59 protein-coding genes, 3 tRNA genes, 1 pseudogene and 1 riboswitch (1 of these 64 running past the window's edge) are annotated in these 57671 nt (G+C 44.1%); of the genes and pseudogenes, 46 read left to right on the top strand and 17 right to left on the bottom strand.

From position 1 onward, the window contains the following. The 9 genes from A37S_RS0110365 to A37S_RS0110325 all read left to right on the top strand — a co-directional run. A protein-coding gene (locus tag A37S_RS0110365; protein WP_245586354.1) for an alpha-L-rhamnosidase-related protein crosses the window boundary here: on the top strand, positions 1–1533 show its 3' portion. Its footprint begins 1077 nt before the window's first position; 1533 of the gene's 2610 nt are visible here — the last part of the coding sequence; its start codon lies off the left edge, out of view; its stop codon occupies positions 1531–1533. 34 nt (positions 1534–1567) lie between these two features. Continuing rightward, positions 1568–3349 (top strand): chloride channel protein, encoded by a 1782-nt coding sequence (locus A37S_RS0110360; RefSeq protein WP_036602195.1) that lies wholly within the window; start codon positions 1568–1570, stop codon positions 3347–3349. A gap of 79 nt (positions 3350–3428) precedes the next feature. Next, a complete protein-coding gene (locus tag A37S_RS0110355) occupies positions 3429–4055 on the top strand; it encodes a hypothetical protein (RefSeq protein WP_051292997.1) in 627 nt (208 codons plus the stop codon). Between the two features lie 446 nt (positions 4056–4501). Further along, on the top strand, positions 4502–4888 hold the full coding sequence (locus A37S_RS0110350) for a MarR family winged helix-turn-helix transcriptional regulator (RefSeq protein ID WP_169719472.1): 387 nt from the start codon (positions 4502–4504) through the stop codon (positions 4886–4888). Between the two features lie 80 nt (positions 4889–4968). Continuing rightward, on the top strand, positions 4969–6174 hold the full coding sequence (gene spt / locus A37S_RS0110345) for a serine palmitoyltransferase (protein ID WP_028296916.1): 1206 nt from the start codon (positions 4969–4971) through the stop codon (positions 6172–6174). A 26-nt stretch (positions 6175–6200) separates the two neighbouring features. After that, on the top strand, positions 6201–7337 hold the full coding sequence (locus A37S_RS0110340; protein WP_245586353.1) for a hypothetical protein: 1137 nt from the start codon (positions 6201–6203) through the stop codon (positions 7335–7337). A gap of 313 nt (positions 7338–7650) precedes the next feature. Then, positions 7651–8283: a sterol desaturase family protein gene (locus tag A37S_RS0110335; RefSeq protein WP_028296914.1), complete on the top strand. Its 633-nt coding sequence runs from the start codon at positions 7651–7653 to the stop codon at positions 8281–8283. Between the two features lie 135 nt (positions 8284–8418). After that, positions 8419–9162, top strand: coding sequence for a CDP-alcohol phosphatidyltransferase family protein (locus A37S_RS0110330; RefSeq protein ID WP_051292996.1), 744 nt, complete (start codon positions 8419–8421; stop codon positions 9160–9162). Then, positions 9143–9583 carry a GtrA family protein gene (locus A37S_RS0110325; RefSeq protein ID WP_036602163.1) on the top strand — a complete coding sequence of 147 codons (441 nt, stop codon included), beginning with the start codon at positions 9143–9145 and terminating at the stop codon, positions 9581–9583. Before A37S_RS0110330 ends, A37S_RS0110325 begins: the two co-directional genes overlap by 20 nt. Before the next feature lie 161 nt (positions 9584–9744). On the opposite strand, the gene A37S_RS24350 is transcribed toward A37S_RS0110325, so the two are convergent. Next, positions 9745–10944, bottom strand: a complete 1200-nt coding sequence (locus A37S_RS24350) for a DUF6600 domain-containing protein (RefSeq protein ID WP_036602161.1) — start codon at positions 10942–10944, stop codon at positions 9745–9747. A 175-nt stretch (positions 10945–11119) separates the two neighbouring features. Here A37S_RS24350 and A37S_RS0110315 point away from each other — a divergent pair, with 175 nt between their 5' ends. From A37S_RS0110315 to A37S_RS0110285, 7 genes are all read left to right on the top strand, one after another. Then, positions 11120–11692, top strand: a complete 573-nt coding sequence (locus A37S_RS0110315) for a DUF4230 domain-containing protein (protein ID WP_028296911.1) — start codon at positions 11120–11122, stop codon at positions 11690–11692. 87 nt (positions 11693–11779) lie between these two features. Then, positions 11780–12253, top strand: coding sequence for a GAF domain-containing protein (locus A37S_RS0110310; RefSeq protein WP_028296910.1), 474 nt, complete (start codon positions 11780–11782; stop codon positions 12251–12253). Between the two features lie 80 nt (positions 12254–12333). Then, positions 12334–13191, top strand: coding sequence for a hypothetical protein (locus A37S_RS0110305; protein ID WP_028296909.1), 858 nt, complete (start codon positions 12334–12336; stop codon positions 13189–13191). 2 nt (positions 13192–13193) lie between these two features. Continuing rightward, positions 13194–14111 carry a histone deacetylase family protein gene (locus A37S_RS0110300; RefSeq protein ID WP_036602159.1) on the top strand — a complete coding sequence of 306 codons (918 nt, stop codon included), beginning with the start codon at positions 13194–13196 and terminating at the stop codon, positions 14109–14111. 59 nt (positions 14112–14170) lie between these two features. Next, the gene (locus A37S_RS0110295) at positions 14171–15004 is read left to right on the top strand and encodes an alpha/beta hydrolase (RefSeq protein ID WP_028296907.1); all 834 of its coding nucleotides are present in this window, start codon (positions 14171–14173) and stop codon (positions 15002–15004) included. A 92-nt stretch (positions 15005–15096) separates the two neighbouring features. Continuing rightward, positions 15097–16152 carry a nucleoid-associated protein gene (locus tag A37S_RS0110290; protein WP_028296906.1) on the top strand — a complete coding sequence of 352 codons (1056 nt, stop codon included), beginning with the start codon at positions 15097–15099 and terminating at the stop codon, positions 16150–16152. A gap of 1 nt (position 16153) precedes the next feature. Beyond that, positions 16154–17251: a DUF3810 domain-containing protein gene (locus tag A37S_RS0110285; RefSeq protein WP_036602157.1), complete on the top strand. Its 1098-nt coding sequence runs from the start codon at positions 16154–16156 to the stop codon at positions 17249–17251. On the opposite strand, the gene tenA is transcribed toward A37S_RS0110285, so the two are convergent. Continuing rightward, positions 17204–17899 carry a thiaminase II gene (gene tenA, locus A37S_RS24345; protein ID WP_051292994.1) on the bottom strand — a complete coding sequence of 232 codons (696 nt, stop codon included), beginning with the start codon at positions 17897–17899 and terminating at the stop codon, positions 17204–17206. The two genes, A37S_RS0110285 and tenA, sit on opposite strands and share 48 nt — an antisense overlap. Next, the gene (gene thiD, locus A37S_RS0110275) at positions 17877–18725 is read right to left on the bottom strand and encodes a bifunctional hydroxymethylpyrimidine kinase/phosphomethylpyrimidine kinase (RefSeq protein WP_028296904.1); all 849 of its coding nucleotides are present in this window, start codon (positions 18723–18725) and stop codon (positions 17877–17879) included. The genes tenA and thiD overlap by 23 nt, the downstream gene beginning before the upstream one ends. 130 nt (positions 18726–18855) lie before the next feature. Then, a riboswitch (TPP riboswitch) is annotated at positions 18856–18954 on the bottom strand. A 189-nt stretch (positions 18955–19143) separates the two neighbouring features. Between thiD and A37S_RS0110270 the strand changes: the two genes are divergently transcribed. Next, positions 19144–20175 (top strand): N-acetylmuramoyl-L-alanine amidase family protein, encoded by a 1032-nt coding sequence (locus A37S_RS0110270; RefSeq protein WP_028296903.1) that lies wholly within the window; start codon positions 19144–19146, stop codon positions 20173–20175. 106 nt (positions 20176–20281) lie between these two features. Here A37S_RS0110270 and A37S_RS0110265 read toward each other — a convergent pair whose 3' ends face one another. Further along, positions 20282–21676 (bottom strand): mercuric reductase, encoded by a 1395-nt coding sequence (locus tag A37S_RS0110265; RefSeq protein WP_028296902.1) that lies wholly within the window; start codon positions 21674–21676, stop codon positions 20282–20284. Between the two features lie 164 nt (positions 21677–21840). Here A37S_RS0110265 and A37S_RS0110260 point away from each other — a divergent pair, with 164 nt between their 5' ends. Next, complete coding sequence (locus tag A37S_RS0110260) at positions 21841–22350, top strand: YdeI/OmpD-associated family protein (protein ID WP_028296901.1); 510 nt, start codon at positions 21841–21843, stop codon at positions 22348–22350. A 295-nt stretch (positions 22351–22645) separates the two neighbouring features. Here A37S_RS0110260 and A37S_RS0110255 read toward each other — a convergent pair whose 3' ends face one another. Together A37S_RS0110255 and A37S_RS0110250 are read right to left on the bottom strand one after the other, a co-directional pair. Beyond that, complete coding sequence (locus tag A37S_RS0110255) at positions 22646–23059, bottom strand: OsmC family protein (protein ID WP_028296900.1); 414 nt, start codon at positions 23057–23059, stop codon at positions 22646–22648. 175 nt (positions 23060–23234) lie between these two features. Beyond that, positions 23235–23867, bottom strand: coding sequence for a nitroreductase family protein (locus A37S_RS0110250; protein WP_028296899.1), 633 nt, complete (start codon positions 23865–23867; stop codon positions 23235–23237). A 197-nt stretch (positions 23868–24064) separates the two neighbouring features. Between A37S_RS0110250 and A37S_RS0110245 the strand changes: the two genes are divergently transcribed. After that, positions 24065–24148 (top strand) — tRNA-Leu (locus A37S_RS0110245). Between the two features lie 24 nt (positions 24149–24172). Further along, positions 24173–24259: transfer RNA gene (locus A37S_RS0110240), tRNA-Leu, on the top strand. 336 nt (positions 24260–24595) lie between these two features. On the opposite strand, the gene A37S_RS27085 is transcribed toward A37S_RS0110240, so the two are convergent. The 5 genes from A37S_RS27085 to A37S_RS24340 all read right to left on the bottom strand — a co-directional run bounded on the left by A37S_RS27085 (position 24596) and on the right by A37S_RS24340 (position 31139). Further along, complete coding sequence (locus A37S_RS27085; RefSeq protein ID WP_157278558.1) at positions 24596–24769, bottom strand: hypothetical protein; 174 nt, start codon at positions 24767–24769, stop codon at positions 24596–24598. Between the two features lie 140 nt (positions 24770–24909). Next, entirely contained in the window at positions 24910–27408 is a 2499-nt protein-coding gene (locus A37S_RS0110230; protein WP_084163851.1) for a WG repeat-containing protein, read from the bottom strand. Between the two features lie 61 nt (positions 27409–27469). After that, positions 27470–29767 (bottom strand): WG repeat-containing protein, encoded by a 2298-nt coding sequence (locus A37S_RS0110225; protein ID WP_028296896.1) that lies wholly within the window; start codon positions 29765–29767, stop codon positions 27470–27472. A 58-nt stretch (positions 29768–29825) separates the two neighbouring features. Then, on the bottom strand, positions 29826–30647 hold the full coding sequence (locus tag A37S_RS0110220; protein WP_169719471.1) for a hypothetical protein: 822 nt from the start codon (positions 30645–30647) through the stop codon (positions 29826–29828). Positions 30648–30890: 243 nt separating this feature from the next. Then, positions 30891–31139 (bottom strand): hypothetical protein, encoded by a 249-nt coding sequence (locus tag A37S_RS24340; RefSeq protein WP_051292992.1) that lies wholly within the window; start codon positions 31137–31139, stop codon positions 30891–30893. 147 nt (positions 31140–31286) lie between these two features. Between A37S_RS24340 and A37S_RS0110210 the strand changes: the two genes are divergently transcribed. After that, positions 31287–33020, top strand: coding sequence for a M14 family zinc carboxypeptidase (locus A37S_RS0110210; protein WP_245586352.1), 1734 nt, complete (start codon positions 31287–31289; stop codon positions 33018–33020). Between the two features lie 149 nt (positions 33021–33169). After that, entirely contained in the window at positions 33170–34417 is a 1248-nt protein-coding gene (locus A37S_RS24335; RefSeq protein ID WP_036602154.1) for a dipeptidase, read from the top strand. A gap of 96 nt (positions 34418–34513) precedes the next feature. Here the strand turns inward: A37S_RS24335 and A37S_RS27470 are convergent, their stop codons facing one another. After that, positions 34514–34651, bottom strand: a complete 138-nt coding sequence (locus A37S_RS27470) for a hypothetical protein (RefSeq protein ID WP_169719470.1) — start codon at positions 34649–34651, stop codon at positions 34514–34516. Between the two features lie 75 nt (positions 34652–34726). Between A37S_RS27470 and A37S_RS24330 the strand changes: the two genes are divergently transcribed. The 19 genes from A37S_RS24330 (at position 34727) to A37S_RS28145 (ending at position 48266) form a co-directional block, all read left to right on the top strand. Beyond that, positions 34727–35818 carry a saccharopine dehydrogenase family protein gene (locus tag A37S_RS24330; RefSeq protein ID WP_051292987.1) on the top strand — a complete coding sequence of 364 codons (1092 nt, stop codon included), beginning with the start codon at positions 34727–34729 and terminating at the stop codon, positions 35816–35818. 2 nt (positions 35819–35820) lie between these two features. Further along, entirely contained in the window at positions 35821–36732 is a 912-nt protein-coding gene (locus A37S_RS0110195) for a DUF1338 domain-containing protein (protein WP_028296893.1), read from the top strand. Positions 36733–36882: 150 nt separating this feature from the next. Continuing rightward, complete coding sequence (gene amaB / locus A37S_RS0110190) at positions 36883–38409, top strand: L-piperidine-6-carboxylate dehydrogenase (protein ID WP_028296892.1); 1527 nt, start codon at positions 36883–36885, stop codon at positions 38407–38409. A 163-nt stretch (positions 38410–38572) separates the two neighbouring features. After that, positions 38573–38646, top strand: a tRNA-Pro gene (locus tag A37S_RS0110185). A gap of 299 nt (positions 38647–38945) precedes the next feature. Continuing rightward, positions 38946–39479 (top strand): phage integrase SAM-like domain-containing protein, encoded by a 534-nt coding sequence (locus A37S_RS24325; protein WP_084163850.1) that lies wholly within the window; start codon positions 38946–38948, stop codon positions 39477–39479. Positions 39480–39524: 45 nt separating this feature from the next. After that, positions 39525–41087, top strand: coding sequence for an IS5 family transposase (locus A37S_RS24320; protein ID WP_051292985.1), 1563 nt, complete (start codon positions 39525–39527; stop codon positions 41085–41087). Then, a complete protein-coding gene (locus A37S_RS24315; protein WP_157278556.1) occupies positions 41059–41820 on the top strand; it encodes a tyrosine-type recombinase/integrase in 762 nt (253 codons plus the stop codon). The genes A37S_RS24320 and A37S_RS24315 overlap by 29 nt, the downstream gene beginning before the upstream one ends. Positions 41821–41917: 97 nt before the next feature. Then, entirely contained in the window at positions 41918–42691 is a 774-nt protein-coding gene (locus A37S_RS0110165; protein WP_028296891.1) for a hypothetical protein, read from the top strand. A 194-nt stretch (positions 42692–42885) separates the two neighbouring features. After that, positions 42886–43164: a helix-turn-helix domain-containing protein gene (locus tag A37S_RS0110160; protein ID WP_028296890.1), complete on the top strand. Its 279-nt coding sequence runs from the start codon at positions 42886–42888 to the stop codon at positions 43162–43164. Between the two features lie 195 nt (positions 43165–43359). Further along, a complete protein-coding gene (locus tag A37S_RS0110155; protein WP_028296889.1) occupies positions 43360–43740 on the top strand; it encodes a plasmid mobilization protein in 381 nt (126 codons plus the stop codon). Next, the gene (locus A37S_RS0110150) at positions 43730–44692 is read left to right on the top strand and encodes a relaxase/mobilization nuclease domain-containing protein (protein WP_028296888.1); all 963 of its coding nucleotides are present in this window, start codon (positions 43730–43732) and stop codon (positions 44690–44692) included. The genes A37S_RS0110155 and A37S_RS0110150 overlap by 11 nt, the downstream gene beginning before the upstream one ends. A gap of 12 nt (positions 44693–44704) precedes the next feature. Further along, on the top strand, positions 44705–45361 hold the full coding sequence (locus tag A37S_RS0110145) for a hypothetical protein (protein ID WP_028296887.1): 657 nt from the start codon (positions 44705–44707) through the stop codon (positions 45359–45361). A gap of 8 nt (positions 45362–45369) precedes the next feature. Then, a complete protein-coding gene (locus A37S_RS0110140; protein ID WP_157278554.1) occupies positions 45370–45840 on the top strand; it encodes a hypothetical protein in 471 nt (156 codons plus the stop codon). A 6-nt stretch (positions 45841–45846) separates the two neighbouring features. Then, a complete protein-coding gene (locus tag A37S_RS0110135) occupies positions 45847–46533 on the top strand; it encodes an ATPase (RefSeq protein WP_028296885.1) in 687 nt (228 codons plus the stop codon). Between the two features lie 96 nt (positions 46534–46629). Next, positions 46630–47058: an SRPBCC family protein gene (locus tag A37S_RS0110130; RefSeq protein WP_036602152.1), complete on the top strand. Its 429-nt coding sequence runs from the start codon at positions 46630–46632 to the stop codon at positions 47056–47058. Continuing rightward, on the top strand, positions 47055–47387 hold the full coding sequence (locus A37S_RS0110125; RefSeq protein WP_028296883.1) for an ArsR/SmtB family transcription factor: 333 nt from the start codon (positions 47055–47057) through the stop codon (positions 47385–47387). The genes A37S_RS0110130 and A37S_RS0110125 overlap by 4 nt, the downstream gene beginning before the upstream one ends. Further along, positions 47384–47755 carry a VOC family protein gene (locus tag A37S_RS24310; RefSeq protein WP_051292983.1) on the top strand — a complete coding sequence of 124 codons (372 nt, stop codon included), beginning with the start codon at positions 47384–47386 and terminating at the stop codon, positions 47753–47755. Before A37S_RS0110125 ends, A37S_RS24310 begins: the two co-directional genes overlap by 4 nt. 11 nt (positions 47756–47766) lie before the next feature. Beyond that, positions 47767–48057, top strand: a complete 291-nt coding sequence (locus tag A37S_RS0110115; RefSeq protein ID WP_028296882.1) for a DUF6958 family protein — start codon at positions 47767–47769, stop codon at positions 48055–48057. 83 nt (positions 48058–48140) lie between these two features. Next, positions 48141–48266, top strand: a complete 126-nt coding sequence (locus tag A37S_RS28145) for a hypothetical protein (RefSeq protein ID WP_281169865.1) — start codon at positions 48141–48143, stop codon at positions 48264–48266. A gap of 675 nt (positions 48267–48941) precedes the next feature. Here the strand turns inward: A37S_RS28145 and A37S_RS26250 are convergent. The 4 genes and pseudogenes from A37S_RS26250 to A37S_RS24300 all read right to left on the bottom strand — a co-directional run bounded on the left by A37S_RS26250 (position 48942) and on the right by A37S_RS24300 (position 53124). Further along, positions 48942–49365, bottom strand: a pseudogene (locus tag A37S_RS26250) (alpha/beta hydrolase). Between the two features lie 247 nt (positions 49366–49612). Beyond that, complete coding sequence (locus tag A37S_RS0110100) at positions 49613–50509, bottom strand: 3-hydroxyacyl-CoA dehydrogenase (protein WP_028296881.1); 897 nt, start codon at positions 50507–50509, stop codon at positions 49613–49615. A 118-nt stretch (positions 50510–50627) separates the two neighbouring features. Then, positions 50628–52574 (bottom strand): oleate hydratase, encoded by a 1947-nt coding sequence (locus A37S_RS0110095; protein ID WP_028296880.1) that lies wholly within the window; start codon positions 52572–52574, stop codon positions 50628–50630. Between the two features lie 97 nt (positions 52575–52671). Next, complete coding sequence (locus A37S_RS24300) at positions 52672–53124, bottom strand: helix-turn-helix domain-containing protein (protein WP_211229762.1); 453 nt, start codon at positions 53122–53124, stop codon at positions 52672–52674. 223 nt (positions 53125–53347) lie between these two features. Here A37S_RS24300 and A37S_RS0110085 point away from each other — a divergent pair, with 223 nt between their 5' ends. From A37S_RS0110085 to A37S_RS0110065, 5 genes are all read left to right on the top strand, one after another. Further along, positions 53348–54160 carry a hypothetical protein gene (locus A37S_RS0110085; RefSeq protein WP_157278552.1) on the top strand — a complete coding sequence of 271 codons (813 nt, stop codon included), beginning with the start codon at positions 53348–53350 and terminating at the stop codon, positions 54158–54160. Between the two features lie 300 nt (positions 54161–54460). Further along, positions 54461–54718, top strand: coding sequence for a helix-turn-helix domain-containing protein (locus A37S_RS0110080; protein ID WP_028296878.1), 258 nt, complete (start codon positions 54461–54463; stop codon positions 54716–54718). A 215-nt stretch (positions 54719–54933) separates the two neighbouring features. Then, positions 54934–55314 (top strand): plasmid mobilization protein, encoded by a 381-nt coding sequence (locus A37S_RS0110075; RefSeq protein ID WP_028296877.1) that lies wholly within the window; start codon positions 54934–54936, stop codon positions 55312–55314. Then, positions 55304–56242, top strand: coding sequence for a relaxase/mobilization nuclease domain-containing protein (locus tag A37S_RS0110070; RefSeq protein WP_028296876.1), 939 nt, complete (start codon positions 55304–55306; stop codon positions 56240–56242). The genes A37S_RS0110075 and A37S_RS0110070 overlap by 11 nt, the downstream gene beginning before the upstream one ends. A gap of 12 nt (positions 56243–56254) precedes the next feature. Then, positions 56255–56914, top strand: a complete 660-nt coding sequence (locus A37S_RS0110065; RefSeq protein WP_028296875.1) for a hypothetical protein — start codon at positions 56255–56257, stop codon at positions 56912–56914. Between the two features lie 29 nt (positions 56915–56943). Here the strand turns inward: A37S_RS0110065 and A37S_RS0110060 are convergent, their stop codons facing one another. Beyond that, entirely contained in the window at positions 56944–57339 is a 396-nt protein-coding gene (locus A37S_RS0110060; RefSeq protein WP_028296874.1) for a helix-turn-helix domain-containing protein, read from the bottom strand. Between the last annotated feature and the right edge of the window lie 332 nt (positions 57340–57671).

Raw genomic sequence — 57671 nt, 5'->3', positions numbered from 1 at the left:
CAGTCGGAAAACTTAGGGACTAATATGGTCCATTACCAAGCAAATAAAGTGCTGTCCCATATGGCTAGGTTACTCGGCAGAACAGAAGAAGGGGCTGTCTACGCCAATCAGGCTGAGGCAATCAAAGAGGGGGTGAATAAGCATCTGTGGCTTGCAGACAAGGGCTATTTTTCACAGTACCTGTACGGACGTACTTATCTGTCCAAATCCGTCAAATCAGAAACCTTGGGCGAGGCTTTGAGCATACTTTTTGATGTTGCCGATGAAGAGCAAACAGCAAGCATCATGCGCTATGTTCCTTCTGTAGCTTATGGAACACCTTGTTTTTTTCCACAAATAGCGCTTATTCCGCCATACCACAATGATGCCATATGGCCATTTGTACAAGCCTATTGGGGGCTTGCGGCCGCCAAGGCAGGGCATGAAACCAATGTGCTGGCTAGCATTGCGGCCATCATGCGACCAGCGGCGCTGTTCCTGACCAATAAGGAAAACTTTTCTGCGAAGAATGGAGACTATAGCCTCACACAAGTCAATAGCGACGAGATGCTTTGGAGCCTTTCGGGAAACCTAGCTATGGTATATAAGGTGCTATTTGGAATGCAATTTCAAGAAGATGGATTGGCATTTAGCCCTTTTGTGCCCAAAGCGCTTCGTGGAGAACGCATCTTGTCTGGCTTTCCTTATAGAAATGCCACGCTGAATATTACCTTAAATGGTTATGGCAATAAGATCAAGTCTATTTCCCTGGATGGGAAATCACTGGAAGAAGCGCTGGTGCCAGCTAATATTCAAGGCGAGCATGAATTGGAAATTGTCTTGAGCGATACCGAATTTGATGAAACGAACGTCAATCTCCTGGAAGATCTCACCTCACCTGCCACTCCAATGGTAAGATATGAAAATGGCCGTATCCAATGGAGTCCCGTAGAGGGGGCCGAAAGCTATAAAGTGTTGAAAAATGGCAAAATAAGTACCATAGTGAAAGATTTTCAGGTACCTATTACCCAGACAGATTACGCCGAATATCAAGTGATAGCCGTAAGTCAACAAGGTCTAGAATCCTTTGCTAGCGCTCCTTACGTAGTCTATTCAAAAGGTCTGGAAATCGTAAAAGAGATAGAGGACTACGCCCCTGGACGGCTTGATGCCAATAAGGGATATATGGGGAAGGGATATGTGAAAACAAGCACCTCCGAGAATAAGCAAATCGCTGTTCCAGTTACCATTCCGCGTGAAGGGCGTTACGTTATCGATATACGCTATGCAAATGGTGAGGGGCCAATTAATACGGACAATAAATGTGCTATTCGTACCCTTCGTAATGGAGACGAGTTTTTAGGTACGGTGGTGATGCCACAAAGGGGTAAGGACGAATGGTCCAATTGGGGTTTTTCCAACCGGATACTGGTGGACTTGCCGGCAGGTGAGCAGGTGTTTAAAATAAATTATGAGGAGCCTGCCAATAGGAATATGAACATAGAAACAAATGAAGCTACGTTGGATCAACTGCGCATTATTAGGGTAAAATAATTAGGCTGCTAGATAGCTATTAAATAGGTTGCAATTGAAACAGAAATCAGGTGTCCTTGCTAAGCTACATCAATGGAGAGTGACGAAAATTTCCAACAAGAACTTTTTGGTCATACTCTCGGTGCTAGTGGGGATAATAGGTGGACTGGCGGCATCGGGATTAAAAGTATTGACGCACACTATCGAGTCATTTCTGCAAAACAACGTTCAATGGGAGTATAAGTATTATATTTATATTTTTTTTCCTTTCGTGGGTATCACATTGACGGTCTTGTATATACGTCGCTTTTTTAGACATAATTTTGAAAAGGGAATAACACCTATTTTGTACGCTATATCGCGTAGGTCTAGCAATATCAGCGCCCACAATATCTACTCGCAAATTTTTACCTCGGCCTTGACTGTTGGATTTGGTGGGTCTTCTGGCCTAGAAGCACCAATTGCTTATAGTGGATCGGCTATTGGCTCTACAGTGGGCCGTTTTTTTGGGCTCAATTACAGAGAAGTGACCATGCTTTTGGCCTGTGGAGCCGCAGCGGGTATAGCAGGCGCTTTTAACAGTCCTATTGCGGGCGTGGTATTTGCCATAGAGATTTTATTGCCGGAATTTTCTATTCCAGCTTTTATTCCTTTGTTGATGTCGGCAGCTACCGCGTCGGTAGTGTCAAAGGTGTTCTATAGCGATCCGCTTTTTCATGTTGTTACAGATAGCTGGGTGATGCCCGCGCTGATTTTTTATGTGATTTTGGCAGTTTTGATAGGTGGTTTTTCCATCTATTTTGCCAAGATAAATGATTTGGTAAGAAATTGGTTTACCGCCATATCAAATCCATACCACAAACTCATTGTGGGCGGACTGAGCTTGGGCGTACTTATTTTTATTTTTCCAGCTTTATATGGCGAAGGCTATATTAGTTTGCAGCAACTGATGATGGGCAAAGGAGACAGCCTACTTGCCAATAGTATATTTAGCGAATATAAAGATATCGGAATCGTTGTGGTATTGTACGCCGTTGTTACGGTATTCGCCAAATCTTTTGCTACCTTAATTACTTTGAATAGCGGAGGCAATGGGGGTACTTTTGGGCCAAGTTTGGTAATGGGAGGGGTGTTGGGTTTTGCTTTTGCCTATGGTGTTAACCTGACTGGCATCATACATCTCAATGAGACTAATTTCCTGATGGTGGGCATGGCGGGCGCCCTTAGTGGCATTATGCATGCACCCCTTACGGCCGTATTCCTTATTGCGGAAATTACGGGAGGTTATACGCTGATGGTGCCGCTGATGCTTGTGTCAGCTATTTCCTATTTCATCAATAGGGGAGTGCTTAAATATTCCATATATACGAAAAAACTGGCCCAACGTGGAGATTGGCTGTCGTATGGAGATAAGGATAAGACAGTATTACGCATGATGAAACTTCGCTATGTGCTTGAAAGGAATTTTACCGTGTTGCGTCCAGACGAGTATCCGAGCGATAGAAGATCGGATATTATCCATACCAAAAGAAATATATTTCCGGTGGTAGATCATGAGGGTATCTTGGTGGGAATCATTTACAGCGAACGCCTACTTTCTATTTTGATGGGAGAGGAAGAAATGAATAAAAACATGCGCGAATTGGCTCAGGCACCGAATGAAGTGGTGCGGATGGATGCCAATATGTACGATGTGATGTTGAAGATGGATAGGGAAGATATATGGATCCTTCCAGTAGTAGATGAAAATGGGCATTACCTAGGTTTTGTTTCAAAATCTGCCATATTCAATAAGTATAGGGCACTTCTGGTGCGGCAGGCTTCCTATCTTGGGTGATTTTTAACTTTTCTTAACGGGTAGCTCGCCTTTAGGGCCATATATTTGCTGGTAAACTAATGAAAAAATAAAATATCGGATGGTAAGGGTAACATATAATTATTTCTTCTTTACGCTGGTGGCCGTAGCCATTTTGCTGACCAATGCATGCGGAATCAACCAACAGGCCAAGCAAATTAAAGCACTCGAAAACTGTGAATATCGGGTAAAAGAAGTCGATAGCCTTTTTGTAGCAGGGACGGACGTTTTGCCGATGATAAAAAATGGACGTTTGGACCTGTCGCGTATGGGTGGAATAGCATTGGGTATGTTGAGCAAGGACATCCCTATGCAAGGCGTCGTAAGTGTAAATATTAAAAATCCGACTAAAGACCTAGCCGGCATCAATCAGTTTCGCTATGTGCTTTTGGTAGATGGACATGAGGTTGCCGATGGCCTGATGGATCAGAAGATCGCAGTGGAGGGTGGCGAAGAACATATCTACCCTGTAAGGGTAAACGCAAATGTCTACGGTTTACTTTCAGATAGAGCCCTTTTGAACAGGATCGTCAGCTTTGTTTCTTCGGGTGCCCATAACGATGAAGCTGTGTTGACTATCAAGTTGAAGCCTACCTTGGCTTTGGGGAATAAAAGCGTAAATTATCCCGGGTGGATAAGCTTTGATAGAAAAATCAATCGACAATTGTTTTTAAAGGATATGCGTTAAATTATTGTTATTTTTGAATGGAATTATCATTAACAAACAATGATACATTCAACGATTTTATTGGTTGATGCCGTCGTCTAATGGAAGCAATTAAAATATGTTTTTTTAGTTTGGTATTTTGCTTATTCTTAATATATCTTTAATATGTCATGAAAATATAATAATAATTGACGAAATCGCCGTTCTTTAAAGTCTCGTAATTAATTCAGTTTGTTTTCCAATTGTTTGATTTTTAGTTGTTTTGTGTTAGGTAGGTGCCTTTTGCAATTTGCTGATGTCCTATGCGAACTAGTACGGAGCAACTTTTTATTTTTAAAAGTCGATTTAAGAATTGATATTTGCAGGGTCAAATTAGTTGATAGTGTCATGTGTATTTTATGCAAACAACGCAAATAAATGTTAGAGAGGAGCCTACTTTGTTTCATGTCAATAACTTGAATAAGCTATTGGCACAGAAAACAAATCAATATCTTTCTTCACAAGGCATAGATATTCGTGTAGAACAGCTTCCAGTATTATTATCTATCCCGGAATTTGGAATGACCCAACAAGAAATCGCTGACGAAGTGGGAAGAGATAAATCTTCTGTATTGCGTACTATTACCAGTTTGGAAAAAGATGGATTAGTTGTTGTGGAACCAAATAAAGAAGACAAACGCAAGAATTGCGTTTCATTAACTATATTAGGTAAATCGCTGGTGGAGAACATTAGGGACAAAATGGTCAATTTGGACAAGATAATATTTGCCAATATGAGGGCGGTAGATAGAGATCGTTTCATCCAGTTTTTGAAAAACATAGGTGACAATCTGCAAAATGTACATATTATTTAATATATGTGTGAATAATTAACAGTTGGTATTATTGAAAAACAATTACAATAAAGCCTGCGAAGGTTTGTAAATATAGAAAAATGAGTGCAAATTTTAAGAAAAGAATAGCCGAATTTAAAGATGCTGAGGCCATAAAGGCAAAGGGGTTGTATCCGTATTTTCGACCTATTGAGTCTGGTCAGGACACGGTAGTGACTATAGATGGGAAGTCTGTTCTTATGTTCGGTTCCAATTCCTATCTAGGGTTGACAAACCATCCCAAGATTATCGAGGCTTCTTGTCAGGCGGTGAAAAAATACGGTACTGGATGTGCTGGTTCGCGCTTCTTGAACGGAACTTTGGATATTCATGAGGAACTTGAGGCCAAATTGGCGAAGTATGTAGGCAAAGAGAGTGCTGTTCTTTTTAGTACTGGTTTTCAGGCAAACCTAGGAGCTTTATCTTGCTTAACTGGGCGAAATGACTATATCATCTTGGATGAAAGCAATCATGCCTCCATTATAGATGGCAGCCGCCTCTCTTTTTCCAAGGTGGTCAAGTTCAAACACAACAATATGGAAGACTTGCGACGTAAGTTGAGTCAGCTTCCAGAGGATGCGGTGAAACTTATAGCCGTAGACGGTGTGTTCAGCATGGAAGGTGATTTTGTGAAGTTGCCTGAACTAGTGGAGGTTGCCAAAGGTTTTGACGCAGCTATCATGGTGGATGATGCACACGGCTTAGGTGTCATAGGTGAGAAAGGTGCTGGAACTGCTTCGCATTTTGGACTTACCAATGATGTGGAATTGATTATGGGAACTTTCAGCAAGTCCTTGGCATCACTCGGCGGGTTCATTGCCAGCGATCATGAAACCATCGAATTTTTGAAGCACCGTGCCCGCTCGCTCATGTTCAGCGCTTCCATGACCCCTGGTGCCGCAGCAAGTGTTTTGGCAGCCTTGGAAATCATCCAAACAGAACCTGAGTATATTGAGAACTTGTGGAGAAATACACAATATGCGAAAGAAATGTTACTTGAAAATGGATTCGATCTTGGCAAAACCGAAAGTCCTATTTTACCTGTATATATTCGAGATAACGATGCCACATTCTTGATTACGAAAGAATTGCAAGAAAATGGCGTGTTTGTGAACCCCGTTGTTTCTCCTGCCGTTGCTTCCCAAGACTCATTGATTCGTTTCTCGCTGATGGCTACACATACGTTTGAGCAGATAGAAGAAGCAATAGACAAGCTCACCAAGGTATATAGGAAAATCGTTCCAAGTGCGATTGAGAAAATAGCATAGTATTATCGTTGATAGAATATAAAAAGGTGAGCATCACGAAAACTGATATAGTTGAGGTAACATCCAAGAAACAGCTGGCGATCTATATAGATTTTCCGCACGAGCTGTACAAAAATGATAAAAACTATGTGCCAGAGCTTTTCATCGCTCAACAGGATATATTAAGCCCTGGCAAGCACCCCTTTTTTAAACATTCTCAAATGCAGCTATTCTTGGCCTATCAAGGTTCTAAAGTGGTTGGTAGAGTAGCTGCAATTTACAACGTCAATCATAATGCATTTGCAGGTACTAACGACGGGTTTTTTGGTTTTTTTGATACCATTAATGATCAAGATGTAGTTAATGCACTTTTGGACGCATCTTCTAAATGGATGAAAGAAAGAGGCGTTAATCGCATGGTGGGACCTGTTAACCTGTCCACTAACGATACCTGCGGTTTACTTATAGAAGGATTTGACTCTCCGCCCGTTATCATGATGCCCTATAATGCTCCCTATTATAAGGATCTCCTCGAAAAATATGGACTTAGTAAACAAACCGATCTATATGCCTACATCATACGGAGAAATAAGATCAATGAGCGATCTGTACGTTTGCTGGAAGTGTTGGAAGGTCGTTTGAAGAGAAGCGATATCATCATCAGAAAAATAGATGCAAAAAATTTAAAGAAGGAAATACCTAAAATTAAGGAGCTGTACAATAAGGCATGGGATAAGAACTTGGGCTTTGTGCCATTCACCGATGAAGAGTTTGACCATGTTGCAAAGGACTTGAGTTTATTGCTTGATCCTGATTATTGCATCATAGCGGAGCAAAATGGCAAAATGGTGGGTTTTGCATTGGGTATCCCAGACATTAACCAGATCTTGATCAAAATTAAAAAGGGAAGATTGCTGCCTACTGGTATATTTAAACTTCTCTTCGGTAGAAAAAAAATAGATGGGGTACGTGTACTCATGTTGGGTGTATTGGAAGGTTATCGTAAGTTGGGTATAGAAGCGTGTTTGTATGGCCATCTCATACGAAATGGAATCTCCAAAAACATAAGATATGCCGAATGTTCGTGGATGCTGGAGCAGAACTATTTAATGAACAGGGCTATAGAGCAGATTAATGGCGAGTTGTATAAGCGCTATCGGATATTCGAAAAACCTATCAATTAATAGCACTGGCTTATAAATTCTTCCTTTCTTTATGGTTGCTTTTTTAAGCATGGGCGAAGGAAACGTCCGAATTTGCGGTGCCTCTTTTCATATTGAACTTTTATGACAATCAAATGAGTGGATTTTTTGACCATTCAAGGTTGATAGTCATATTTTTGTAGTCTGATTTCTGAAAAGAAAATGAAGACTGTTTTTATAGGTCAATTATTTCAGAAAATACAAATAGTTTGTTGAATTTTGTATATGTAAATCAGATCAGGCGCCTTTTGGCAACTTGATTCTGTGATTGGATAAAAGTAAATTATAACAAGATATGGCAAAGAATTATGTTTCAAATTCCGAAGAATCTACTCGTATGTTTAAGAGTGATTTACTGGAGCCCCTAACAAAGGTTCACTTTTCGGTACCTATCATTATTTATCTGCCCGTAATAGTTTATTTCGTTTTTCAGGCATTTAATAAATACAAATTAGATGTTTTGCATTTTGTAGGATATTTTGCTTTGGGCTTGGTAATATGGTCTCTGACAGAGTACGTGCTCCATCGGTTTGTATTTCATTTTACACCCAAGGGGAAGTTCATGGAGCGTATTCATTTTATATTTCATGGAGTTCATCATGATTATCCGCAAGATAGATTGCGCTTGGTAATGCCGCCTGTAGTCAGTATTCCGTTGGCACTATTGTTTTACTTTCTGTTTAAATGGCTTTTGGGTGAGGCCTACGTATCTGCATTTTTCCCTGCCTTCATGATCGGTTATCTGTTTTATGATATAGGTCATTATGCGATGCACCACTATAACTTTAAGAGTGGTTTGATGAAAAAAATCAAGCAACACCATATGCTGCATCACTATGCAGATGCCGATAAAGGATACGGTGTCAGTTCGCCATTTTGGGATAAAATTTTCGGCTCTGATTTTCCTAAAAAGAACAAGAAGATTTAACGTATATTTTTTTATATTTTTTTGCAAAAGAGAGTGCGCAGCGCGTTTTTTATGAAACTTAGCGGCGCTCAGATTGTTGCTTTTGCATATGCACCATGCACATAGGTATAATATGGTGCAATTAATACAGTTGTAATGAGTTTGAAGAATGAAAATGAGGGGTTGGAACGGAGTGGGCGATTGGAAACAAAATCGCGAATTTTCAAAGACCGTAAGCGAACGAATGTCTTAAGGAAGGCAGAGCAAAGTGCCATCTCCTATTTAGTAGCAAGAATGCCTGCTTTTATTACGCCAAATGTTTTGACGGGTATTGGAAGTTTTGGAGGCTTAGTAGTGCTGCTAGGCTTTTATTTAGGAGCTCTTTTCGATAGATCATTCTTGTTGCTGGGTATACTCGGGCTGGCGATCAATTGGTTTGGGGACTCTTTAGATGGGAGGATTGCTTATTATCGCAATATTCCCAGAAAGTGGTATGGCTTTTCGCTCGATATTATCATGGACTGGATCAACACAGTAATGATGGGATTCGGTTTTCTTATCTACCTCACTTCATGGCACGAACTGCTTGCTTATTTCTTTGTTGCACTTTATGGCTGGGCTATGATTATTTCACAGCTTCGCTATAAGATAACCGACAAATATACAATAGACGCTGGAGCATTAGGCCCCACCGAAGTACGCTTTATCGTAGCTTTTATTATTGTCATGGAAGTCGTTGTTCCCAAATCACTCAATTATTTTTCTATACTTATCGTTGTCGTCTTGTTCATAGTCAATATCAGTGATACGATGCGTCTGCTAAAGCTGGGCGATGAGCGCGATAGGGAAGAGAAATCAGCCAAACGCGAAAAAGAGCGTAATGAAAAAAGTGCTGTCTAGCAAGGCAATTCTCGTTTTCTTCAAAGCACAGTTTTCTGCATTTGCCGGCGGTATAGTTGACTATGCCATCATGATTTTTTGCACGGAAGTGCTTTCTATCCACTATACTATATCCATAGCCATAAGTGGTGTGATAGGCGCAGTGGTCAACTTTTCCATCAACCGTTTTTGGACTTTTAAGAAAGGTAACCTGCCAGTGGGAGGGCAATTGGTGAAATTTTGCCTAGTCGTTCTTGGCAGCATTGCCCTGAAGTCTAGTTTTACCTATCTGCTCACCGAGAATTTACATTTGGACTATAAGATCAGCAGAATCCTGATTGACATCGCCGTTTCCCTGGGTTTTAACTATACCTTGCAAAAATATTGGGTCTTTGGAAACACGAAAAAAGAAGAGAACTTGACGTCTTCCGTGGACCAATAGGTATTTCGAGTTTAAAGGGGAACGGCTTGGTAGATGATGAAATAAAATGGGAACTGCTTTCTTGCAGTCCCCGATATAATGTCTTAATAATGATAACAACCGCGCTTACTTTAGATGCTTGCCCGCTTGTGGGATGCATTGCTGGTGCCGTTAGCCTGTTGTTAGCTATTCCCACGCTCGGATCTTATCCGTGTACTGTTGCTGTTTTCGGATTTCGTGGATTTCGTACGGCTACTTTGGACAGCGCGCTCTGACTGTCTGTTTGTAGATTGCCTACTTGTCTCCGTTTTATTAGGAGAGGCAGCCCTACTTGCGTTGCTCGTCGATCTTGCTGCATCTGGCCTAACGCTGCTTTGAGATGGGCGAACGGTAGGAGAAGTTCTCGTCGCGCTGTTTTCAACAGCTCTCCCTGTACGAACAGGTGTGCTATTTGATTCCTTTTGTGAACTACGTGTATCCTTAATAACAGTGGTTGGCGATTGACTGCTGCTGCTTTGCCTTTGCACCACATTGCCCTTGTCTCTTGACGAAACATTTTGCCTAGCTGGCGTGGTATTGGTAGTTCTTTGTGTGGAAATACCTTCTCTGTTTACTGCCTGGCTTGGCCTAGCTGTAGCCCTATCGCTTCTGTCCACAGAAGGCCTGTACATGTTCACGGTCCTATTGCTTACGTTACCTCTGCCAGGTCTGCTGGCATCGGCTATTTTGTGTACTGTGACCGGCCTACGTGTCGCTTGTTGAATGTCCCTGCGGGCTGGGCCAGCATAATAGGACCTGTTGTTATAGACGTAGGTGTTGTTTATGATAGTAGTGCGCTGATAAACATTTACTACTGACCTGTGTGGTGCGTAATAGCGACGAATGTTGCTGCTCAGCAAGTAGCGTTGGGGAACAAATGTCCAATAATTCATCGGTAAGTTGACATTTACCTGAATGCTCATACCAGGGCCTAAAGGTGCCCAGCCATAATACCCGCCACCAGTACGCCAGCTTACCCAGGCTGGAGCCCATTCATAGCCTGGAACCCACGCCCAACCTAGGCGACTGTTATAATGCCATCTTCCGTAGTGAAAAGCGGCCCAACCCCAATCATAGTTGGATACCCAGGTATTGCCATAGTCTGTCATTACCCAGCGCCCATTGGTGGCATAGGGTTGAAAGCCACTTTCAACACGTGGCACCCATATATAACCATAATTGGGATCGTCAATCCAATCGCCATATGGGCTCAATTGATTGTAAAACTGCTGGAAGGAAACGCTGATACCCACTTGGGCTTTTGAGGCCTTGGGAACAAAAGAAAAGATGGTGAACAGGATTGCCATTAGCAGAAGTGTTCCGTTTTTTTTAATCGTTTCCATAATGTCCGTTTTAAAAGATGAATAAATAAATTTTATAACCTTAAGACACGAAGCGTATCCCTAAGGTTTAATCGCCCTGTCTTTGACACGCAAGGAATAGGAATGTTCGCTCTGCAAAGAACATTAAACCTTTATGCACGAAACTTGTTCAAGTGTATAACAATATCAAAATTAAATGGCAAAGAAAATCCTATATGTTTTAATCTTGCTAGCCTTGATAGCGGCCGCAGGTTTTTTTTATAAGTCGGCAACAAAAGATAAAGAAGTTGTCGTTTCGGAAGATGTGATGGTAGAGCGTATTACCAATATTGGAAAGTTGGAATTGGTGAAGTATACCATGAAAGACGTAATAGAACGCAAGGAATTGCGCTCCTTCTATTTGCCGGACCAACGAGTGCTATTTGTAGCAGTAGGAGAAGTGACGGGATGCATAGACCTTACAAAAGTGAAAAAAGAAGATATCGAAAGGCATGGGCCAGATTCATTGACCATTTATTTGCCAGAACCAGAGATCTGCTATGTGAAGGTAGATCATCAGAGATCAAAAGTGTACGATGTTTCGGGGGCTTGGTGGCCTGGCGACACGCAGAACTTGGTGGAAGGTATTTATAAAATAGCGGAGCAACGATTGCTTGACAATGCCAAAGAGATGGATGTCTTGGGCAAGACCCGGGAAAATGCAATGACTATATTTAAACCCATGGTGGAAAATATTGCTGGACAGCATATTGAAATCGCATTCCGGTAATTCGGGAATGTCCGCCCAGTGTAAGTTTCCCCTTTCTGAAGATGCGTATTTTTAAATAGTTTCCCAAATGTTTAGTTTTACTTCGTTATGGCAGAAGAGATACAGCTTTCCGTAGGGGATAAAAAAGCACAATATGAGTCGTTGATTCCTCAGATAAAAGCATTGATTTCGGGAGAACCGAATTTGGTGGCAAATCTAGCAAATGTTTCAGCGGCACTTAAGGCACAGTTCGATTTTCTTTGGGTAGGTTTTTATTTGGTAGACAAAGAAGAGCTGGTACTGGGGCCATTTCAGGGGCCAATAGCCTGCACCCGGATTAAAAAAGGAAATGGCGTATGCGGTGCTGCCTGGGCTAGGAACGAGGCTATTGTCGTGCCTGATGTAGATGCATTTCCTGGGCATATTGCTTGTAGTAGCTTATCCCGTTCGGAGATTGTCGTTCCCTTTTATAGTTCTGGCGAGGTTACGGGTGTATTAGATATCGACAGTGCATCATTGAACACATTTGATGAGCTCGATATTCATTATCTGACTTCTATAGTAAACCTGTTTTCTTCGTAGTTTTTAACTAACAAAAGTCCTTTCAGCATGTTTTCATCTATGACAAAAAGGGCTTAATACTTGACTAGCAGTCGATAATTATGAAATTGCACCAACAAATAGCTATACTGAATCTTATCGCTTTTGCTGCCGCATTCCTGTTTTCCATGTTGGGACAGACCGATATAGTTGGGCAGTATAGCATGGCAGAAATATCGGCCATGCACGAGACAGCTATTACTCCAGCAGGATTCACGTTTTCCATTTGGGCATTGCTGTACCTTGCTTTGGCAGTAATGACCGTTGGTCATGTGCTCATTGCCTTTAGAAAACCGGAAAATTACGTGGTGAACAGGGAATTGGAGATTATGGGGCCGTTGTTTGCCACCAATCAGGCCGCTATAGCCCTTTGGGTGTATTTTTGGCTGAATAATTATGTTGGCATATCACTCGTATTGATATTGGTCCAATTGCTCTCTCTATATGGTATCGGGCAAAGACTTCGGTTGCTCAACCCCAAGCTAGGCAAGACATCGCTTTTTCTGACACAGTTTCCTTTGAGTATGTACTTTGCATGGATTACCATCGCTACGCTGGCCAATTTCGCCGCATGGATCCATTCGCTAGGCTGGCTGGCATCGGTATCTGCCGATGTGTATATGGGCTATATACTTCTATTGGTTGCCATAGCTGTGGGCTTTTCCACCATCTATTTCCGACACAACGTGTTTTTCGGCTTAGTCTATATTTGGGCTTTTTACGGCATTGTCATGAAGCGAATGCAGATAGACGATACGGCGTATAGCTATATAGTCTATTTATGCGCTGTTGGAATAGCAGTTTTTCTCCTTTCTATCATTGTGGTGGTTCTTCGGTTTAGGAATATCGAGGCAAAGCCGTATCAATTGCGCAAAAAAACGAGTACGAGCAATTCTTTTAAACCCGAGGAGAATTCATAAAAATGAGTGCAGACCATCGGCTAAAAATTGCTTTCGATCCATGTTATATTCATCCATTACCGCCTGGTCATCGTTTCCCCATGCAGAAGTACGAGCTGATACCACTGCAGCTTTTACGCGAGGGAGTAATCGAAGAGGGCAACTTGTTTGTTCCGGGAATGCTTGACGAGGATGACGTGCTTCGGGCGCATACAAAAGACTATTGGGAAAGGCTTCGCGATCTCAGTTTGGATCCCAGGGAAATTCGGAGAACAGGATTTATATTAGATCGGGCTTTGGTAGACCGCGAATCCAGCATCGTGCAAGGCACAATAGAGTCTGCCCACAATGCCTTAGAACATGGCTTATCGTTCAACATAGCGGGAGGAACCCACCACGCGGGCAGCGATTGGGGAGAAGGATTTTGTTTGCTGAACGATCAGGCGATAGCGGCGCAGCACCTTTTGGCTATTGGATTGGTGGAACGTATACTGATTGTTGACTTAGATGTACATCAGGGCAATGGAACGGCAGAGATATTCGGTACCAATGATCGTGTTTTTACTTTTTCTGTCCATGCGGAAAAAAACTTTCCTTTTCGAAAAGAAAAATCGGATCTGGATATTGGTTTAAATATAGGAATAGGGGATGAGGATTATTTAGAAATACTGGAAGAAAACCTGATAGAGGTACTGGAAAGCTTCCATCCCCAATTTGTGTTTTATCAATCTGGAGTGGATGTGCTGCAGACCGATAAACTGGGGCATCTCAACTTAACTATGAATGGATGTGCGTTGCGTGATGAGCTTGTTTTTCAGCTATGTAAAATGCGAGGTATCCCGGTTCAGGTGAGTATGGGAGGCGGATATTCTGCCGAACTTCGATTTGTCGTTCAGGCACATTGCCAGACGTTTAAAAAAGGAATCGAAATCTTTTTTTGATCGAGGACAATCAAAAGTTTTATCTGTTACACCAACATAAAATTAGTAAACTTGCAACCATGAAATATCAAACCAAGATGCGTTTTGTTTTTTTTATTTTGCTGTTTGCTTGTAGCCGTTCATATGCTGCACAAGTAGATACTGTGATTACCTTTAGTAAGGTGATGGGCAAAGAGATAAAGGCCGTTGTGATAAAGCCGGATAGCTGTAGTACTTCTAGGGGCTGCCCCGTGGTTTATTTACTGCATGGATATGGTGGCAATTATGGAGCATGGATCAATAATGTGCCAGCTATCAAAAAAATGGTTGATGAGGGGGGCTTTATGGTGGTATGCCCAGACGGTGGATTTGGCAGTTGGTATTGGAATAGCCCAATCGATGCACAGTTTCAATATGAGACCTATGTTTCCCAAGAGCTGGTCGCGTGGGTAGACAAGACCTACAGTACCATTGCCGATAAAAAAGGAAGAGGTATTACTGGTTTAAGTATGGGAGGGCATGGCGCTCTTTATTTGGCCATTAAACATCCAGATGTGTTTGGAGCGGCAGGTAGCCAATCGGGAGGAGTGGATATTAGGCCTTTTCCCAATAACTGGGATATGGCAAAGCGGTTGGGCCCATACTGGGAACAAAAGGAACGTTGGGAAAATCATACCGTTATCAATCTGTTACATCTGATAAAACCAAATGAACTTGAAATTATTATTGATTGTGGTACAGAAGATTTCTTTTATCAAGTGAACCAAAACTTGCATCAGGAAATGTTGTATCGCAATATCAAGCACGACTATATTGTGAGACCGGGTGCACATAATTGGGATTACTGGCGCAATTCAATTTCTGCCCAATTGCTCTTCATGCGCAACTTTTTTGAAAGGGAACTGACTTTGTAGTCAAAGCTCTTTTTGTGGTGCATAATTATCGGCCTTTTTACATGAATTGTATATTAAGTGTTGTTTTTTAATTAATTGATTATCAATCTGTTATGCTAACTTTTTTCGAGGCTTTTATCGCCCAGCTATCCATACATCGAGTGGGCAATAAATTGCAGGATGAACACTATATCTTGTCGGAAGCTCCCATTCAAATAAATGACGAGCTTTTGTCCAAGCTGTTGATGCAGTATTTTCTTTCTCCATTTGAAAAGGTGAATGAAGTATACCGCTTTTACCATAGCAGTGAAGATCTTCAACTAAATGAACTTCATAGCTTTGCGTCTGCTTATTTTAAGGGTGACTTAAAGTTCCATGAGATGAGCGAGCGGGTAACCAAGCATTTGCACGAAGCATCCAATCATCCAAAGATTAAAGCGGGGGAGGTTTATGTGGTGTTTTTCAATAATGTACAGCTGGAAGGTGAAGTGTTGGATGCAATAGGGGTGTTCAAATCGGAAAATAAGGAAACATACCTAAAGGTCTATCCGGAGCAGGGAGCTTTTCGCGTAGACTATGAGGAGCAGGCCATTAATATCCATAAGCTTGATAAGGGTTGCCTTATCCTGAATACCGAAAGGGAGGAGGGCTTTAAGGTGTTGGCCATAGACCAAACCAATAGGCAGCAAGAAGCGGTTTACTGGAAAGATGATTTCCTGCAGGTGAAGGTGCGAAATGACAATTATCATCAGACTGGCAACGTGCTTCAGTTGTGCAAAAAGTTCGTGACCGAGAAGCTGGATGAAAGTTTTGACATGGAACGTGCAGACAAAATAGATCTGCTCAATAGGTCGGTGGGCTACTTTAAGGAGAAGGAACAGTTCGATCTGGACGAATTTGCCGAGGAGGTATTAGGGAATCCTCAGGCTACGGAGCTTTTCAAATCATATAAGCATTCCTTTGAGGAAGATTTTGATACTGCTATACCCGAACAGTTCGACATATCTGAACAGGCGGTGAAACAGCAAAACAAAAACTTCAAGTCCGTACTTAAACTGGACAGGAACTTTCACGTGTATGTTCATGGAAAGCGGGAATACTTGGAGAAGGGCTTTGATGAAGACCGTCAGATGAATTACTACAAGCTATATTTCGAAAAGGAAAGCTAGCATGATGAATGGGGTTAAAAGCGTATGGCGTTCTCCCATGAAGCGGGAATGGTTATTCATGGGGCTTTTCGCATTGCTCTATCTGTTTTTCTGCTGGTTCACCAATGATGCCGATAGGGTAGAACATTATTATGGACGGAAACTATTCCCTTTCTTTGCTACTGGGGGGCAATGGCTTTGGCGTTCGGTGCCTTTTAGCGTGGGCGATTGTTTTTATTTACTGTTGATACTCGTAGCGGTATTATTCGCATTTTTCGTCATTCGATCATTTGTTAGGAAAAGACCCCTGGAGGCCATCATGTGGTTCCTTCGGGCTTTGAACGTGTCTTTTGGATTGCTTACAGCCTTTTACCTTTTTTGGGGTACCAATTACTTCCGCCTTCCGATGGCACGGCGATTGGACTACACAGCGCCTAAAGCCCACCTTTTGCCCTCTTTGGCAGAATGGTTAGTGGATAGGGCCAATGAGCAACGCGCTGCTCTGGATAGTGTTTCTTTTTCCGTGGACAAGTCGAGTATCTATGCAGAGGCCGAACGCCTAATGGCTCTGCAAGAAGTTGATGAAGCCCTGTTTGTATATGCTCCCAAAATCAAAGAGCCAATGAGCAATGGCTTCACCAGCCTAATGCTCGTGTCTGGCTATTTCAATCCATTTACGCAAGAGGTGCAAGTGAATGGCGACGTGCCTCTGGTAGGGCTTCCGTTTACAAGCTGCCATGAATTGAGTCATCAGTCTGGTGTCGGGTTTGAGGATGAGGCCAATTTTTTGGCATTCCTCTTGTCGGTACGGAGTAAGGATAAGCTGTTCCAATACTCGGCATATTATTCATCCCTTTGGCCTGTATTGGGAGCCATTTATGGACAAGACACGGTAGCTTATCAAAGGCTTTTGGATCGCCTGTCACCTGCGGTGAGAAATGATATGCGTGCCGAGCAGGCTTACTGGGAAAGATACCAAGGGATGGTAAATCGAGTCAGCTCCTACTTCTATAACGGATACCTGCAGGTGAATAACCAACCCGAGGGACTTGCGCGTTACAATGCGATGGTGCTATTGCTTTTGAGCTGGTACGAAAAGACCATTTTGGCACACACCTAGGTCCCATTGTTCCAAGCGATAGGCACTGTCCCAAAACAGCCATTCCAGCTGGCATGCCTTAATGTAAGATGCGGTCATTTGTGCCCTTACATTGTCGGTAGTTTCCAATGCTAATTCATTGGCTATGTGCAAAGCTTTCGCTACAGATTGACCAAAATCCTCACTGGCGTACGTTGCTATCCATTCCCTAAATGGATGTCCTTCCAGCTCGGCATGCGCATATACGTAGTTGCCTACCTCCTTGTATATCCAGAAACAAGGCAATATGGCGGCTATGGCGACTTCCAGTGGTTCGGAATACACTTGTTGCATCAAGAAAGCAGTGTAGTAATCGGCGCTTGGCGAAAGCTCAATGGTAGGTGAGATTGCCAATTGCTGTATATAACCAGCATGCAATGCCCTTTCTACCTCAATTGCTCCTTCGGCAAAACGCAAAAATTGCAGGGCATGCTCTTGCTTCGGCAAGCGAGCGGCAATGACCGATAAGGCTTTGCCAAAATAGAGCAGATAATAGGCATCTTGCTTGATATAAAAAGCAAAGCGTTCTCCGCTCAATGTTCCTGCTATCAATTCCTTGATAAAGGGTAACTTCAGTATTTTCTGGTAAACAGGTTCGGCAAGTACTCTATTTCTCTGTGTCCAAGACATATTTCTTCAATTTTTCGGGTTGATGGAAATGATTGATAGGGCCATTGCCTGTACCGGTGCGTACATCGGCACCGGCAGAGATGGCTTCATGGATATAAGTTGCAGCATTAGACACGGCCTCATGCAATGGATGGCCCAGCGCCAAAAAAGCCGCTATGGCCGACGAAAGTGAGCATCCGGTACCGTGTGTATTGTTAGTGTTTATGCGTGTGGAGGAAAACATCCTTTGCTCTCCATTTGCTGTGTGGAATACGTTGAATAGCTCCTCGCCTTCTAGGTGGCCCCCTTTGATCAGCACGGAAGCGGCGCCGTGCTTTAGTAAATCCGCACAAGCTATTTTCATAGTTGGCAAGTCATTGATCCTTTTGCCGAAAAAAATGGCCGCTTCGTTCAGGTTCGGAGTTATTATCATGCTCAGTGGGCAGAGTCTTTCCTTCAGCACATCGACCGTATTGTCGCTTGTAAGCCGATCGCCACTAGTGGCTACCATAACGGGATCCAGCACCAGGGGAATATTGGGATAGGCTTTTAACTTGTCGGCAATCGCCGCAATCAAGTCCTTTCGATCCAGCATGCCTATCTTGATCGCATCTGGCCTTATATCTTCCATTACGGCATCTATTTGTCCTATAACGGTGTTTATGGGGATGCTGTGGATATCTTTTACTCCCTGGGTATTCTGTACCGTTACCGCCGTGATGGCAGTAGTTGCATAGCAGCCCAGGGCGGAGATAGTTTTCACATCTGCCTGAATACCTGCTCCACCGCCACTGTCAGAACCCGCGATACAAAGTACTACTGGATACCTATATTGTTTTGCTATCATATTAGAAATAAGTTATAGCTCCTTTCCATAGCTAGCAATGGTTAAGCGAACACCTTTGGTAAGAAGCGTATTGATGTTGTTTGTCAACAGCGTATTTAAATAATGTTAAATCGAGCTTCAGGGGGTATCTTTGCGGATGGTGACTTTTCCCTACGCCGGCATAATCCGGATCAGGTAATAAGGGTCTATCTCAGCCCGCGCATAAGTACGGGCACCCCTAAAGCTTGGAAGTAAAGGTAGGGAAATAAAAATCAAAAAAAGAGCTTTAATGCAAACCTGCGCCAAGCCCGGTATATTTCCTTTTTCGGAAGGATATCGGGTGCCACCGTCGAGAATGGCGACGGGAGGTGCTCTTGATAGGTAGGTTTTTTTGTCTTATTTTGTGTGCAAAAAAACAGTCGACTTGATTAATTCGAAGATGAAAGCATCTATTGACGATAAATATATGTATTTATTGCGGTATCTTATAGGTAGTTTCTTGGTGGTAACAAGCAGTGGATTTGCCCAGGCCCAGCAACACCCCTTATGGAGCAAGGTTATATGTGTCGATGCCGGACATGGCGGCACAGCGGCTACCGATAGTTACCGCAAAGGTCCAAGCGGGGAAAGAGAGGAGTGGATCAACCTCAGGGTTGCGGGCTACTTGCGGGATATGCTGGAGGCCAGAGGCGCTAAGGTGATAATGACACGAAACGAAGACGAATTTATACCATTAGCAAAGAGAGCCGAATTGGCTAGGGACAATCAGGCTGATGTGTTTTTGTCCATCCACCATAACGCAACTGCCGATTCCAGTGTTAACTTTCCAATTATTTATTTTCACGGTCATGTGAGCGAAAATGAGGCTGGTGTGGCGTTAGGGAAGGCCCTGTCTAAAGCTTTTTTAAAGCATATCTACATAGGCGAAGTACCTGTTAGTTTGGTATCCGATCAGACTATTTTCGCAGGTTCGGGCGCAGCTGTATTGCGAGGTACATATGGCATACCTGCCGTGCTTGCAGAGGCTTCTTTCTTTTCAAACCCAACGGAAGAGCAGCGGCTGAAAGATACCGTTTACAATCGTCGGGAAGCGGAGGCCTATCTAGAAGCATTGACAGAATTTTTCACCAAGGAAACAATGGCTCCGATTCGAGATAAAAACAGTTTGGTCGACAGCTTATCGCCGTTCCGGGGACTTCAGGAAGCAGATAGGATGAGTCCAATGGCGAAGACTTGGTACAAGGACTATCAAGAGGGACTAAGGTTAATGAACGGTACGGATTCCCTGACATGGCAGAAAGCATACGAAAGTTTTACGCGCTCTGCCCGCTCATTTCCAGATTCGTATGTGGCCAGGGTGTGCCACAAAAACCGGGCTATCTTAATGCGTAAGTTAGGACGTGACGACGAAGCCAATGAAGAGGCCTTACGGGCAAGGGAATATTATACTCTGGGTTTTATCGACAACTAGTTCTTTTATCTACCATTTCGTTTGTTAGATTGGGAGGCATGCTACTTTACACCTTATGCTGGTAGACGGATGGTCTGAGGGTTGGCAATAGCTGTGTTAATCGGTATCACAGCACATCATTGAAAAGCGTCACGAAGGTTTCTGCATAGGAGGGGTGCACAAAGATGCTCCACCGGATGTCCTCTGCCGTAAGCCCTCCTTGCATAGCCATTTGTATCACCGATATCAGTTCACCTGCCTCGGCTGCGATGATGCATGCACCCAATATTTTCTTGCTCTTGGGATCCACTAAGGCTTTCATCATGCCCTGCGTAGCCCCCGTGGTGATGCCCCTGGCGGCAATCTTCATGGGAAGTTTGGCGATATCTACGGGAATGCCCTTGGCAATAGCCTCATCTTCGCTCAAACCAATTTGGGCCATTTGCGGATCGGTATAGACGCAATAAGGTTCCAGTCGGTTTCTTTTCGATAAACGCTTGCCTTCGATTAGATTACGATAGACGATGGCGAAGTCGTTGTAAGCCAAATGGGTAAACTGCTTGCCGCCATGTACATCGCCTAATGCATATATTCCCTTGACATTGGTTTCCAGCCTGTTGTTGACCTTGATGTACCCTTTGCCGTCTAGCTTGATGCCACTGGCAGCAGGCTTGAGCGAGGCGGTTTGCGGTACTCTTCCGGCAGCAACCAGCAAATGGGTGCCCGTGATGGTGTGTGTCCGCTTGTCTTTTTCTTTTCGGTAGCTTAGGGTAATGGATTCTTTTTCTTTTTGTGTCACCTTTTCGATGTGTACGCCTGTTTGTATATGCAATCCCTCCTGTGTCATGATGTTCAACAGGCAATTGGCCACATCACGATCTTCCCTGTCGAGAAAATCTGGGGATGCCTCAAGGATATGAACATCGCTTCCAAGTCTGGCAAAGAGCTGTCCCAATTCCAGGGCAATGTAGCCGGCACCTATTATCAAGAGTCTTTTGGGCACCTCTTCCAGTTCCAATAGAGTAGTAGCGGTGAGATAAGTGCTTGTGGCAAGTCCGGGAATATCGGGCACAAGAGGCTTAGTTCCCGTATTGATAAAAATCAGTTCTGCCTTTAGGAAAATCGTTTCTCCTGTATCGTTCATCGCAACAGACAGCTCTTTCTTTCCCGTGAAAGTTGCCTCGCCCATGATGATGTCCAGTTTGTCCTTGTAACGGGCTAGGTTTCTTTTGGTGCCTTTATTGAAACGCTCCACGATGGTATCTTTCCGCTGTTTGATAGCGGGCATGTCTATCACTGTTTCCTTGTTGTGTATTCCCACTGTGGCCGATGTTTTGCTGAGGTAGGCAATTTTTGCCGACGAGATCATGGCCTTGGTGGGGATGCAACCATCGTTGACGCAGCGGCCGCCTAAAGCTCTTTTTTCTATCAGGGCCACTTTTCTCCCGGCTTTTGCCATCTTCATGGCCAAAGGATTGCCTGCCTGTCCAGATCCAATGATAATGACGTCGTATTGTTGCATTCGAAAATTTAAAAGTAAAAAAATGAAAAGGGAATCTGTTCCGTTTCTGTTTAAACAAGTAGGTATAGGTATTGTTCATTTGTGGGTATATTGCTATTTTGTTCGGCTATTATCATGCAAAGGGTAGGCGATGAAGTTTTAGAAGGTGAGGTATAAGGATCATTATGGTAAGTTTTACGGCAGAGATTTATAAGTTCGCCCAGAATGGGGAGAAGACGGGCTGGTCTTATATTGAGGTTCCCATAGCAATGAGCGAACAACTAAAACCCGGTTACCGTCAAAGTTTTCGGGTGAGGGCTACTTTGGACGGAATTCTTTTTACAGGCCTATCGCTCACGCCTATGGGCAATGGGAAATTTATTTTGGCACTAAAACAGGAAATCCGTAAGAAATTGGGTAAGGAGGAAGGGGATATATTGACGGTAGGAATGGAAGAAGATAAAGATTTCAAGGTGGTGATTCCAGATGACTTGCAATTGTGCCTACTGGATGCCGAAGGAGCGGCAGATCAATTCATGAAATTGGCTCCTTCTCACCGTCATTATTTCATCAAATGGATCAACGAGGCCAAGACCATGGGAACCCGCAGCAAGCGCATTGCCATGACGGTAGACGCCATGGAGAAACAATGGGACTACGGTACCATGATCAGGGAGAATAGAAAGAAGGCTTAGAACTAACTTTAGTCGTATGGTGGTTCTGTGCCAAATTTCTTTGGGATCTCGACCGTTACGAGGTTTATTCATCGCGTAAAGACTCAATAGGGTTAGACGATGCTGCCCGGATAGCTTGAGACATAATTACTTGTATTTGTTGCGGACGATTTTCAGCCCATTATGATGACATTACATAAATGGCAACAACAAGTTTGCCAATCGGAAAAGGTTCGTTAGGGGGGCATAATCGGGATGTGGTAGATTGAAAATGTACTGATTCGAACAAGAAACTGTTCGAATCAGTACATTTTAGTTAGTTTTCCAGTGTCGCATCTACCGTGATGGTAGCGCTCAATAGCTTGGAAACGGGGCAATTTTTTTCGGCATCGGAAACCAGTTCATCGAACTTTTCCTTTGGGATACCGGGCACCACGGCCTTAAGGGTAAGGTGCGATTCGGAAATGGTGCCATCGGCCAAGGTCACATCGGCCTTGGTTTCCAGTTTCTCGGCCGTGTAGCCTGCTGCATCTATATTGAAAGTGAGCTTCATGGTGAAACAACCGGCATGTGCGGCGCCTATCAATTCTTCGGGATTGGTTCCTATACCATCTTCAAAACGTGACTTGTAAGAGTATTGTGTTTCTTTCAAAACACCACTTTGCGTGCTTAATGTCCCTTTTCCCTCTTTTCCCGATCCTTGCCAAACGGCAGTTGCATTTCTTTTCATAGTATTTGATATTTCCTTGTTTTCTATGTTATAAGAACAAGGGAAAACCAGATAAGTTTGAAAAAGTGAGTTGTAGGTGATAAATCCGCAAATCTCTAGCTAGACCAGAAATTTTAGAACTTATCACTCAAAACTTATCACTCAGTTTTCCCTGATGGGATAATGCCGATTTCAACTATGAAAGATAATGGATATAGCTTTCTTTTGGCCTCCTTACCTTTTTTAGGTTTACGAGCCAATCATTCTCTTCGTCCCGATATCCCAAAGGGAGCAAGGTAACACTTTTCAGTCCCTTTGCAGGAAGATCGAGCAGCTGATCCAGCTTTTCATTATCGAAACCTTCCATGGGTGTACTGTCTATCTTTAGCTCGGCGGCCGCGGCAATGGCTATACCGAAGGCAATGTAAGCTTGGCGGGCAGCATGTTCAAAGTTTTTTTCCGCATCCCTGCTGCCATAGGCGGCCCACAATCTCTCCCTGTAGGCATCCATTGCATCCGCTGGCAGGCCACGTTCTGATAGCGTGTAGTCAAATATGCTTTTTATTTTTTCCTCGCTATAGTTGTCCCACGCAGCAAATACCAGCAGCGCGGAACAGTCTGTAATCTGGCTTTGCCCACTGGCAATAGGTTGTATCTTGGCCAAGAGGTCGCGATCGGTAATGACAAAAATTTCAAAAGGTTGTAATCCAGAAGAAGAAGGGGCAAGGTGAGCCGCCTCAACAATGGTGTTCAGGTCTTGGTCCGAGATCTTCTTTCCATTCATTTTCTTGGTGGCATAACGCCATTTCAGGGCATCTATCAATTCCATATTTTTTGCTGTTTGAACATTTAATAAAACAAATCTGAAAAAAAAATTAAATAAACCTAGCTATGGACTATACAAACGACAATTGGATGATGCAGGAGGGGGCAGCTGACAAAAGGATGAAAAATTAAAAAATACCTGTTTGGTATTTGAACATTATTTGCATATTTGTACCCGCAAGTTTTCGGCGAAGTTTCCATGCCCGGGTGGCGAAATTGGTAAACGTTGCGGTCTCAGAAGCCGTTGGGAATTGTCCCTTGAGAGTTCGAGTCTCTCCTCGGGCACAGAGCCGGAAACTTGCAAACCCTGCGCGAGTGGCGAAATTGGTAGACGCACCACTTTGAGGGGGTGGCGCCCGTTTGGGTGTGGCAGTTCGAATCTGCTCTCGCGCACCAGCATAATGGAGGCCTTTGCGAAAGCAAAGGCTTTTGTTGTTTTAGGGTGAGCCAAGCGTGTTTGAGCTCAACCGAAAATAACAAAAGCAACGCCACGCAGTGGCTTGCCTCCATGATGCTGTAGCCACCCCACCACAGCTGGCTGCGGCCTTGCGCATGGGGAAGCGGGACGCAGCCAATCTGCTCTCGCGCACCTAAGTGGACAAAATGGATGAATTTCCGTTTTGTCCATTTTTATTTTCATGCAACTCGTTGTTAATTAGGTATCTCGTTCGAACGATGTCGTTGGGGCAATCGCTGGTGCTAGAATGCTTCCCAGGTCTCACAAACCCATCCTTAATATTCAAAACGATCGTTTTTCATCAAATATTCAATGGCGTAATCTTGGTATGCTTTTGACAAATGCTTAAAATCTTTCAGGTCGTACGCACCGCCGTCCGTGCTTTTATCTGGAAAAACAAGCAATTGCTCGGCTTCCAAGCGGTATGTTTTGTTTTCCTTGTTTACCATAATGACCTGTACTTCAGCAGGACTGACGTCTCCTTTGCAGGCTTTTTGCGCTATGAGCCAGACTCGTATATGCCTGATTTCTCGGGATCGAAATGAGAATTTTATAGCTTTATGGACTTTTTGGATAGTCCCTGCCCTTCTCAATACTCCGAAGCATAATTGCCCACTACAGGCAGATAAGTTCCATCTTCGTTGAGATAGCGCCATTTCCCGTCTTGGGAGACCAATAGTGGAAAGATGCTTTCCTCAGACGTCCAATTGTAGTACACGGATGTGCGGAATATGATATGGTCATACTCCACCGGAACAACGATATTGCCTTGAGAATCTGCGATACCATATTTTCTCTTTTGTTCGAGAAGCAACCATTTCCCGTTCTGAATTGTCCGCATCTGCTCGTAGTCAATGGGCAGTAGGATTTGGCCACTTTTCACATTACCCAAACCATATAGATAACCTCGACCTTTGCGCTTGGTAAGTTTCACTGTTTCGCCCACAAAAAAAGAATCTTCATGGTTCAGATCCAGATTGTCAAAATCAAATTCCATCGGAAAAACAGGCTTGCCCTGCTTGTCTATATAGCTCATTTTAAAAAGGTAAGTATTCCTGTCGCCATCCTCAGATCTACAGACCATGGCCACGTCCCCGACAAAATCAAAGGCCCAGTCGTACTGTGGTTTCACAACCTGCTTTCCATTGTCGTTGATATAACCATACCCGTTTTTGTTATATATGAGTGCCATACCCTCCTTGAAACGAAACAATGTGGGTTCGCCATTTGGATTTTCGGGCAAATACCCGCTTTTGATCCACGAAAGGTTATAACTTCCCTGAAGTTCTTTTTGTGTTCGGATATCATAAAGCTTCCCCATATCCTCGTTGTCGGCCACCAGCAAAAGATGTGGAGATTGCACGGGATATACCGCCTTGTAGGCCAATTTTTGCGATGACCGTTTTCTGTGATCCCACAGGAGGTACCCCCCATCTTTTATCTTCAGCAATAATACATCAGACGTTACGCTATCTATTTGCGCTATATCGGCATCAATCAACTTTTTCCCTTGCATATCGTAAAGGTGGTACGAAAGCGCTCCGGAATAAGGGGCATGTGCCTCAGAAAATAGGTTAGCTTTGATGGCTTTTTCGCCTCCGATCGGAAAGACATCGAGATGGGTATAGAGAGGCGGAACGATTTCCCTACGCTGGTCAAGGTCAAAAATCCCTGCCTGATCATTTTTGGTGAAAACTATAAAATTATCCGGCAATCCGTAAGAATACGACACCTTGCCACAATCTTCCAGCAACAGGTTTCCACTTAGGTCAAAAGCCGATATCAGCCCATTTCTATCCGTCTGTATTGTTTTGCGTGCTTCTTGTTTATTGTTCTGGGACTGGGTGACATAAACCGTGTAGAATGCCGGTTCAATGTACGTGTCAGTTTCGGCAAAATACAGGCCATAATAGCCCCGATTTTTGACCTTGAAAATAGCCAGTCCATCGCTACCGGAGGAGTAGAAATAATCGTTTATATGTGATATGTCCGCATTTTCCAGTTCCAGCAGAACATCCTGCTTTTCGTTCAACAGATAGGACACATTGTTTCTCTTTCCAACAAAATAGTTGTCATACACCATGATGTGTTCATAGGCATTGGGAATAATGGTACGTCCCTCCCGATCGGTCACGCCTTTTTTGTCCGCCTTGGTCGTGATGAAGTATTGGCCATAGTAGCCTAAATACGAATTGTCGTTTGGCAATTCAATCAGGTCATACTCAAATGGGATTGTTAGGTTTCCTTCTGCCCCAAAAGCCCCGTATTTGTCATTTTCTTTCGTGACCAATACACCCTCCATTAGCGTACCATGGAAAAATTCTTTTTGTGTAGGGATATGGACAATGACGGGCTTTCCATCCTTGGAAAACGAAGCGACCCAATGATCATTGCGCATCTGGTGGTGGGCGTGTTCATATTGAAAGGGAACGAGTACTTTTCCATCCCAATCGATGATGCCCCATTTCCCGTTTCTCTGTGCGTACAGATAGGACGAGCGCATGGCACATCCCCCACAGTAATCGAAGCCATCATAGGCCTCTGTCGTGGTGATCTTCTGTTGGTTTTTGTTGTAGAGATGCCATTTTCCTTCCTGCTTCACGTCAAAGTATTCGCCATCCAGATAACCGATCTCTTCAAAAAAGGGTAAAACGGTCCTGTCGGGCAACAGATAACTCACTTTCCCGCTTTTTGACAGTTTCCAAAAATTACGGTTCTGTGTATCGATGTAGTCATACCCGGCGTCCAACAGCACTTCGGCTGTCGGAGAGAGCATACCGAAACCTTTCTCGGTGCGGTATTGCAGAACCGATTTGGGCAACAGCTGAGGGTTTTGCTCCAGTTCATTTTTGTAGTCTCCAATAGTATGCTTATCTCCGAGACTACTTCGACCTCCAGCAAGCACCTCAAATCTCTTGCCCTCTGTATTGATATAATATACCGTGCCATTCTCCACGACCTTGGCTACCCCATTTTCAAAAGGAGAAAGGCTGATCTGATCGTCCCTATAAGGAGAGACCGCAATCTGTGCGACCGCTGTCAAGGAAAGGCACGATAGGGTCAAAAAATAAATTATAAACTTTGTCATCTTTCTATTAGTCTTTATTGGTGCTGTCCGAAACCCGAAAACTATTGCCTCAGTACCATTCCTAATAATGCTTCTCCTTTGCCTTCATCGGATATCTTTTTCCATCTTCACCTACGAAATAGTACCATTCTCCTTCCTTAGCGATGATCGGCCAAGTCTTCTCTTTTCCCTCAAAATTTCTATCGATCCTGTCGTAAATCGGTTCGACCTTGATGATGCCGGACTTATCTGCCAACCCATACTTTCCTCCTTGTTGGATCGTGATGTAGGGATAGTCTTCGCTGTACGAAATGTAATTGTATTGGGCATCCAATACCGCACTTCCATCTCGGCGGAACAATCCCGTCAAATCCCCTTTCCGGAATTGCAAAAGATCATCTTGTCCGCCAGTTCTTTCCACCAGATCAAATTCAAAAGGCAACACCGTTTTCCCTTGTCGGTCGATCATACCATAAATGTATCTGGGTCTCGAACTTTGTGGGTCGTCTACTTCTTTGGCGCCGATGGCAAAGCCTTCGTAAAAATCATCCACCTGATCGAAACCCTCAAAGCGTATTTCTTTGCCTGTTTCATCGATAAAAAGATTTCCTTCGGTGGCATAGATTTTTTTCAAGCCGTGGTAGAAGTGTCCATGGGGCAGATCGTTCATTTTTGGGAAACGCACCAAAAGGTACGATCCGCGTGTTTTCCAATCCGTGTTTTCGTAGATAATACGGCCCTCCGGATCAGCAAGCTGGTAGAGGTCTTTTGACTCCAACAGCAAAAAAACATCTCCCACCAACATTGCATCGATCACATCTTCTGCGAGAGGTGTTTCTTTTCCAAGCTCAAGATCGTAAATGGATGTTTCGGTTTTGTAGTCCTTCCTTTTTCTTACCTTGATAAGCCGGTCGTTCAACACATCGATATATTGATCGTCAGGGGGAATAATGATCTTCTTCTGCGCTAAGTCAAAAAGGCCTATTTTTTCTCCCAAGGAATTATCGCCTTTACCGGCCATAAAAGAGATAAACCGGTCACGCACGTCAAATTGCTGGTCCACCGCTTTGCGCGAAAATTTATAGGGGCGGTCGTGTTCATATTTTACTGGCAGGATTTCCTTGCCCTCCTCGTCTAAGATTCCCATCCTTTGAGTTGAGCTTACTAGATATAAAGTATTTCCCTTGTAATAATGCGGACTCACGCGATCATATTTTCCTAAAGGGACAATGGGTTGTTGGTCATTATTATAAATACCCGTCGAGTTACCTTTGGTCACTTCGATCAGGTAAGGACGTTCTTCGATTTCGGCTTCATATTCCCTGCGTCTCATTAGTTCCTCTGTCACCTTTTCATTTTGCACCTGTGGCGGGGCAAATATAGTCGGAGAGGAACCCGTTTTAAAACCGCCACTTGCTGAAAGTAGGCTGACCTTGTCAAACTCTGCAGGCAATTGGGGAGCTCCCTGAGTGTCGATTGTTCCGAATTTCCCGTCTTTTTTGACAATTGCAATTCCTCTCGTAAACGTTTCTATGGCTTCGTAGGTAGGTGCAATCAACGCTTGATTCGATGCCAAGTCAAACAGTCCATACCGGTTATTTTCCTTGAAAAAAATCAAATTTTGCTGGTGTGCCGAAGTGTATTGGTCGTGCCCGGAAAGCAGAACATGGCCGGAGGTATCCAGTAAAAAAGCTTTTTCCTCCTTGTATCCGATGAAAAATGTCTGGTGTTCCGTTTTCAGATAGCGCATATAACGGTCATATTCTACGGGAACGACCACCTCACCGTTTGTCCTCGCGACACCCCCCTTGTCTCCGTCACGTATTTCGACAAAATCATCAGAGACAAAATCCCTGACGTATTCATACTTGGGCGGATGCAGGATTTCTCCGTCTTCCAGAGAGGCCCATCCCCAAAGCTTCCCTTCGGCAATGGCGACAGCTCTCCCGTTGATGGCTTTCGCATCCTGAAACTGTAAGGGAACAGTAATTTTTCCATTTTCGTTCGCCACGCCAACTTTACCATCTTTGTGAAGAATAATGGTTCTGTACGTATAATCGATCCCCTCACGCCATTGTCCCTCATATTTGGTCTCCAGCTTGATTCGGTCATATTCAAACGGCACAATCAGGGTGCCATCGTTTTTCAGCACGCCATAGTATCCGTTTTGTATCACAACAGAAAGGCCTCCCGCACGCTCTTCCACCTTATCGATCCAATGCTTGCCATCGAGGTGATAATAATAGTTTTGTCCGTCCTTTTTTATCTTCACCAAGGGCGATAGGTGAGCGCCAAAGGCAATGGATTGAACGTTCTGTTCCTCCTGTGGCAGGCAGACCGTCGCTTGTAGAAACAATAGTATGATCGCTATATACCTCATCTGTCAATACTTTAGTGATTAATTACCATCTTAATTGCATAGCAGTTTCTTTAAGGCGTTACAGATACATGTCCTCTATCAATAGCACACCACTTTCGTGTTCATTAATGCGTATGTTGAACACTTGTCCATATTCCATAATGCCTTCCATTTCAAAGTCGTTACCACTTTTTCTGATGAGCACGGTATTTTCTCCCCCAAAAAGACCATATCGCCGGAAGAAATGCAAAGCCATCATCGTAACTTCATGTTTGCTCGAGAGGGGAAGGTAAAGGACTTGCTGAGCATGTCCGCACTGTTCGCACGGGCCAAAATCGATATAGGTGTACCGAATGCCATTTTCAAAATTGAGTTCAGTTTTCGCGCAAAATTCTTCGGTCTGTCCCTCCGATCTCTCAAAGACAACAGGAGACAAGCTCTTCAGGTAATCTTCCAGCATAAAGCCGGCGCCATGTGCAAGATCAGGTGGTGGAATGATCGCCAAATAAGTGTTCAGGACATAACCATATTGTCCTTTCATCCTCACTTTTGCCCAATTCGAGGATTGCCGATATTCAGGTAAGTATTCGTCCGAAATCCAATGCTGTTCATTGTGTTTATACATCGTTACCCCAACATTTTTACCCTCCAGCATTTCTACGATCTCGATCACTTCCCCATATCCAAATCGAGCAACGGAATCAGTCGCCAAGGAAGGCTCTGCATAGACCGCAATTCCTTCTTCTTGCCATACATACATGTTTTTCGTCGGATGCGGTATGCCGGCATGCGTATTCGCAGGAAGATGCACAGCAACGAACAGGTATAGCCATCCAAAAAAAATAATGGTCTCCATATTCCTAACCGGAAATAATGCGGGTATGCTCTGACAGCATCTCATAGCGTGTGTATTTATAAACAAAGGTAACGGTTTCGAAAGAGAGAGCTTATCCCTGTTTTCGTGGATTTTCGGTTTTCGTTTAGTGATTAGGTTGAATGGATTACCAGATTTTTGATATTATATCGAAGTTATTGCATGTAATCGACAGCGGTGTCCCAAACTTAAGCCATACCCCTCCTAGAAGCCAAAGGTGCTTATTGGGCGGTCAACTTGTTCGGGAAGGTTTTGTTCATTGTTGCTGTGTTACCCCAATTCTGTCTTCTCCTCTATGGCCTGGCCGATTTGAATGTAGCTGTCTTTGTCCAATTCTCCCCAAAGCTGTGCCCATTCTTGTTTTACGCCTCTTCTAATTTCCGTTAAGGTTTCGTCATCCTTCTTGCACGTATAATAGGGTACTCCATCGGAGGTTTCCTGGGGAAATACCTGTAAGGTTTCCGTTTTTCCATGTATCATGACGTCTATGGTGAAGCTATTATTGGTTTGCTGTATCATGTTCTTCTTTTTTATTAGTTAGCTGTTGGAAATTTAACACATAGGATAGGCCATTGTTTACCATGACTGTAATTTTAAGGTGACCTATGTGCCGTTTTGTTGGATGTACCGCTTACAATACGGATATTTATAGCGTAAAAAAATAATATGATGCATAAACTTTACGCTTTTTCGTTTTTATCAATGCTTTTGTTCTATGGTACCCGAGCCATCGCCCAATCAACCTCATTTGAACGAGATCCCGAACATAATACCACGGCTACCTATGAGGAGGTTGTAAACTTTTACCAGCAGTTGGATGAGCAATATAAGGAGGCCAAGCTGTTTACCTATGGAAAAACCGATGTAGGTAAGCCGCTGCAGGTAATGGTATTGTCTAAGGACGGCGATTTTGACGCAAAGAGCATCAAGCAAAAGGGAAAGAGCGTAATCCTTTTCAATAACGGGATACATCCCGGTGAGCCGGAAGGGATAGACGCTTCCATGATGTTGGTGCGCGATATGCTGAAGGAAGGGCGTGTGCCAGATCGGGTGGTGTTGTGCTTTATTTTAGTTTACAACATAGACGGCATGCTCAATCGCGGTCAGTCCAGGGTAAACCAAAATGGCCCAAGGGCATACGGTTTTCGCGGCAATAGGCAAAATTTCGACCTCAATCGCGATTTCATCAAAAGCGATTCGCGCAACAGCAAGGTTTTTCAGACCATATTCAACGCATGGGATCCCGATGTCTTTATGGACAACCATTCCAGCAATGGGGCAGACTACCAGTATATCATGACCCTGATAGATACGCAGCGGGATAAACTAAACCCGATACTGGCGGAATATATGCTGAAAAACTACACGCAGGAATTGTACAAAAGAATGGAAAAGGAGGACTATAAGTTGATTCCCTATGTCTCTTTCCAAGGTGAAACGCCCGAATCGGGCATTGTAGCCTATTTGGAAAACCCACGTTATTCGACTGGTTACGCCGCTTTGCACAATACCATAGCCTATATGCCTGAAACGCATATGTGGAAGCCCTATGAACAACGTGTCCAGTCTACCTACTCCCTGATGCAACATTTGATTGCTATTACCACCGAGCAAGGAGCGGACTTGCTAAAGACAAGAGCTGCAGCAAAAAAGGCAGTGCAAGAACAGGAATCTTTTCCGCTGGCTTGGGAAGTAGATACCACCAAGTACAGCAATATTCCTTTTTATGGCTATGAAGCCGCACATGAAGAAAGTGAGGTGAGCGGTTTAGATAGAATGTATTACGATAGGTCAAAGCCATATACGCGCGAAATTAAACTATACGACCGCTACAAACCGACCATTACGGTGCAAAAACCCAGAGCCTACGTCATTCCCCAGGCCTATGAAAAGGTGATTTCACTTTTGGCCCTCAATGGCGTGCACCTCGATACCTTGGCACGTGATACGGTCATCGAAGCAGAGATGTATTATATCAAGGATTTCAGTACCGGGTCCATGCCTTATGAAGGCCATTATATACACAGTAAGGTGCAGTTAGAGAGCAAAAGACAGCAAGTACCCTTTTATGCGGGCGATGTCATAGTGACCACAGACCAAGAATCAAATAGGTACATTGTGGAAACCCTAGAGCCCCAAGCGGTGGATTCCTACTTCAACTGGAATTTCTTCGATGCCGTATTGGGACAAAAAGAATATTTTTCATCCTATATCTTCGAGGATGAAGCGGCCAGGCTGTTGAAGGAAATCCCGAAATTGGCCGAGGAATTCCAAAAAGAGAAAGAAAGAGATCCCAAATTTAAGGCCAATGGACGTGCACAATTGGACTGGATTTATAAGCGATCGCCTTATTATGAAAAAACGCATATGAGGTATCCCATTGCCAGGTGCTTGCCTTAGATTTGAGTTGACATTATGATAAAACGTAATTTTCTTGTTGATGTATGGGAAAAGCTTAATAGAGTTATGTTTTTTATGCCTTTTATGTTAAATTTATAGCTTTGATTCACGAATGCATTAAATGTAAATCGAACTTAACCATAGGCACCATGAGTAAAACACAATCAATCTACCTACTGGCATTTATTTCCTTTTTTTGCCACGGCATGGCCATAGCGCAAACCTATGATGATCCTAAAATAAAAGAAAAGGCCGGTGCTATCCACGCGGCAGCGTTGAGCTTGGATACACATGGCGACTTGCCTACCTATGCTATTGGAAGGCCCGATTTCGATATATCGGAAGAACATGATGTGAAGACTACACGTTCACAGATAGATTTCCCTAGAATGAAAAAAGGGGGGCTGGATGCCATGTTCTACGCGGTGTACCTCGGACAGGGCCAACGTACGCCCGAAGGCAATGCGCTAGCAAAGGAAAAGGCCCTGAAATTATTTGACTTGATTCATGAAGCCGTCAACAAGCATCCCGATATGGCTGGTTTGGCTACCACTCCGGAAGATGCCTATCGCTTGAAGGATGAAGGGAAGCTAGCCATTTTCATCGGCATAGAAAATGGATGGGCTATCGGCAAGGACCTTTCTTTATTGAAAACCTATTATGACCTGGGAGCGCGGTACATGACGCTGTCCCATACCACCAATAATGATATCTGCGATTCATCAACGGATCCAAAGGGGGCGGAGCACCATGGCCTGAGCGATTTTGGCAAGCAGGTGGTGGCAGAGATGAACCGTCTGGGCATGATGGTGGATATCTCGCATACCTCTGACGAAACCTTTTACGATGCCATCAAATATTCCAAGGCGCCCATCATCGCATCGCATTCATCAGCAAGGGCCTTATACAATCATCCGCGCAATATGGACGATGATATGATCAAAACCTTGGCAAAGCATGGGGGAGTGATACAAATGAACATGCTGAGCGGTTACCTGAAAGATGGAAATCCAAAACGTGCGGCGGCCATGAAGGCCTTGAGGGAAAAGTATCCGAATAATGCCAATCTTACCGACAGCGAAAAGGAGATTCGCAGAAAGGCCATGGAGGAGATTAACAAAAAATATCCAGAAGAATTGGCCACTTTACAGATGGTGGCCGACCATATAGACCACATTGCTAAACTGGTGGGAACAGATCACATTGGTATAGGTGCTGACCTGGATGGCGGCGGTGGCGTCATCGGCATGTACGATGTGAGCAAAATGGGCAATGTGACCTATGAGTTGGTAAAAAGGGGCTATAGTGAGGAAGATATCAAGAAGATCTGGAGCGGTAATCTCTTTCGCGTGATGAAGGAGGTAGAGCAGGTAGCCCAATCGCTGCAAGCCCAATAGGCCTTTCTATTTGTCGAATTATACCTGATTTTTTAATCCCATATTTTCAAAATAATATGGGATTATTTATATTAGCAAACGACAAGTATGAACCACCTAATAAACATATTGTGTGCGTACATGGCTTTCCTGCGGAGCGCCTGTGCCAATATTCCGTGATCCTTTTCCTGTTTTTCTGGGAATTTTACCCGTTTTCCCTTTTTTCTGGTTTTGCAAGCGGCGATCGTCACTCATAGTCTGTCATTGGGCTATTGCCGATGATTGTATAGCTTCATATTATCTAATTGACCATTTAAAATATGTTTAAAAATGAATCATATAGCGATTATTGGATTGGGTAAGGTAGGCTCATTGGTGGGGACTTTATTGTCGGAAGATTTTCAGGTAGAAGGCTTGGATCGCTTTTTATCTTCCGATGATTTCACTTTTCCCGTGGTAACAGGCGATGTAACCGATGAGGCCTTGCTGAAAAGCTTTTTGAAGAACAAGCAAGGGGTAGTGTCCTGCCTGCCTTATCACTTAAATATAGGCGTGGCAGAAGTGGCGCACGAGTTGGGCATCCATTATTTCGATTTAACGGAAGATGTGATGACCACCACAGCCGTGCGCAGGCTGGCCCAAACGGCACGAGGGGCTATGGTGCCACAATGTGGCCTCGCGCCTGGTTTCATAGGTATTGTAGGGGCAGATCTCTGCAAGCGCTTCACCAAGCTGCGCGATATAGAACTACGCGTTGGGGCACTTCCCAGGTACCCGAACGGACTATTGGGGTATTCCTTCACTTGGTCTCCCGCTGGGGTCATCAACGAGTACATTAAGGATGCCGAGGTGATACACAATGGGGTACGCAAGTTCGTGCCCTCCTTGGAGGGAATAGAAACTATTAATATAGAAGGGCAAGAGTTTGAGGCTTTTTCAACGTCCGGAGGCTTGGGGACATTATGTGAAAGTTTGGAAGGTAGGGTCGATACGCTCAACTACAAGACCATCCGTTATCCCGGACATGCCAAGCTGATGCGCTTCCTGTTGTATGAATTGATCCTGAAAGACCGCAAGGAACTCTTGGAAGAAATCCTCACGGAAGCCAAGCCTCCCGTGCGGGAAGACGTCGTATATGTATATGCCGTGGTGGAAGGCTGGCAAGGCGACCAATTGCGTCGCGAAGAGTTTTATGAAGCTTATCTTCCCCGGGAGATACACGGGAGGGAATGGAGGGCAATATCCTGGACCACGGCGGCTTCCATGGCAGCCGTAGTGGAGTTGGTATTCAATGGCAGTTTGCCTTCGCAGGGCTTCATCAAGCAGGAGGATATCACGCTGGAACAGTTCTTGGCCACCAAATGGGGAAGCTTCTATGTTGCCCCTCGCGCGGCCAATCAGGTACAACTTAAAGCAGTCTAGGTATGAAATCCGAAAGAGTGAAAAAATGGGAAAAGGTGCTGGACGGGCTCATGGGCCGATACCGTCAGCGCGTGCCCGATGTTGGGGCTATTATAGCCGCCATGAAAACGGAGGGGATCATCGATTCTGAAAAGGAAATAGAAAACGATCACATTGCTTTCCGCTCCTTGGGTGTGCCTCATCTGGGGATAGCCTCCATGGAAAAGATCTTTTTGTATTATGGATACGAAAGGAGGAATTTTTACCAGTTTGACGAGAAGAAGCTGGATGCCTATTGGTATTCCCCGCCGAGGGAAGACTTGCCCAGGATCTTTTTGTCCGAATTGCGGGTACAGGATTTGAGTGACAAAGCCCGGCAAGTGATTCATCGCTATACGGACGTGGTGCAGCACGATCCCGTAGATAGCTTGGATTTGGAAGACCCAATGGCTGTAGATGCCTTTTTGCACACGGCCCAATGGCCGGTACCCACCTGGGAAGACTATCGGGCATTGGCCAATGAGAGCGAGTACGCTGCCTGGGTGATATATAATCGCTACTACCTGAACCATTATACCTTGGCCGTGCACCATTTCAAGCAAGGTTATAATACCATTCCAGAATTCAACAATTTTTTGGAACGTCACGGTTTTAAGCTCAACGATGCGGGCGGTAAGGTCAAGCAAAGCCCCGATGGAGGCCTCTTGCAGAGCAGTACGGTGGCCGGAAAGGTCGAAGCGAGCTTTGCCGATGGCAGGAAAGAATGGATTCCAGGTTCCTATGTAGAATTTGCGGAAAGACGTGTGCTGGAACCATACAGGCATTTGCCGCCAGACCAAGTGAAACGGGAGTACCGACGGGAAGGTTTTGAGGCGCAGAATGCGGATAAGATCTTTGAAAGTACCTATTTGGGGCAGGTGAGGAAAGAGGTTTAGGGCTAGTAGATATTGGGTTATAAGGCGTATGGTATAGGGCTGTAAGGTAATAAGTCGAACGTTTTAAGTTGTAAATTTTTAGGGGAATTAGGCCAAAGCATATAAGTCAGATGGCTGATTGCCGATAGCTAACAGCTAAAGAATTAAAAAATGAAAGATATACTATTAGCATTAGGGATAGAAGAAATAAATAAGGGAACTTCTACGGGAAATGATTGGCTGGACTCATCGGGAGACAGGCTGAGCAGTTTTTCTCCGGTTGACGGTGAGCGCATAGCTACCCTGGTAGAAACCGATGAACAGTCTTACGGGAGCGTTGTGGATAAGGCCCGGTTGGCCTTTGGGCAATGGCGTTTATGGCCAGCGCCCAAAAGGGGAGAGGTCTTGCGGCAAATAGGAGAGGCCCTACGCGAGAAGAAGGAATACCTGGGCAAATTGGTTTCCTATGAAATGGGCAAGAGCCTACAGGAAGGCTATGGGGAGGTGCAGGAGATGATAGACATATGTGATTTTGCCCTTGGCCTTTCTCGCCAGTTGTACGGCCTTACCATGCATAGCGAACGGCCAGCACATCGCATGTACGAGCAATGGCACCCCTTGGGTATCGTTGGGATTATCTCTGCTTTCAATTTTCCGGTGGCCGTATGGAGCTGGAACAGTATGTTGGCAATGGTATGCGGTGATGTGTGCATTTGGAAAGCTTCGGAAAAAACACCTTTAAGCGCCCTGGCTTGCCAAAAGATCGTGGCAGAGGTCTTCTTAGCCAATGATGTGCCCGAAGGTGTTTGTAACCTGATAAGCGGTGGACGATGGCTGGGGGAACGTATGGCACAGGACCATCGCATTGCGCTGGTATCGGCTACGGGATCTACCCGAATGGGAAAGGAAGTGGCAGCTACGGTAGGTGCCCGTCTTGGCAAGGTACTGCTTGAACTAGGCGGCAATAATGCTATTATTATCAGTCAACATGCCGATTTGGATATTGCCGTTCCTGCGGCCGTTTTCGGCGCTGTGGGCACGGCAGGCCAACGTTGTACTACTACCCGTCGGCTCATCGTGCATCAACGCATTTATGCCGAGGTGAAAGAGCGATTGAAAAAGGCCTATGGCCAGTTGCGCATAGGCAACCCCTTGGATGAGCATTACCATGTAGGCCCCTTGATAGACAAGGAGGCCGTAAATGCCTATGAGCAGGCGATAGCAAATTGCTTGGCGGAGGGAGGCAAATTGATTACCGATAGCGGTGTGCTTGAGGGTGCAGCTTTTAGTAGCGGTTGCTATGTGAAACCTTGCATTATGGAGGCGCTTGGTACGTATGCTACCGTGCAGAAAGAGACATTTGCTCCCATTCTCTATTTATTGTCATATACGGAGTTCGACGAAGCTATAAAGATTCAAAATGCGGTGCCTCAGGGCTTATCTTCATCGGTCATGACTTTGAACTTGCGGGAAGCAGAAGCTTTTTTATCTGCGGCAGGCTCCGATTGTGGTATTGCCAATGTGAACATAGGTACGTCCGGAGCCGAAATAGGAGGAGCATTTGGCGGTGAAAAAGAAACCGGTGGCGGGCGCGAGAGCGGGAGCGATGCTTGGAAAAACTACATGCGTAGGCAAACCAATACGATCAATTACGGGAGTAGCCTGCCTTTGGCACAGGGCATCAAGTTCGATTTATAACAAGGCTAGCGGACAGGCAAAAATGATACTGAAATTAAATGGTTGAAAATCAAAAAGCTATTGTTTCTCATAGGGAGGCGCTGTGATTTTTAATAAAAAAGATTTGCGCAATTGCTAAATATCGTTACTTTTGCCTCACCTTAAAAAAAGCGATGCTTTTGATCGGGGTGTAGCGTAGCCCGGTATCGCGCCACATTTGGGATGTGGAGGTCGTAGGTTCGAATCCTGCCACCCCGACAACACTTACACTAAGTAAGGTCAAAAACCCGCAAATTGAACGAATTTGCGGGTTTTTTATTTTTTTCCATACTAATAAACCCCAAAGAATACCAATCAAAATGTGAGTAATTGCGTGAGTGATTTTGATGATTTAATTTTACTCACCTATTAGCGATTAACTAATTGTATTTCAGTAATTTGAATACAGTTGTTTTGATGCTGATTGTTGCTGTTTGATACCCTTTTGAATGCACATAGGTGAGTAGTGTGTGCCGAGCCGTGCTAAAGTGTATCAGTTAAACAAAAAATAGATTGGTATGAAAAGTAGGAACACCTTTGGAATCCACTTCGTCTTGCGGATTCCCAAACAACAGAAAAACGGCATGGCAACGGTGTACGCAAGGATAACCGTGAACGGTCGCAGGTCTGAAATCTCCCTTAAAAAGAAAGTTGCCCCCAAAGAATGGGATGATGCAAAGGGCAGGGCAAAAGGCAAGCGAGAGGAAATCGTAAAGCTGAACAGCCACATCGAACGGGTCCGGACACTCATTGCCGATGGCTACCATGAATTGGTACAGCAACGGAAAACGGTTACCGTGGATGCCGTCAAATCGCTTTTTCTTGGCGAAGCGGAGGAAACGATGACCGTGCGCATGTTGGTCGATTACCATAACAGGGAGACGGTGCATAAATTGGCGCATGGTACGATGAAGAACTACCATACTACCCAACGGTATATCGAGAAATTCCTCAAAGAGAAATACCGCAGGAACGATATAGCCTTGTCGGAACTCAATTACAGGTTCATCATGGATTTTGAGGGCTATCTAGGGCTTGCTAAACAACTATGAACAAATTAAAATTCAGTATATTAGAGCGTCCAAACACGAGTTCAGATGCAAGGAAAAGTAGTCAAAGGGCGCAAAAAGCTTGCAGCGACGCCCAATTACGTGAGCCCGGCCCAGCTAAAGCTGGAGGGGTTTGACACCCCATTTGAGCGTCGGCTCAACAAAAACAACCGCTGGGTACGACTGGCCGAAGCCATCCCCTGGGATAAGATTGTACCCATTTACGACCGAACGTTCCGCAGTGCCGAGGGTCGCCCACCCATCAGCGGCAGGGTTGTAATCGGTGCGATGATCATCAAGCATATCGAGTCGTTCACCGACCGGGATACCGTCCAGCACATTACCGAAAACATGTATATGCAGTACTTTCTGGGGTATAGTAGTTTTACCGATGAGCCTCCCTTTACCGCACCGCTTTTTGTCGCCATCCGTAAGCGGATGACATTGGAGTTAACGGGTAAGATAAACGAGGTGATAGTAAAGCATTGCATGGAGGCCAGTCAGGATCTCCCACCGGAGGCTAATGACCCCATACCCGATGGCGGAAACCGTGAGGATACGGGCTCGGTTCCACATGGGGCCCAGCAGGATCCCGTATTATCCGTACCCCCGCCCGCCCACAATAAAGGGAAGCTACTCATGGATGCTACCGTAGCCCCGCAGCATATTACCTTTCCCACCGACCTGAAAGTACTGGATGCGGCCCGCCGCAAGAGCGAGGAGCTGATAGACTTGCTTTATTCACCGGCACTGCACGGCCCGGTAAAGCCACGCACGTATCGCAAGGTAGCCCGTAAACTGTTTCTGGGTACAGCAAAGAAGAAAGCCAAGTCGGCCAAGGCCATATACAGGGCAAACGGCAGCCAGATACGGTTTTTGAGGAGGAATCTGGGCCATATCGACAAATTGCTGGATGCCTACGGCAGCTTCCCCCTCACCCCGTCGGAACAAAAGTACCTGATGGTACTGCATACGGTCCATGGGCAGCAGGACTACCTGCACCGTAGCCAGAGTAAAACAGTGGAACACCGTATCGTGAACATCCACCAACCACACGTGCGCCCCATCGTTCGGGGCAAGGAAAAGTCCAAGGTGGAATTCGGCAGCAAGCTACAGGTCAGCCTGGTAGAAGGGTTCACGTTCATTGATAAGCTGAGTTGGGATGCCTTCAACGAAGGGGGAAGCCTCCGGGAAAGCGTGGAGCGCTATCGGCAACGTATGGGCTATTATCCAAAGGAAGTATTGGCCGATAAGATTTACTGTAACAGGGAGAATCGAAAATGGCTGGCCCAGCACGGCATAAAGCTATCGGCAAAGCCCCTGGGGCGCCCGGCTAAAGCGGCAGTGGCAGACCACATAAGACCGGGTGATCGTAATCCGATAGAGGGAAAGTTCGGACAGGGAAAACTGGCTTATGGCTTGGACTGCATCCAGGCCAAACTCAAAAACACCTCGGAATCTTGGATTGCCTGTATAGCCTTAGTGCTAAACCTAGTCAATTTGACTAGGCAGGCACTATATTGCCTAGTCCGTATCATTTGGGACTGCATCTACGAAAAATGCAGTCCGATGGACAGGCTGAATGGATATGCGCCAACTCCAGTTATTTAGCAAGCCCTATCTACGAAAGTACAAACCGAAAGATCACCACAAACCGCTCAATAACAATGGTATCATGAAGCACATTGAGCGATTTCGCAAGATGGTCAACATGGCTGTAATGATGGACTGGCTTGCGAAAGACCCTTTTGCCAAATACAAGCTCCACTTTGATAAAGTGGAAAGGGGGCATCTAACACAACAAGAACTGGACATACTGGCTGATAAGACGTTTTCCATCGAACGCTTGCAATCGGTACTCGATATGTTTCTTTTCAGTTGCTTTACAGGGCTTGCCTATATTGATATGGCAAACCTTACAAGGGGCAACATCGTGAAAGGCATAGACGGTGGGGATTGGTTGGTCACCAACAGGCAGAAAACGGAAACGGTGGTTAAAGTACCCCTTTTGCCACAGGCATCCGCACTCATAACGAAGTACCATGACCATCCGAAAGCATCCAACGGTGATAAACTGTTCCCTGTAATTTCCAACCAACGGATGAACGGATATCTAAAGGAGATAGCGGACATATGCGAAATCAATAAAACGCTTACATTCCATATCGCACGACACACGTTTGCCACCACGGTCACATTGAGCAACGGTGTACCCATCGAATCGGTGAGCAAGATGCTCGGACATACGAGCATCCGCACTACGCAGATTTACGCAAAGGTGGTCGAACACAAGTTGAGCGAGGATATGCAGAATCTAAGGGAGCGCATGGCAGCCGCAAGGTAAGCCAACGTAAAAATCCCCCTGAATTAAGTAATTTTGTAAGAGACAGCCCAATAGGTGACTGTCTCTTTTTTATTTCAAGTGTTCAAAAGTGATTGCCATGAGGGATACCTATTTCAAGATACGCCGACCTTTCAGCAGAAGAAAACACCGATACGACATCGGTAGCCCCATCGGGTTTTGGAACTACTACGATGACAATCATTTTCTTACACGGCTGTACGTAATAGGTAACGAAGAACAGGAACAATATTATCATTATCACATGGAGTATGCCGTAAGCACAGGGAAATGTACCGAAGCAGAGTTTTATGAACTCGTAAGGGAAATCGTGGCAGACCATATCGAATTTATCCGCAAACAATCCCCCTTTTCCCGTAAACATGCCCGGAACCGTGTCAACCTAAAATGCCTGCGGACATTCCGTGACTATCTCATATCAATCAATACCTACGGCTACCGTGATCCCGTGGACATCACCATCACACGGTACGATTCGGAGATTGCCTCGCTGAAAAAGGAACTTGCGGAAAAGGACGAGCTTATCAAGGAGATGAAAGCATTTGAAACCGACCAAAAAATCAGGATAACCAAAGGCTACCTTTATCCCTTTGTTGACATCATCCAGCAATTGCCAGTTTTGACACTTCCGGAAAGGGATGATACCCATCTATTAGCCCCATCGACCGAAACCGTTTGGGTGAAGCTGATATGTAAATATTTCCAACATGGGGAAGAAGAAATCAACCAACAGACACTAAGGAGTTATTTCCCTGCAAACAAAGATAATCCGGGCGTTAAATATCGGCTAATACAGGAAAAACATAAATTGTATAGCATCGTGACTAAAAAGAACGATGTGAAAGGTAAATAATGCTTTCTCTCCTTCACTAATTCCAAAAACTTCCATTTTAAACAGAAGATGGAAGTGACCTATAAGTGACCAAACGCCCACAATGGTCATCTTTTACCTATCGTTCCCCCTTTACTTTGTACCAAAAGCGACTGGAAATGTATTTGGATTCCGGTCGTCTGAAACATGGTTTAACGTAAAGAAAAGGAGGAAAGATGAACGTAGAGCTTATCACGAGGGATGACCTCGAAAAATTCAAAAAGGAACTGTTCGAGGAAATCAGAAAGCACAACCCTCACCCGAAAAAACATGGACACGAGCCGAGGGCATGGCTCAAAAGCTACGAGGTGCGCAAGTTGCTCGGCATATCGGCGGGTACACTCCAAAACCTGCGGATGAACGGTACGTTGCCCTACACCAAAATCGGTGGACTGATGTACTACAAATACGAGGACATCCAAAAGCTGATGGAGGGAGGGGAAGATGGCGAATAGCACCTGTAAAGAGCGGAAAGAACACCGGAAAGACACGCTATCCGCAGTCAGTACTCCAAAGGTAAACCTTTGTCGCCCTGTAAGGAGCAAGTTTATTTTTTTGCAATGCAAAAAACCGTTTCCCCACGCTCCGCGGTGTGGGGAACGGCGGATGCTCCCGATGGTCGCAGTCCGTAAACTTGGGGAGGTTCGCCAATGAAAAAATTGGCGAAAGAAAAGGAGACGGACGGAAAAACACGCAGGCGTGGCCGTCCGAAAAAAGCCATCACCCGAAGCGTTTCGCTCGTGGTTAGGATAACCCCAACCGAACGTTTGGCGATTGCAGGGAAAGCGAGAAATGCGGGCATGCGGATAAGCGATTGGTTTCGGCAGTCCGCAAAGGTTGCCACGATAAGGCCGAGGCTGTCAGAAAAAGAAACAGCACATCTGCGTACATTGTCGGGCATGGCGAACAACCTCAACCAGCTGACCAAGCTTGCACACAAGGGAGGGCTTGTGTCAATCATGACGGATCTGCGCAGATTACTGAACGAAGTGGAGCGGTTAATGGAAAGGATTGGTAAGGATGATAGCTAAGGTTATTACGGGTAAGAGTTTCGGCGGTTGCGTGCGCTACCTGTTGGAACGTGAAAAGTCCGTTGTTTTGGATTCGGCAGGCGTTAGGGATTACAGCACCAAAGCCACCATTGCCGATTTGAATGCACAGCGCAGGATGCGCCCACAGCTTGGCAATGCCGTGGGGCATACCGTGCTTAGTTGGAGCAACGAGGATAGGGCTAAGCTTACCTTAGAGAAAATGGCACGGCACGCACGGGAATACATGGAGAAGATGGGCATCAAGAATACCCAGTACATGACCGTACTGCATACGGATAAGAAACACCCACACGTACATATCGTATATAACCGTGTGGACAATGATGGCAAGACCATTGGCAACTATAACCACTGGCACAAAAGCCGAAAGATATGCAGGGAGATGACCGAGCGTTACGGTTACCATATCGGCAAGGGCAAGGCAAAGGTTAACAGGCAGGCACTTCGGGGTAACGACAAACTTCGTTATGCCATACACGATGCGCTTAAATCCGCGATGGCGAAAGCCACCGCATGGAAGCAGGTCGAAATGATGCTTGCAAGGCAGGGCATCGGTATCCATTACAAGTACCGTAGCGGAACGAATGAGGTGCAGGGTATTTCCTTTGAAAAGGACGGCGTGAAGTTCAAAGGCTCGGCTATCGACCGCAAATTCAGCTTTGCAGGGATGGAGAAACAACTAAGCGAAAACCGAGCAATGGGAATAACGCGCTCCGCCACGGAAAGCCCCACACTTGCCGACCAGATAAGGGAGGTACTTGGGCAACAGGAGAAACCCATAGCGCATGGATTGGAGGTGGCAACAGAAGTGCTTGGAGCTTTTTTGGATGCTGCGTTTACCCCAGTAACGCCAGAACCTGAACCCGACCCGATATGGCGCAGGAAAAAAAAGAAACCGGGGCAAGAACAATCAAGAGGAATCAGCAGATAAAACATTAAAGAAATGAACGAACAGGAATTACAGACCACTGTAAAAGACCAACAGGATATAATAGTAAGGATGGACAAACGTGTGCAACAAATCGAAAAACAGCAATCCGAAACCAAAGACTATTCGGCAGAACTGGCATATATCAGCGGACAACTGGAACATCTTTTAACGGATGATATGCTTACAGGGTTGAAAGAATCCATCCGTAAACAGGCTACCGCCAGTAGTAACCTTGTCACGGCTATCGGCGAGCAACAGACCATGCAGGAAACACTAATAAAGGAATTTCCACGGAAGATAAAGGTCGAAATAGTGCATCGTCTTACGGGCAGGCAGCGACCCTATATAATTGCCGGTGTTGTCCTGTTTCTTGTTGCCGTTTTCTCTCTTTTCGCCAGCATTCAGCTTTGGAGGGATAACTCCACTTTGCACGGCAGCGATATTAAGATGCGAACGGTCAAGCTGGTATATCCAAAAATATTTTTGGATGTGGATTCAATGTACCATGATAGCCCGAAGAAATTGGCAGCTTGGGTGGGGCAGGAAGAAGCAAGATTGTTTGCCATTACCAAAGCCGAAGAAGCGGCAAGGCAATCCAAAGAGCAGGCAGAGCAGGCAACCGAAAGATTGAAGCGGTTGAAAGAGCAAAAAGACAGGAATTTAAAATAAAGCAGAAAATGACTAAATTTGTAAGTACCATGAGCGCAGATGTTATGAAACTAAAGGAAATAAGGGACGAACAAGGAGCAATTTCAGGTGTGCTTATCCCTACGGATGACTTCAAGGAATTGAAAGAAAGTTTGAAAACAGGCTCGAAATTCTTTGATTATTTCGATAACCTGCAATCTGATAGGGACAACGAAAAAAGAAACCTTGACCAGTTGATGCCCAATGGGTTGACGGTTGCCGAAACCAATGAAAAAACGGCAAAGATCACCGAGGACATCCACAGGGAAGCCTTTTCAATGGGCGTTCCCATGTTCTACCGTGACGAACGGGCCAAAGCACCAAAGGAATTTATCAGGGCAAATCCCGATGGCTCGGAAGATTTGGTCAGCTACGATATGGCTACACGAAGCTACTCGGTATTGAAATCGCTATTGCCTGCTGGCAAGGGATATTGGTCGAAGCTTTCCATAGCCAAATAATCAGCCATGAAACCGCAGTTTTTTATCCTTGCCGGTCCGAACGGGGCGGGCAAGTCAACTTATGGCCATGAACATATACCGAAAGGCACACATATCTTCAACGGTGATTTGGTATACGCCGAATTGTTACAGAAGTATCCGGACTATGATCCTGAAAAACTAAAAGGTGGTGTGCCTACACGCTTGGAAAACGAAAGAGATGAAGCCATCGTCCAACGCAGTGATTTTGCCTTTGAAAGCAACTATTCCAATGACCTTGCCATCGAGATAACAGAAACATTCAAAAATGCCGGATATGAAACCAACCTTATCTATTTCGGGTTGGAGGATGTGGAGACAGCGACAATACGTGTGGACACTCGTGTCAGATTGGGAGGACATTTCATTGACACGGAAGAAATTATCTTTAATTATGAAGAGGGCATAAAGCGAGTGCAGGAAAATATGCACCGCTACGACCGTGTGGAATTCGTGGATACAAGCATAAAGGGTATAGCTCCCGTTATTGCCTACTACCTGAAAGAACACGGAAAGCATGTGGTACTGAATCCTAATATCGGTTGGTTTAATTCCCAATTCAATGACAGGTTGCTTGAAATAGCTATCCAACGGATTAATGACCTTTCTTCCCAACTTGAAAAGCGACAAAAGCCAGAGAACAAACAAAGAGGGATTGGGAACAGGCGTAGGTAAGTATAAAAAAATACTACCATTTGATAGAAAATCTTAAAAAATATTGCGTAACCCAAAGGTTACATGTATATTTGCGTAACCTTAGAGTTACGCATAATGAAGAGAAACATACACCTTAGATGGCAATTCCCTCATCCACCCGAAACAATCTGGAAATACCTGACCAATCCCGAACTGCTCAGTCAATGGACTGAAATCAAATCTTTTGAGCCTGTTGTGGGCTTTGAGTTTACACAAAAACAGTCCGCAAAGCCCAAACGGGGATGGGACGGAATGATGTACCATAAAGTTTTGGAAGTAGTCCCGAACGAAAAACTATCCTACTCCTTTAAAGCGGGACCGGAAAAAGGTGTCATCACGTTAGACACGGTCGTAACGTGGCGACTTAAACCCAATGGAACAGGAACCACCTTGGAACTTGAGCATTCAGGTTTTGAGGGCTTAAAAAATGTCATGACCAGTTTCATTATGGAGCTTGGGTGGAAAAACCATATCATAAAAAAACTTAAAACAGCATTGAAATGACCTACTCATCTTCCATAGATAGTTTTCAGGCGATAGCAGACCCCAACAGGAGGCATATTTTGACTTTACTTTCCAAAGGCGAAAAGTCGATAAACGATATTTCCGAGCATTTCGACATCAGCCGTCCCGCTATCTCAAAACACATCAAAGTACTCTATCATACGGGATTTATAACCATAGAAGAAGTTGGCAGGGAACGGATTTGCTACCTGAACCAAGCTGGATTTGACGAAATAAAAACCTGGATGGATTTCTTCGAGCAATATTGGAACAATCAAGTCCAAAAACTGGAAAATCTTTTAAATAAACATAAAAATCAAAAAAAATGAGAAACATTGAAATGATTTCCATTCCTGTAAGCAATCAGGAACAAGCAAAACAGTTTTATACCGATAAACTTGGATTTATCGTGGTTTTTGAAGGACAAACCCCTGACGGCGGTACTTGGCTGCAACTGGGGCTACCCGATGATGATACAACAATTACACTTGGTTCGGGGCCAATGTTTGCACCCGCAGGGAGTATAAAAGGACTTATGCTCTCAACGGATGACATTGAAAAAGATGTGGAAGCATTGCGGACTAAAGGCGTGGACGTTCCCGATATCCAAACCTTTCCGCACGGCAAAATGACTTCGCTTAGTGACCCTGACGGTAACCAATGGCTGATAAGAGAAACACCAAAGTTTAACTCATAAAATTAATCAGAATGGAAAAATTACAGATGAAACACCCTGACCCAACCAAAAAAACGGTTGCAATGGATAAGGATAAGTACGACACGTTGAAAAACGCGCTGGTCAGCATAATGAAATCACAAAAAGAGATGACTTTTAAGGAAATGTTGAAAGGAGTAACTGACGAACTCGCCCGCCAAAAAGTAACTTTCCAAGGAAATGTACAATGGCATTTGGCGTGGGTTCAGATGGATATGGAAGCAGGGGACGAGTTGTCTAAAAACAACAAGGTGTCGCCCCAGACTTTTAGTTTGGCAAAATGAAATAGAAGCCATTGACATCCGGCTACACGTAATAGGGCTAACTGGCACTAGGCAAGTTAGTCCTTTTTATTATTTATGGCTAAATGTCTAAACGAAGCCCCCGCTCATTTGCGGCCTGCGAAACCCCACCGCTCTTGGCCGTGGCTGTTCTCGCTTTGGGCATTTACGGTGAAAAGCTGGACTTTCTCTTTTCTTTCGCCAGCCAGTAAGATTTATAGCCAATTGTTTCCTTTTGTTAGTTTAGACCGTTATATTTGTTCCAATCACCGAGCAAACTATATGTGAGCAAAAAGGTGAGCGGTTCTTCAAAAGGATTTTCAACAATTTGATTGATAGCTATTTGCGGAGGTATGGAATCTTCCTGCCACCCCGACTTAAAGAGAAAGTTGTTAACAACTTTCTCTTTTTTTATACCAATAAAAGTCTGTGAACCAAACTGTTATTGTTCGGTTATTTATAGTTCGATTTTTACACTCAAAATCTTTAGACTTTCGTGTTAGGTTGTCTAGAAAAACTGCGTCAGTCCTCTGATGTATTCCTACAGAGATTCGAATTCCTTGTGATTCTTTGACATTAGATAAAGAAAGTCTAATATTATGATAGCTACTGCTTCTTCATCTACATAAATACACGTGGTGTGCCGATATTCCAATGATTACTTAGTAGAGACGTTTTTTGAAAAAAAGAAATAATATATTATCGGTTCTTGATTAACTTATAAGTCATTCATTTTATTAAATAAGTCATTCATTTTATTAAACCTCCCCGAAAGGTCTATTTTTAATCCCATAGTAAATACGCTTTGCTCTTTACTATGGAAAATTTCTCAAGCTTATACTTTCCAAAGATCTCAAGGCCTTTGGCATTGAATACTACGGTTGGTTTTAATACTCCTGCCAAGGGGTCATTTTGGCAAACGAATTATTGACGAAGAGGCTCCGTTTCTCCGGAGCAATAAAATTACCTATATCCAAAAAAACTTTTGCAAATCCGATTCCGGTTATTTTTCCACCCGTTCCTACGACAATGGCACCATCGAACTCATTGCCTACCTGTTGTAGCAAGCATCGGGCAATAAAAGATCCCATCGAATGCCCCAACAGAAAATGAGGGACATCAGGTTGTTGATCTTTTAAATAGATCGCCATTTTTTTGGCATCGTCGATGACTTGCTGTTTGGATTGCCGGTCTTGGAAAAAAACTAAATCCTCATCTTTTTCGACGGTTTTACCGTGGCCTAAGAACGGCAAAGCCATTGTTTGCCAGATACCGTGCAAAATCGGCATAGCGTCCGCTGTGTTCCTGCATACCGTGCAGGATCAAAACGGCAGCTTTGACCGGTACATCTTCCGGCTCGAACAATGTATAAAACAGTTGGTGCGAACCCGGGTTACCAATTTTCGGTTGGCTGATGTAGCCTGATGTTTGTTTCACAGAACTTTTCATACGTTGAGCGTTAACAGATTCTGTCCTTGACAAAAGTAAGAGTAAAATGATGAATGGGTGAAGCCAATTCCTCAAAAAACTGTTCGGCATAATTTCTTCAAACAAATCTTTATTTCAGAAAATTCTTTTCCTTATATGCCGGATTCGGGTATTTATAAAAACCTTCTCCCGTAGCTACCCCAAGCTTATTCTTGTCAATAAACTGTTCTTTCAGATATTCGACCGTTTTTATTTTCAACGGATCCTGTGTTTTTTCTGCCTGCATTTGGTTGATGTTATAGGCTGTTGTGATACCGACCACATCCAGTATTCCAAAAGGTCCCATCGGAGCTCCGGTCGCTACCATCCAGGTTTTGTCTATCGTCTCAAAATCAGCGACGTCATTTACCAAAAGATTGGTTGCCGCACTCAATAGTGGAACCAGCAGCGAGTTTAGAATATATCCCGGCTGTTCCTTATATAGCGGTAAAGCAACCATTCCAATGGCTTTTGCAAAATCTACCAACGCGTCAAATACCGCTCTATCTGTGTCCGCGTGTCCCATTATTTCTGCGGTATTGTTTATCCAGATGGTATTGGCGAAATGAAGTGCGGCAAATTTTTCCGGTCGTCCGGTAGTATCCGCAAACTGGCTTGGTAGCAACGTAGAGGAGTTGGTCGCAAAAATCGTTTTTTCCGGTGCTGCCTTGGCAAGCTTCTGATAGAAATCCAGCTTAATTTGCGGATTTTCGGGAACAGCTTCTATCACTAAATCAGCATCTTTTACCGCTTCTTTCAGGTCGGAATTATAATGCAGATTTTTGAATGTGGCATCCAACTGTTCCTGAGTAGCACCCAAATCTCGTTTGAATGCTTCGCTCATGAGCTCAAATTTGGCTTTGGCTTTATCCAAAACCTTGTCGTTGATATCGTACACGGTCACATTGAATCCGTGAAAGGCGGTCTGGAAAGCTATCTGATAGCCCAAAACACCGCTTCCTGCTATGGTTACATTTTTAAAGTTCATATTTTGAAATTTTAAGAGAGGAAGGTGTCTAAAAAGCCTTCAAATATGGCGGTTTTAGACACTTCCTGTTAATTATTAAATCAGTTTCAACGTTCTTCTGTTACGGGATATTCTCGTGTTATCCTCTGATACCTCCGACCCAATCCCTGAATTTTCCAAATTGCTCTGCTAAGAAGGATTCTTTTTCTTCTTCGTGGTGCGTATCGGAACCGATTGGTAGTATATGCTCAAAGTAGCTTCCTTTCAGGATTTTTTTCAACAATCCTTCTCCTAAAAACGGCTTGTCGTCATTTAGGGTTTTGGTCGCTTTCAGCAAATGGCGGATATCGTACTGTAACGGGTTGATATCCGGTACCTGCTTGTTAAGGTTTAACAATTCGTAAATCGCTACCCTCGAGGTTCTTACGGAACTTTCCATCGTGAATACCACATCGTTATTGGTTTCCACAAACTGCCCTATTAAACCAAGGTTTTTGCATCCTTCCGGTACGATGTTAGGGCGATCTCCTTTGGCTCTCGGCATGAACATCGATGTGATGTAAGGCATATAAGCGGTACGAACAATCGTGTTGTCGATGACATCATCGATTTGGTCTACAATTCCCAAATGGTAGCACAATTCCGTAAGGATCTCGTTTCCGGTACACGCCGGCATTGTTTTTTTGATGTAATTACCTTCTTTGTCCATAAATAGGGCATATACCCAAAGTACCAATACATCATCCGGCTGAGTTGGGAAATGCGGCTGGCGGTTACAGGTAAAGCTCATTAGCCAGTTGGAATCTGTAATTGTGATGATACCTCCGGTAACGGTTTTGCCCGAGTAGGGATCGTTTACCGAATATTCTTTTAATTTTTCGATCAGTGCGGAAGGCTTACACGTCAATGTGACGGATTCCCATGATGATTTCTCAATATTGCTGCAAAATTTCTCCGGTTTACCAAAAACAGGCGATTTCGCTGCCAGATTTTTCCAGAGTTTCCACCCGGTACTTTGTCCGCTGGTGCTGTTGTCTACTGCCAATACGGGTACTATCGTGTTGTTGCCGTAAGAGGTGTCTTCGGTCATCGAACCGGTGGTAACGATCACAAAATCATTTTCCGATACAGGAATGACCACTTCTTTTCCGTCCTGCTCCGTTATGATTCCTTTCACGACTTTTCCATCGGCATTGATTAGCATATCCAAATCTTTTACCAAGGTATTGAGCTGTATTTTTACGCCTTTCTCTTTCAGCCATCTTCCGAGTGGCGTTACAAAGGTATCGTACTGGTTGTATTTCGGGAAAATCAGGGAAGAAAGGTCATTCAGTCCGTCGATGGCGTGCAGGAAACGATGCATATACAGCTTGAATTCGAGTAAACTGTGCCAGTTTTCAAAAGCAAACATCGTACGCCAGAATGTCCAGAAATTACTTTCGATAAAGGTGTTACTGAAGTATTCTTCGATGGTGACGTCGTCCAGCTCTTCCTTTTTCTTCAATAATAACTTGATGATGGCCAGCTGGTCTTTTTTATTCAGTCCGAATTTGCTGAAATCCTTTACTTTTCCCTGCTGGTGTATCAACCTTGCGATAGAATAGTTGGAATCATTGTCGTTTACCAAGCGATATTCGTCCAAAACGCTGTACGGAGCAGGCATTTCCAATGCGGGAATGTCCTGAAAAATATCCCATAGATTTTCATAAGTACAGTCCATCTCACGACCGCCTCGGATGATATAACCGTCTTTTGCATTTCCGGCACCATCCAAAGACCCTCCATCGATATGAAGCTGTTCGATAAAGGTAATGTTCTCCGGTGTAAAATGTCCGTCACGGATAAAATAGTATGCGGCGGACAGACCTGCAATTCCACTTCCTACGATATAAACTTTGCTGTCTTTGTATGATTTCGTAGGAATACCTTTGTTTCGTTGATAGTTGCCTATTTGGTCTGAAAAAGGGTAGGATTTTTCCGGTGTATTTTTCGGAGTTTCTTTACTGCTGTCGGGTTGATGGTCTACATGTCCATAAACATTAGAAGCCTTTAAAGCTTTGTCGAATTTTGAAGTTATTGAATCCATATCTTAAATGTTTTAAATTCATAAAGTAAAGGTACGATGTACTCAAATTCTTATCATATCCCCAAATTCGCCAATCGTATGCAATAATTCGCTTTTATTACAGTGACTGTCGTTTTCTGTATTCCTGCGGCGAAATGGAAGCATGTTTTTTAAAAAAACGTCCGAAGGAAGAAGGAGAATTAAATCCTGTATCAAATGCGATTTGTGAAATAGTCTTTTCCGGATATCCCAACAAAATATAGGCTTCTTTAAGCAGGTATTCATCAATAATGACGTGCGGTGTTTTCCCTGTCGCTTTTTTTACAATGCTGATCAAATATTTACTCGTGATGAATAATTGATCAGCATAAAACTGTACATCCTGATGAGCAGTTACATTTTCCTGTACGAGTTCGGTGAATTTGTAAAACAGGTTGTTGGTGTCCTGTACTATTTCTTTTTCGGTTTCCGTCCTTTGGCCGTCCATAACAGAAGCAACCTCAAGGAGCAGGTTTACTGCCGATAAAGAAAAACGAGGTACAAAATACCGCCCGATAAGGGAAAAGGACAAGTTTTTTAAGATTGTACCCGAAGAAGATTAGTGTCGTATTTATAGAGATATTGCGTATAAACTTATAGAGGAGCAGAAAATAATGTACAAAACACGTAATGGTTTTGTAAAAAACTCGGTATAGCAAGTGACGAGAAGTAAAGACGCCAAAAATAGTTTTTAAGTGGCAAACTTGGGAGATTGGATTATTGCACATATATTTGAGATGCGCAAGCCTATTGATATGAACAAAGAAAATTTTATTGAACAATACAAAAAACTTAAAGACTTAAATAAGGGACAAAAACCTTTGTGTAAAGACTTTTTAAAATTCTGTGGTGTTCACAAACGAAAACTTGACGAAGTTTTTGGACGAAACGCTTATTCCAAACTTCAAGAAGAATGTGGCGACAATCCAAACCTTCTTGTAATGGAAAGAACACCAATCAATCAAATTCTCGACCAGTATGGAGAACTTGTAAGAAGAAACAATTCACTTCCAGTAATTGCAGATTGGACACAAGCAAAATTAAGGCCTTCTATTGAAGGGATTAGTAAAGTTCACAACATAAAATGGAGTGAAATTCCAAATGTTTTCGTCAAGGAGTATTCGGATAGACCACACTGGAAAGATGTAATTGAAATAATAAAATCTACGGCAGAAACCACAAATACAGACAAAACTAACAAGACATTCAAAGAGATTGTTGATAAACTACTAAGTTGGACACCAGATAGAAAAAGGATAATTGAAGAAGGTTATAAGATTGAGCTAAGAAACTATCTTGAGAAGCATTTCAAACTCGAAGAAGAAGTTGGAGAAAGTAATCCAGACTTATTGCTCAATAAAAAATTTCCAATAGAAGTAAAAAAAGACCCTTCGCAATCAGAATATGACAGACTACTTGGACAGATGATACGACACAACAAACTTTATGGAAGTGCAATCGCCGTGGTGACAAGTATTTCAAGTGAAGATAGGTTTAAAAAATTTCAAAGACTGTTTATTGAAATTCACAACAAACTCGATATGACGGCAGAACTGATTAAAAAATGACAGGTTATAGCACATAATGCATGATTAATACCATAGTCCTTTAGTTCGATTTTGGAAGTATATCAATACAAGAGTATATTTTTTGGCAAATAATGCCCATTAGCCACAAACCTAACAATACTCTCCTCGATAGAGAGTCACAAAAATCTGTACACCTTCACCCAAAATTGACCAAATGCCTATAATGGTCATCCTCTGAACAGCTTTACTCCATTCCTTTGTACCAAAAGCGGACGGAAACATACCGTTCGTTTCCGTCCGCAGGGTAACAGATTTTTTAACGATAACAAAGGAGGAAAGATGAACGTAGAGCTTATCACGAGGGATGACCTCGAAAAATTCAAAAAGGAACTATTCGAGGAAATCAGAAAGCACAGCCCCCATCCGAGAAAACACCGACATGAACTGAGGGCTTGGCTCAAAAGCTATGAGGTGCGCAAGTTGCTCGGCATATCCGCAGGCACGCTCCAAAATTTACGTGTGAATGGTACATTGCCGTTCAAGAAAATCGGCGGACTGATGTACTACAAATACGAGGACATCCAAAAGCTGATGTAGGGAGGAGAAGATGGAGAATAGCACCTGCAAAGAGCGGAAAGATTGCCGGAAAGACACGCAATCCGCTATCAGTTCTCCAAAGGTAAACCTTTGTCGCCCTGTAGGGAGAAGTTTATTTTTTTGCAATGCAAAAAACCGTTTCCCCACGCTCCGTCGTGTGGGGAACGGCGGATGCTCCCGATGGTCGCAGTCCGTAAACTTGGGGAGGTTCACCAATGAAAAAATTGGCGAAAGAAAAAGGAACGGACGGAAAAACACGCAAGCGTGGCCGTCCGAAAAAAGCAATCACCCGAAGCGTTTCGCTCGTGGTACGGATAACCCCAACCGAACGTTTGGCGATTGCAGGGAAAGCGAGAAATGCGGGCATGCGGATAAGCGATTGGTTCCGGCAGTCCGCAAAGGTTGCCGTGATAAGGCCGAGGCTGTCAGAAAAAGAAACAGGGCACCTGCGCACATTGTCGGGCATGGCGAACAACCTCAACCAGTTGACCAAGCTTGCACACAAGGGAGGGCTTGTGTCAATCATGACGGATCTGCGCGGATTAATTGGCGAAGTGGAGCGGTTAATGGAAAGGATTGGTAAGGATGATAGCTAAGGTTATTACGGGCAAGAGTTTCGGCGGTTGCGTCCGTTACCTGTTGGAACGGGGGAAATCCTCAGTTTTGGATTCGGCAGGCGTTAGGGATTACGACATCAAGGCGATTGTTGCAGACCTTAACGCACAGCGGAAGATGCGCCCACAGCTTGGCAATGCCGTAGGCCATACCGTGCTAAGTTGGAGCAACGAGGACAGGGATAAACTTACCGTGGAGAAGATGGCGGAACACGCAAGGGAATACATGGAAAAAATGGGCATCAAGAATACCCAATACATAACCGTACTGCATACGGATAAAAAACATCCGCATCTCCATATCGTCTACAACCGAGTGGACAACGATGGAAAGACGATAGGCAATTTCAACCATTGGCACAAGAGCCGAAAGTTATGCAGGGAGATGACCGAGCGTTACGGTTACCATCTCGGTAAGGGCAAGGCAAAGGTGAACAGGCAGGCGTTGCGTGGCAATGACAGGTTGCGCTTTGCCATACACGATGCCCTTAAACTCGTCATGGCGAAAGCCACCACATGGAAGCAGGTGGAAGCCATGCTTGCAAGGCAGGGCATCGGGATGCATTACAAGTACCGTAGCGGAACCAACGAGGTGCAGGGCATTTCCTTTGAAAAGGAAAGCGTAAAGTTCAAAGGCTCGGCAATCGACCGCAAATTTAGTTTCGCCAGTATGGAGAAACAGTTAAGCCACAATCGGGGAACGGAAATATCACAGTCCACTACGCTTGCCGACCAGATAAGGGAGGTACTCGGACAGCAGGAACAGCGGTCAGAAACATATGAAACGGGATTGGGCTTGCTTGGTGACCTATTGAACATGCCCGCTTCGATAGAACCCGAACCCGACCCAACGTGGCGCAAGAAAAAAAAGAAACCCGAAGAAGAAAAATCAAGGGGAATAAGACGATAAACAAAAAAGAATATGAACGAACAGGAATTACAGACCGCCGTTAAAGACCAACAGGAGATAGTCGTACTAATGGACAAACGTGTGCAACAACTCGAAAAACAGCAATCAGAATCTAAAGACTATTCGGCGGAAATCGCACAGATAACAAAGAAATTGGAACATGTTGCAACGGTTGAATACCTTGCGGAACTGCAAGCGTCAAACAACAGCCAAATAGCCACCCTTGGCGCGGATATAATTGATATAAAGGAACAGCAGACCAAGCAGGGAAATATAATAGGTAAAATGCCCAAGCAAATGAAATTTCAGTTAGAACATCGTTTCACAGACAAACAAAGACCCTATATCATTACAGGGATTATACTGTTACTTGTGTTGGCTCTTTCTCTTTTCGCCAGCTTTCAGCTTTGGCGGTCAAACTCCGCTCTGAAAAACAGTGACATCAAATTCCGAATGGTCAGACTTTTTTATCCACAGGTATCACTGGATATTGATTCCATATACAACAACAATCCCAAGCAACTTGAAATTTGGGTGAAGCAGGAAGAAGAAAGATTGCTCGCCATTAGAAAAGCCGAAGAGAATGCGGAGCAATCCGAGAAGGAGGCAAAGAAAGCAAAAGAAGATGCAAAAAAAGCACGTGAAAAAGTAAATAAGATTAAGAAAAATTAGGATTTAGACATCTCGCATTACTTAGCAGTTTAGCGTTTTTTTGACTTCAACATCTCCAATTTTTCACGTTCGCTTTCCAACAGGCGCTCATAGAGTTTTCTGTTTTCCTCATACGCTTCGACAAGTTTGTCAATCGGACTAAAATTGTAAAACACCGAACCAGCGTTGTCGTGAAGAGTGCTGGAAATGATATTGATTGCGGCTTCCTCATCGAAACGCTGGATAACTTCTGGGCTAACGTTGAGAATAGCCGCAACCTGTTCCAATATATCACGCTCAATCCATTCCTTGGCTTCAAGTTGGGAAATCTTCTTTTGTGTCCAAGTCTCACCAAGCTGGAAAGCAAGCGTTTCCTGTTTTATACCCAGCATTTCCCTAAACCGTTTGATATTTCGCCCTTCGTGAACTCTTTTTGTTTTTTCCATAATTATTTGTGTAACGCAACAAAGGTAAGGCACCACAGGCATTACCACAACTAATATAAAGAATCACTACCAAACGGATAAACTTAAAAACAGGCAATAAACTCACTTAACTTACTGATTATCAGTAAATATTTTCATTAGATAAAAAAGCCNCCCCCCCCTGTTTTTTAGAACAGTTCTACCTGTATACAAGGTGGTTTATTTCGTTTTTTCTGTTTGCTGTAAGTTCTCCTGCTGTTCTGCACCATCCAATATATCTCAAGATTACTGATTAAATGGATTCTTATCAGTGCAGCAATGGTGGAAAACGCCTTTTTGCTCTGGGATTTTAC

The organism is Olivibacter sitiensis DSM 17696 (genome assembly GCF_000427965.1).
Lineage (GTDB): Bacteria > Bacteroidota > Bacteroidia > Sphingobacteriales > Sphingobacteriaceae > Olivibacter > Olivibacter sitiensis.
Note: the sequence above shows the minus strand (reverse complement) of the source record. Positions and strands in the feature narration are given on the sequence as shown.

Coding starts and splice junctions, on each gene's coding strand:
- A37S_RS0110115 (WP_028296882.1), top strand. CDS start 47,767: ATGGAAAAATTACAGATGAAACACCCTGACCCAACCAAAAAAACGGTT.
- tenA (WP_051292994.1), bottom strand. CDS start 17,899: ATGTCTTGGACACAGAGAAATAGAGTACTTGCCGAACCTGTTTACCAG.
- A37S_RS0110295 (WP_028296907.1), top strand. CDS start 14,171: ATGAAATATCAAACCAAGATGCGTTTTGTTTTTTTTATTTTGCTGTTT.
- A37S_RS0110145 (WP_028296887.1), top strand. CDS start 44,705: ATGAACGAACAGGAATTACAGACCACTGTAAAAGACCAACAGGATATA.
- A37S_RS0110225 (WP_028296896.1), bottom strand. CDS start 29,767: ATGAGGTATATAGCGATCATACTATTGTTTCTACAAGCGACGGTCTGC.
- A37S_RS0110210 (WP_245586352.1), top strand. CDS start 31,287: ATGATGCATAAACTTTACGCTTTTTCGTTTTTATCAATGCTTTTGTTC.
- A37S_RS24340 (WP_051292992.1), bottom strand. CDS start 31,139: ATGATACAGCAAACCAATAATAGCTTCACCATAGACGTCATGATACAT.
- A37S_RS0110155 (WP_028296889.1), top strand. CDS start 43,360: ATGAAAAAATTGGCGAAAGAAAAGGAGACGGACGGAAAAACACGCAGG.
- A37S_RS0110080 (WP_028296878.1), top strand. CDS start 54,461: ATGAACGTAGAGCTTATCACGAGGGATGACCTCGAAAAATTCAAAAAG.
- A37S_RS0110305 (WP_028296909.1), top strand. CDS start 12,334: ATGAAATTGCACCAACAAATAGCTATACTGAATCTTATCGCTTTTGCT.
- A37S_RS28145 (WP_281169865.1), top strand. CDS start 48,141: ATGTCTAAACGAAGCCCCCGCTCATTTGCGGCCTGCGAAACCCCACCG.
- A37S_RS0110260 (WP_028296901.1), top strand. CDS start 21,841: ATGGTAAGTTTTACGGCAGAGATTTATAAGTTCGCCCAGAATGGGGAG.
- A37S_RS24325 (WP_084163850.1), top strand. CDS start 38,946: ATGAAAAGTAGGAACACCTTTGGAATCCACTTCGTCTTGCGGATTCCC.
- A37S_RS24310 (WP_051292983.1), top strand. CDS start 47,384: ATGAGAAACATTGAAATGATTTCCATTCCTGTAAGCAATCAGGAACAA.
- A37S_RS0110250 (WP_028296899.1), bottom strand. CDS start 23,867: ATGGAATTGATAGATGCCCTGAAATGGCGTTATGCCACCAAGAAAATG.
- A37S_RS0110075 (WP_028296877.1), top strand. CDS start 54,934: ATGAAAAAATTGGCGAAAGAAAAAGGAACGGACGGAAAAACACGCAAG.
- A37S_RS0110160 (WP_028296890.1), top strand. CDS start 42,886: ATGAACGTAGAGCTTATCACGAGGGATGACCTCGAAAAATTCAAAAAG.
- A37S_RS0110125 (WP_028296883.1), top strand. CDS start 47,055: ATGACCTACTCATCTTCCATAGATAGTTTTCAGGCGATAGCAGACCCC.
- A37S_RS0110060 (WP_028296874.1), bottom strand. CDS start 57,339: ATGGAAAAAACAAAAAGAGTTCACGAAGGGCGAAATATCAAACGGTTT.
- A37S_RS0110315 (WP_028296911.1), top strand. CDS start 11,120: ATGGCAAAGAAAATCCTATATGTTTTAATCTTGCTAGCCTTGATAGCG.
- A37S_RS24350 (WP_036602161.1), bottom strand. CDS start 10,944: ATGGAAACGATTAAAAAAAACGGAACACTTCTGCTAATGGCAATCCTG.
- A37S_RS0110070 (WP_028296876.1), top strand. CDS start 55,304: ATGATAGCTAAGGTTATTACGGGCAAGAGTTTCGGCGGTTGCGTCCGT.
- A37S_RS24320 (WP_051292985.1), top strand. CDS start 39,525: ATGCAAGGAAAAGTAGTCAAAGGGCGCAAAAAGCTTGCAGCGACGCCC.
- A37S_RS0110230 (WP_084163851.1), bottom strand. CDS start 27,408: ATGACAAAGTTTATAATTTATTTTTTGACCCTATCGTGCCTTTCCTTG.
- A37S_RS0110165 (WP_028296891.1), top strand. CDS start 41,918: ATGAGGGATACCTATTTCAAGATACGCCGACCTTTCAGCAGAAGAAAA.
- A37S_RS0110325 (WP_036602163.1), top strand. CDS start 9,143: ATGAAAAAAGTGCTGTCTAGCAAGGCAATTCTCGTTTTCTTCAAAGCA.
- A37S_RS0110270 (WP_028296903.1), top strand. CDS start 19,144: ATGAAAGCATCTATTGACGATAAATATATGTATTTATTGCGGTATCTT.
- A37S_RS27085 (WP_157278558.1), bottom strand. CDS start 24,769: ATGGTAAACAAGGAAAACAAAACATACCGCTTGGAAGCCGAGCAATTG.
- A37S_RS0110290 (WP_028296906.1), top strand. CDS start 15,097: ATGCTAACTTTTTTCGAGGCTTTTATCGCCCAGCTATCCATACATCGA.
- A37S_RS0110140 (WP_157278554.1), top strand. CDS start 45,370: ATGACTAAATTTGTAAGTACCATGAGCGCAGATGTTATGAAACTAAAG.
- A37S_RS0110135 (WP_028296885.1), top strand. CDS start 45,847: ATGAAACCGCAGTTTTTTATCCTTGCCGGTCCGAACGGGGCGGGCAAG.
- A37S_RS0110150 (WP_028296888.1), top strand. CDS start 43,730: ATGATAGCTAAGGTTATTACGGGTAAGAGTTTCGGCGGTTGCGTGCGC.
- A37S_RS0110130 (WP_036602152.1), top strand. CDS start 46,630: ATGAAGAGAAACATACACCTTAGATGGCAATTCCCTCATCCACCCGAA.
- spt (WP_028296916.1), top strand. CDS start 4,969: ATGAGTGCAAATTTTAAGAAAAGAATAGCCGAATTTAAAGATGCTGAG.
- A37S_RS27470 (WP_169719470.1), bottom strand. CDS start 34,651: ATGAGTGACGATCGCCGCTTGCAAAACCAGAAAAAAGGGAAAACGGGT.
- A37S_RS0110065 (WP_028296875.1), top strand. CDS start 56,255: ATGAACGAACAGGAATTACAGACCGCCGTTAAAGACCAACAGGAGATA.
- A37S_RS24315 (WP_157278556.1), top strand. CDS start 41,059: ATGGATATGCGCCAACTCCAGTTATTTAGCAAGCCCTATCTACGAAAG.
- A37S_RS0110335 (WP_028296914.1), top strand. CDS start 7,651: ATGGCAAAGAATTATGTTTCAAATTCCGAAGAATCTACTCGTATGTTT.
- A37S_RS24335 (WP_036602154.1), top strand. CDS start 33,170: ATGAGTAAAACACAATCAATCTACCTACTGGCATTTATTTCCTTTTTT.
- amaB (WP_028296892.1), top strand. CDS start 36,883: ATGAAAGATATACTATTAGCATTAGGGATAGAAGAAATAAATAAGGGA.
- A37S_RS0110100 (WP_028296881.1), bottom strand. CDS start 50,509: ATGAACTTTAAAAATGTAACCATAGCAGGAAGCGGTGTTTTGGGCTAT.
- A37S_RS0110095 (WP_028296880.1), bottom strand. CDS start 52,574: ATGGATTCAATAACTTCAAAATTCGACAAAGCTTTAAAGGCTTCTAAT.
- A37S_RS0110220 (WP_169719471.1), bottom strand. CDS start 30,647: ATGAGATGCTGTCAGAGCATACCCGCATTATTTCCGGTTAGGAATATG.
- A37S_RS0110330 (WP_051292996.1), top strand. CDS start 8,419: ATGAGTTTGAAGAATGAAAATGAGGGGTTGGAACGGAGTGGGCGATTG.
- thiD (WP_028296904.1), bottom strand. CDS start 18,725: ATGATAGCAAAACAATATAGGTATCCAGTAGTACTTTGTATCGCGGGT.
- A37S_RS0110300 (WP_036602159.1), top strand. CDS start 13,194: ATGAGTGCAGACCATCGGCTAAAAATTGCTTTCGATCCATGTTATATT.
- A37S_RS0110310 (WP_028296910.1), top strand. CDS start 11,780: ATGGCAGAAGAGATACAGCTTTCCGTAGGGGATAAAAAAGCACAATAT.
- A37S_RS0110355 (WP_051292997.1), top strand. CDS start 3,429: ATGGTAAGGGTAACATATAATTATTTCTTCTTTACGCTGGTGGCCGTA.
- A37S_RS0110085 (WP_157278552.1), top strand. CDS start 53,348: ATGAACAAAGAAAATTTTATTGAACAATACAAAAAACTTAAAGACTTA.
- A37S_RS24330 (WP_051292987.1), top strand. CDS start 34,727: ATGAATCATATAGCGATTATTGGATTGGGTAAGGTAGGCTCATTGGTG.
- A37S_RS0110255 (WP_028296900.1), bottom strand. CDS start 23,059: ATGAAAAGAAATGCAACTGCCGTTTGGCAAGGATCGGGAAAAGAGGGA.
- A37S_RS0110285 (WP_036602157.1), top strand. CDS start 16,154: ATGATGAATGGGGTTAAAAGCGTATGGCGTTCTCCCATGAAGCGGGAA.
- A37S_RS0110195 (WP_028296893.1), top strand. CDS start 35,821: ATGAAATCCGAAAGAGTGAAAAAATGGGAAAAGGTGCTGGACGGGCTC.
- A37S_RS0110265 (WP_028296902.1), bottom strand. CDS start 21,676: ATGCAACAATACGACGTCATTATCATTGGATCTGGACAGGCAGGCAAT.